Genomic DNA, 48,400 nt, shown 5'->3' with positions numbered 1-48,400 from the left:
ATCTGGAAGGCGGTGGCGGACGATATCTGGTACCCGTGACCATGAATGAGGCCTGGCGGCTCTTCAACCGTATTTCTTCTCCGGTTCGCCACAGCACGAAGCATGTACTCGCCTGGTCCACATGGCGAAGAAGAAGCCAAGCTCGAGCCCGCATCAGCCATTACAGACGCCGAGGACATCCCGAAGTGTCGTTGCAGTACTAAGGCTTGTCCCGTAAGTGTTGATCGCGGGTGGGATGATCTTGGTGTGGCTGGTGTGATCACGGCGTCGGAGCCGTCCTGGATAGCCCCGTTCACCGGGCTGAGCCCGCGTCAGTTCGGCAAGCTGGTCACCGCGTTGCGACGCGAGGGCGCCGACCGGCCCGGAAGGGCCGGCCATGGGCACTGCCGTTGGAGGACCGGGTGCTGCCGGTCGCCGCGTACCGGCGCACGAACCTGACACTGCGCCAACTCGCGCCGCTGTTCGGCATATCGAAGTCCGCAGCCGATCGCGTCGTCGACCATCTCGGCCCCATGCTCGCCCTCCGGCCACGCAAGCGTTTCCGCAAGGACACCGTCCTGATCGTCGACGGCACCCTCGTCCCCACCCGCGACCACACGGTCGCCGAAAAGTCCAAGAACTACCGGTACTCCACGAACCACCAGGTCGTCATCGACGCCGACACCCGCCTGGTCGTCGCGGTCGGCCGCCCGGTCACCGGCAACCGCAACGACTGCAAGGCCTGGGAGTTGTCCGGTGCCAAGGCTGCCGTCGGCACCGCGCGGGTGATCGGCGACGGCGGCTACCGCGGCACCGACGTCCTGGTCCCCCATCACCGCGAACGCGGCCAGGACGAACTTCCCGACTGGAAACACGAGCACAACACCTCACACCGCCGTGTTCGCGCCCGCGTCGAGCACGTCTTCGCCCGCATGAAGACCTGGAAGATCCTGCGCGATTGCCGGCTCAAAGGCGCCGGCGTCCACCACGCCATGCTCGGCATCGCCCGCCTGCACAACCTCACCCTCGCCGGCTGACCCAGCGAGAAACCCCGATCCACACGCCCCGAGATCAATTACGGGACAAGCCTTAGCCAGGTCGGTCGCACGTGGCCGATCTGCGTCACCTACAGCGCCACCGTCTCCGACGGCGGCGGCGCCGAAATCGTCCGCCCCACCGGCCGGCACCTTGCAACGTTGGCCCCGTCCACGAACCGGAGCCCCGGCGGGCAGGCGGGGCCGAAGGCCCTCCCGCCACCGCATACCCTCTCCACCTCGTCGTCCGCGCCCGGCAACCACCAGGGCAGACCTCGGTCCCGCTCATGCGCACCGGCCGGCCCCGCCGATGCGGGCGGGTCCGGCCAGGACGCGGTTCGGGCGAGTCTGTTCAGAGGGTGGAGGCCCCCGATTCGGCGGGTGTGCGGAGGGGCTGCCACAGGGTGTTGCGGAGGTCGGTGCCCCGGACGAGTTGGATGCGCCAGGGGTCGATGCGGAGTACGTGGTAGTCGGGGTCGTCGGGTCCGCCCTGCCAGTAGCGGGCGGGGTCGTAGCCGACGCCGGGCGGGCCGCCGTTGACGTACAGGTCCCAGGCGTACTCCCGGGATTCGCGGTCCTCGGCCCACGTGGAGACGCTGTCGACGAAGACGGCGTTCTGGCGGGGGCTCCAGTACGAGTAGGTGGTGTGCGGGTTGTCGGCCAGGTGGGCGGCCTTCACCGGGGTCTTGTAGACCGCGAGCCAGCCTCTCGGGGCGCCGTCGACGACCTCCCAGACGGGGAAGAGGATGCGCGCACGCGGGCGGTGTCGCTTGTCGACGGTGATCATCGTGGCGTACTTGATCTCGCGGATGTAGGAGAAGAACGTGTCCTGGATGTCGGCGAAGTCGCTGACTTTGGTGGCCATGGAGGGCTCCTGAGGTTGTGGGTGGGTCGATGGTGCTCAGCGCGCGACGGGGACGTCGGTGGCGTTCTTGGTTCGTGCCGAGGTCGGAGTAGGGATCTGGGTCACCGCGCCGGGCGCATCGGTGTCGTCGTCGCCACTCCCGCCGACCGCCGTCGATCCCGAGCGCAGCCCGAACGCCCCGATCACCGCCGCGACAGCGGCCGCCACGAACGGGACGACGAGCGCGGCCCGGTAGCCGTCGAGTTGACCGGAGGCCGAACCGGCGTCCGTGGCCGCGATGTTGACCGCGGTCACGGCGGACAGGCCCAGTGCCGAGCCGAACTGGAACGAGGTGTAGAGCAGCCCGCCGGCGAGACCCTGTTCCTCCTCGTCGACGCCTTCCGTGGCGGCGATGGTGAGCGGGCCGTACGAAAGGGCGAAGGCCAGGCCGAGGAGCACGAGGCTCGGCAGCATCGCGAGATAGGTCCAGTCGGAGCCGACCGGCAGGAACAGCGCATAGGCCACGGACGCGAGTACGAGCCCGCCGAAGATCACCCGGGCGTTGCCGAAGCGCTCGACCAGCTTGGGGGTGAGGAGCGGCGACAGGACGGCGTCGATGCCGATGACGATCATCGCGAAGCTGGTCTCCAGCGTCGACCAGCCGCGCAACTCCTGCAGGTACAGAACGACGATGAACTGGAAGCCGAAGAAGCCGCCCGCGAACAGCAGCCCCGAGAGGTTGGCGCGGAGCAGTGCGCCGTTGCGCAGGATGCCCAGGCGCACCAGCGGCGCGGCCGACCGGCGCTCGATGACGACGAAGGCCGCCAGGAGCAGCAGACCCCCGCCGACCGTGGCGAGTGTCTCGACGAGGGTGGCGTGGGCGGCGCGTTCGACCCCGAGGACGATGAGCACGATGCCGCCGGTGACGGTCAGGCCGCCGAGGATGTCGAAGCCCTCGCCCGTGCGCGCCGGACGCGGCGACTTCGGGACCACCGCGAGTGCCGCGATCAGGATGAGCGCGGACAGGACGACCGGAGCGAAGAACACCCAGCGCCAGCCCGCCGAGGTCAGCAGGCCGCCCGCGACGAGGCCGATCGAGAACCCGCCGGCGGCGGTCCCCGAGTAGATGAGCAGGGCGCGATTGCGCTGCGGGCCCTCGGCGAAGCTCGTGGTGATGATGGACAGACCCGCCGGGGTCATGAACGCGGCGGCGACACCGGTTACGAAACGGGCGACGATCAGCATCCAGCCCTCCGTGGCGAAGCCGCCGAGGCCGGAGAAGAGCAGGAAGACGACAAGCCAGAACACGAACATCTGCCGCCGCCCGAAGAGGTCGGCCGCGCGCCCGCCGAGGAGCATGAAGCCGCCGTAACCGAGGACGTAGGCACTCATCACCCACTGCAACTCGCCGGTGGACATGCCCAGGTCGGCGCGGATCGAGGGCAGGGCCACGTTGAGCATGGCCACGTCGATGCCCTCGAGGAAGATCGCGCCGCACAGGACGAGCAGCACGCCCCAGCTGCGCGCGCCGAGGCCACCGAGGGCGCCGGAACCGTCCGTGGTGTCGCGCGTACCTGTACTGCTCGCGCTGCTAGTACTATTTGTGCCGCTTGTGGCGCTTGTGTCGGCAGTTTCTGGGGACATATCGGAAACGCCTCCGGGGCGAGTGGTGATCGGGATGTCACCACCTTCGTCCCGGACGCCAAAGTGGAACAACGGCGAAGATCTCACCGTTCATGCAGTCCGACTGCATGATCCGATCGACCGCCGTGAGGGCCCCATGGAACGCGATGAACTGGAGACGTTTCTGATCCTGGCCGAGGAACTCCACTTCGGCCGGACGGCGGACCGCATGCGCCTGTCGCGCTCACGCGTGAGCCAGCTCGTGAACCGTCTGGAACGGCACGTCGGGGCTCCGCTGTTCGTGCGGACGAGCCGCCGGGTCGGGCTGACCGTGATCGGACGCCAACTGCGCGACGACGTGGCCCCGCTCCACCTCGCGCTGGCGGCGGCCGTCGAACGGGCCCGGAGCACCGCGCGCGGCATCGACGCGGTGCTGCACGTCGGATTCTCGACGCCGCTCACCGGTGAGATCGTGCTCCGCGCCGCCGAGATGCTCCGGAGTGCCCACCCCGAACTGGCGGTGGAGATCTGCGAAGTGCCCCTCGCCGATCCATACGGGCAGTTGCGCAACGGGGAGTTCGACGTGCAGGTCGCGGAACTGCCGGTACGCGAGACCGACCTCGCCCACGGTCCCGCCCTGCTCCGCGAAGGACGCACGCTGGCGATCGCGAGCGATCACCCGCTCGCGGCCCACGCCGCAGTCGTCTTCGAGGACCTGGCCGACCTGCCGCTGCTCACCATCGCCGGCGAAATCCCGGACCACGTACGCGAGTTCCACGCACCGACGCACACACCCGGCGGGCGGGCGATCGGGCGCGGCCCCTCGGTCACCAACATGCAGGAAGCGTTGATGATGGTGGCGGCCGGACGCGGGGCGCTGCTGTCGCCCGCACACGCCTCCGCGTACTTCGCGCGGCCCGGGGTCACGTACGTGCCGTTCCTGGACGCCGAGCCGGTCGACTACGGCCTGGTGTGGCGCAGCGAGGAGAACACGGAGGCGATGCGCGTCTTCGCGCAGGCGATCCGGAGCGCGGCCCGCGAGGGAGCCGGAGCACCGGCGTCGGGCGGCGGCGGTACGACCGGGAGCGCGGGCCGGGGCGCGACGAACTCGGCGCCGGGTACGGGCACGCGCGCCCGCGCGACCGGGGGCGGTGTCCCGGCACCGACGACGACGCCGGCGAGCGTGTGACGAAGGCGCCGGTACGTGCGAAGCCGCGGCCATACCGCGCCGCGACCCGCGCTGCTCCCCGCGCGGGTCGCAGGACGTGAACGACGGCGTCAGGCCCTGCCCGACGCGGTGTCCGCGACGATGTCGTTCAGCAGTGACAGGGCCGCCGCCGAGGGCGAATCCGGAGCGGCCGTGAACACGGCGACGCGCTGACCCTCGTCGGGCAGGGCCATGAACTCGATGGTGAGCCGCATCGTGCCCACGACCGGGTGATGGTAGTCGCGCGTGTTCGTGCCGCAGTCCCCGACCGTGTGGGCGGCCCACAACTTCGCGAACTCCGGGCTGGCAAGCGTCAGTTCACCCACGAGGGTGGCCAACGCCGGGGCCCCGGGGTAGCGGCCCGAGATGAGCCGCAGGTCGGCGACGGTCGAGCGCGCCTTGCGGGTCCAGTCCCCGTACAACTCCCGAGCGTGCGGGTCCAGGAAGAGCAACCTCGCGATGTTGGGGCGATCCGCCGGCCGGCTCGGTGCGGTGAAGTCCACGTGTCCGGCGATCAACGCGTGCGCCATCGGGTTCCACGCGAGCACGTCCAGGAAGCGCCCCATCACCAGGGCCGGCACGCGTGCGAACGCGTCGATCATGAAGCCGACCGTGGGCCGCACGTGTTCGGGCTTGCTCGCGCGCCGGCGCGGCTTGGCGGCCGGCCGGGCCAGTGTGTACAGGTGCGTGCGCTCGACGTCGTCCAGGCGCAGCACGCGTGCGATCGCGTCGAGCACCGCGTCCGACGCGTTCGGGCTCTGGCCCTGTTCCAGGCGCGTGTAGTACCCGGCGCTGACGCCGGCGAGCTGGGCCAACTCCTCGCGGCGCAGGCCCGGGACGCGTCGGCGCCCGCCGAACGTCGGTAGTCCGGCCTCCTCGGGGGAGAGTACGGCCCGTCGTGAACGCAGGAATTCGCCCAGCTCCGCATGCGTGTCCATGCACTCGATTGTGCCCGTGACGCTGCGGCCCTGCCTGCACCTGCCAGGTGTAGGCACCGGGGAGGTACCCCCGACACGGGGCCGGCTGCCCCGCCGATCCGCGCGCAGTCTGGTGTCCGACGCAACGACGACCACCACGAACGGGCAAGGGGAGCGGAGCACATGAGAGTCATCGTGATCGGTGCCGGCGGCACCCTCGGCAGCGCCATCGCCGCCGAACTCGAAACGCGACACGACGTGATCCGGGTCGGCCGGCGCGGACCGGTACACGCGGACCTGACCGACCGGGCCTCGCTGGACGCGATGTTCGACGAGGTCGGCGCCTTCGACGCCGTGGTGTGCGCCGCCGCGAGCGGCGCCCTGACCCGGTTGCACGACGGCGACGACGCCGCCTTCTGGACGGGTCTGAGCGGCAAGCTGGTCGGCCAGGTCGACCTCGTGCGGCGGGCCATCCACCGGGTCCGGGACGGGGGTTCGATCACCCTGACCGGTGGGCGCTTCGCGGAGCCGATTCCGGGGTCGAGCACCGGCTACCTGGTCAACGCCGGCCTGGAGGCGTTCGTACTCGCCGCCGCGACCGAGACGACGCGCGGTATCAGGCTCAACATCGTCAGCCCCGGTTGGCTGAGCGAGTCCCTCGCAATGCTCGGTATGGACCCTTCACCCGGCACACCCGCCGCCGACGTCGCCCGCGCCTACACGGCCGTCGTCGAGGGCGATGCCCACGGCCTTGTCATCGACCCCACCACCACCCCGATCGGACTGTGACCACCATGCCTGACACCCTCGTCGTCCTGGCCCACCCCGACCTCGCGAACTCGCGGATCAACGCGGTGCTTTCCGACGCCGTCCGCGACCTGCCCGACGTCACCGTGCACGACCTGTACGCGGCCTACCCCGACCTGCGCATCGACGCCGACCGCGAGCGGGAACTGCTGCTCGCACACGACCGGATCGTGTTGCAGTTCCCGTTCCACTGGTACTCCTCGCCCGCGCTGCTCAAGCAGTGGTCGGACGACGTACTCGCCTACGGTTTCGCGTACGGCGCCGGCGGCACGGCCCTGCACGGCAAGTCGTTGCGGGTTGCCACCACGGCCGGCGGAGCCGCAGAGCTCTACCGCCCCGACGGGCTCAACCGATTCCCGGTGGCCGACCTGCTGCGCCCGTTCGACGCGACGGCGAACCTCGTCGGGATGCGCTACGAGGACCCCTTCGTGGTGCATGGCGCGCGCGTGCTGGACGACAATGACCTGGCTGAACTCGCCCGCCGCTACCGGGAGGTGCTGACGGGAAAGGTGCTGGCCGGCGTGTCGGCCTGACACGCTCGCCCCGATCCGGCCGCCCCGATCCGGCCGCCCCGATCCGGCCGCCCCGATCCGGCCGCCCCGATCCGGCCGCCCCGATCCGGCCGCCCCGATCCGGCCGCGCCGGGTCGGGGTCGTCGGCTGCGCGGCGGCGGGTGGAGGGGAAGGCTGTGCCGTCTCGATCCCGCTGATGCCGCCACCGGGCCGGTCAACAGCGGCGCCACGCCGTGTCGACGGGTCTCGGGATCGACCATCTCAGCGCCGGACATCGCCGCCGTCGACGACGTGGCCGGAGCACGGCCGGAGGGGGCGCGGGGCGCGGGCGGGGACGCGGGTGTGCCGGGAAATGGTGCACAAGTGCCCTGCCGGCAGCGGGAAATGGTGCACCAAAGCCCTGTTCCGGCGACCGGCGGATGCCCTAACGTGCTGCTCGCCGCCGATGAAACCGACGCGGGCGATGCAAGCGGATCGACGCGAGTCCACCTCCGCCTGACCGCGCCGAGACCGCCTCACCGATCCAAGGATTCCCATCAGTGCGCAAGAAACGTGCAGGATCGATTCCGGGCTTCGTCACCGTGCCGGGCGGCAGCTCCGCCATGGCAGGTGCCGCCGACGCCTTCGTGAACGCCGGCATCAAGGATGACGACAAGGCCGGCACGGCCTGGGACGTGTACGGCTCCCCGCTCGTCAACTGAACCGGCAACACCAGTCACCGAACCGGCAACAGCTCTGCGGTGGCCTCGGGTTCATCCGGTATCGCCGCACGGGCGCGGCGCTGTCGGTCGCCACGATGTGACCGGCACCCACCCCCTCGATCGGGCAACGGATCGGTGGACGACCCGGCCTGTCGGCTGATCCCATTCGAACTTCCAAGGGCGTCGACGGGCAGACGAACGCCTTGGAGTGGTCGGCGATGGAGCCGAAGGCAGCGGGTCCGAAAGAAGCGGGTCCGAAGGACGCGGGCTTGTTCGCGCCGTGGGGATTCGGTCGATCCGACCGTCTGCTTCGGCATCTCATCTGGCGGTCCGGCGTACCGGTCGACCCGTTCCCGGTTCTGCATCCCGGGCTGGTCGCCGCGCGTGACCTCTTCGAGATCGAAGACGTGCTCGGCAGCGAGTTGGCGCTGGCACAGCGCGGTCTGGCCGAGGCATACGAGTACGAACCCCGGGTCTCGGTGAACCTGGGAAGCGCCGACGTCGAAGGCGCTCGCCATTTCGCGGACGGCCTGCTGCTCGGTGCGCGGCACTTCCCCGACGCGCTGGTGGAGAGAATCGTCGGGACGGCGTTGAGCAGGCTGTCTCTGGAGGCGGTGGAAGGCGAGACGCAGGCGACGGCCCTGACCTCGTGCGAGATCTTCACCACCCGCCCCGATGAGCTCGGGCGTAGGTTCTTCGCGCACGCGGAGGCCGAGATCAAAGTCGACACCGCGGCCTTCCTCTCCAGAAAGCCGGCGAAACAGCGGGAGACGTACGCCGACCTCCGCGCGACCGACCGGGGCTTCCTGCTGCTCGGGATGGGGGCGGGCCTGCCCACCCCGACGGGTGTCCACGAGTACCTGCACGTAGTCGAGAAGGCGATGGCGCACCCGGAATGGCGCAAGGCAGGGGTGATTCCGGGCTACCCGAATTCGCTCAGGGACGACGTCCGCGCCGCCGTCGCACTGGAGGTGGGCAAACCCGCGGAACGGCTTACGAAAGCCGATTACGTCAGCGTCGTGGGTGAGTACGCGGCTACCAGCGACCTGGCGGAGTTGGTCGCCATCCTGGGCACCGACGCGATCATGAACGGGCCGAACGTCAAACCGATCAGCCGCCTCGTCTATGACCGCCTGCAGGCGGCGGTACGTCCCTTCGAGCCCGGGCCGGGAGCAACGTTGTCGGTCTGGCTGGGCCGAGCACGAACCCGCGACGTCCGGGCGGCCCTGAACCTCCAGGTCGAGGAACCGACACTGCCGCCCGAACTCGCAAGCGCGTCGCCCGCGCGGTCCCCGCAACCGCAACTCTCCCCGGAGCCCCAGCGGTCTCCGCAACGCCGGCGGTCCCGGCAACCCGAGCGGTCCCGGCAACCCCAGCTGTCCGCGATACGCGACGCCGACATCGCAAGGCTGGCGTCGACGGGACTGACGCCCGCCCACAAGCCCACCACACACATCAAGAACGACGCCTCGGCGCGCGTGAGTTCGGTGCCGACCAACGAGCCCATCCGCAGTCCCGCACCACCGCTGGTGATCAAATCCCGCAGCCTTCGAGACAAGAATCCGAGCCGCTCGATGTGATGCCCGGTCGCAGCGGACAACGTCGCGATCAGCCCGCCGGCGCGGCGCCGCGATGCTCCTGCGGGCTGATGCCGTACACCCGCTTGAACGCCGAACTGAGGGCGAACCCGCTGCCGTAGCCGACCTGCCGGGCGACGGCATTCAGCGTGACGTCGGATTGGCGCAGCAGGTCGGCGGCCAGGGCCAGGCGCCACTCGGTGAGGTAGGTCATCGGCGGCGTACCGACGGCGTTGCGGAAGCACTCGGCCAGCGTCGCCCGTGAGACGCCGACCTCGGCGGCGACCCGCGCCAGCGTCCAGTCGCTCGCCGGGGCCTCGTGGAACAGGCGCAGCGCCTCGCCGACCACGGGGTGGGTGTGGGCCCGGTACCAGGCCGGGGCCTCGGACTCGGGCCGGTCCAACCACGCCCGCAGCACCGCGATGAGCAGCAGGTCGAGCAGGCGGTCGAGCACGACGCTCTGGGCCGGCCCCTGTTGGGTGACCTCCTTGGCCAGCAGCGGAATGAGCGTCGAGTCCCAGGTGTCGTCGGACACGACCAGCAGCGGCGGCAGTACGTCGAGCAGGCGCCGGCCGACGGCGCCGACCTCCTCGTACACGCCGAGCACCATCTGCACCGACCCGTCGGGGTTGCTGCCCCAGGTGCGCGCCCCCAACGCCATCCGCTCGCGCAGGTCGACACCCTCGGGCGTCACGCACCGCTGACCGGGGTGCACGATCACCTGCGGCGGGGTCGCCGGGTCGTCGCGCATCACGTACGGGTCCGGCCCGCGGACGATGGCGACGTCGCCCCGGCGCAGCCGCACCGGCTCGCCGTGGTCGGGCTCGAAGCTCGCTTCGCCGCTGAGCATGACGGCCAGGCACAACGGCGAACCGTCCTGGACCCGGATCGACCACGGAGGATCCAGCAGGATGCGGAGAAGGAAGGCGCCGCTGGCTCGCGGCCCCTCGAGCAACCCGGCAAGTGCGTCCATGCGCAGAAGACTAGACGATCGCATATGCGTTCCGGCATCTCGGCCATGGACCGTCCAGATGCTGCCCGTTCAGACTGCTGCCATGACAACGAACGAGCACACGACGTTGGTTCTCGGTGGTACCGGCCGGGTCGGCCGCCGGGTGACGCGCAGGCTGATCGAGCGCGGCGTGAACGTGCGGGTCGGCTCCCGGACCGGAGAGCCCCCGTTCGACTGGGAGGACGCCTCGACCTGGGCCGGCGCCGTCACCGGCGTCAAGTCGGCCTACCTGATGTACTACCCCGAGATCGAGTGGCCCGGCGCCGGCGACGCCATCGCCGCCGTGGCCCGGCTGGCGGTCGACGCCGGCGTCGAACGTCTGGTCCTCCTGTCCGCCCGCAACCAGGACGAGGCCACCCGGTGCGAGGACGCCGTGACGAGCCTTCCGGTCGAGTGGACCATCGTCGCCCCGGCCTCGTTCAACCAGAACTTCGACGAGGGCGTGTTCCTCGAGCCGCTGCGCCAAGGCGTGCTGGCCCTGCCCGCCGGCGACAACGCCGACCCGTTCGTCGACGCCGACGACATCGCCGACGTCGTGGTGGCGGCCCTCACCGAGGATCAACACGTGGGCGAACGCTACGAGTTGACAGGGCCGCGCCTGTGGACCTTCGCCGAAGGCGTCGGCGAAATCGCTCGCGCGACGGGCCGCGAGCTGCGCTACGAGCCGATCACCCGGGACCGGTTCGCCGACGCGGTCGCCGCCGACGGCGCCCCGCGCGAGTTCGCCGAGCCGCTGGCCACGCTCATCTCCGAGTTCTTCGACGGCCGGAACAGCTCGCTCGCCGACGGCGTCGAACGCGCCTTGCACCGCAAGCCCCGCGACTTCGCGGACTGGGTGGCCGAGATCGCCCCCACCGGCGTATGGGACGCCGCCCGGTAGACGAGCAATGCCCGGGGGCGCCCGCCTGGTTCGAGCACGAGGCGAGGGAGCCCGTGCTTGTTGCGACGCACGGCCCACCCGGACTCCCTTACCCGTGCACGCCGAGCCCGCACCGACACCCTTCCCGTGAACCACCCCGACCCGGTCCCTGGCGGTCGTCCCGTGACCGTTTTTCAACCCCGCCTGCCCGGCACCGACCTGGTGACCGCGGTGCCGGGCAGGCCTTGCTCGGTCGCACCGGCGAAGCCCGAGGGGGCATGCCGCACCCGGCCTGAGCATTCGTCAACGATCTCCGGAGTGATGATGCAGACCATCCGACAGATGTTCACGACCATCCCGGACGGCCGCAACGCCCGGCCTGCAGGACGGCGTTCACCCGGTCCTCGACCGCCCGGCCCGCGAATTCGCCGACTGCGCGAAGGTCGCGGCGGCCACGTCCGGGATCCGGCACGGGGGCCGTACGTGAGCCCCTGGAGAACGGGCATCCTCGTCGCCGCCACCATCACCTCGGGACTGACCGCGGGGCTCTTCGTGGCGTTCTCCTACTCGGTGATGCCCGCGCTGCGCCGCAGCGACGACCGGACCTTCATCGAGGTCATGCAAAACGTCAACGAGGTGATCCTCAACCCGGTGTTCACGAGCTGCTTCGTGGGCGGCCTGGCCTTCGCGATCGCGGCGACGGCCACACACTGGCGCACCACCGACAAGGCCCTGCGGGCCTGGATCGTCGCCGGACTCGCCTTCTACCTGGCGATGTTGGCAATCACCGCCGGCTTCCACGTCCCGCTCAACCACGACCTGGCCGCAGCCGGCGCCCCCGACCGCATCACCGACCCCGCCGCCGTCCGCGACACCTTCGAAAACGAATGGGTCGCCGCAAACATCCTGCGCGCCCTGGCCAACCTCGCGTCCTTCGGTGCCTTCTCCTGGACCTTGGTCCTCCTCGGCCGCTCCAAGTCCCGCTCCACTGCCTCCGATTGCGTTCCGTCGCATTGATGGGGCGGCTCCCCGGCGGGTGGGACGCCGCCCCATCAATGCGACGGCACCCGGGTGATGGCGCGGCCGGTGAGCTCGCGGGCCGGTCGACCGCCACCATTCACCGTGCGGCCGGCGCGCCGTAGCGCGGGCTCGCCCAGTCCTGCGCGACGACGAAGTCCCAGGCGGAGGTGGTCAGGAGCGCGGGGCGCAGGGGCGGCGTCGGCCCCGGGTTCGTCGAGCAGCACGTGATGCTATGGACTCCCGCAGCCGACCACCACCGAGAATCCCGGCAGCGTGATCCGGTGACGCCGATCGAGTACGGCCCGACCGGACGATCAGCGCCCTGTTCGATCCGGCCGTGCCGCTGCGGAGTCGCCGGATGTCGTGAACCGGCGGGCGGGGACCCGTAGTGAACGTGCACGTACCGCACTCCCGCGCCTGGGATGGACCGAGAGTTTCCTGCCCCGGGCGGCGTGGAAACGGGCACGCGGCCATGCGGGCCGCCCGACAGTCACGCGAAGGACCGCCGAGAGTGTGCACGCGCTTGTGGTCGATCCTCCGAAGGCGTGCGGTGTCGCCTGAAGGAGCGAAGGAGCCCTCGGCGTCGAGGGCTCCTTCGTTGGGCGTTCGGGTTCGGTTGTGTCACTCGTTGTCGTTGCGTCGGCGGTGGCGCAGTCGGCGCAGTGCGGGCAGGGCGAGGGTGGCCAGCAGTGCCGAGGGCAGGTCGGTGAGCAGGCCGGTGAGGAGTTGGGCGAGCAGGTTCGTGGCGTCCACGGCGGTCCCCGATCGAGGTGGTGGTGGCCGGGCCGACCGCGTGTCGTGCCCGGGTGTCCAGACCACCGGATGTGGCGATCTTGCGCCGAACGCAAGGACGTTGTTGCGCCGCACACGGCAAAATGCGGGTACGCAATCGGGAAGGGATGTCGTGGGCGAGCTTGAGGAGCGGTCGGATCCGGTGCGGCGTGCGGGTCGGAATCGAGGCCGGATTCCCGACGACGCCGCCTACCCCGAACTGGCCGGGTACTTCCGCGTCCTGGTCGACCGCGTCCTGACCTGTCCCCGCAGCAGCGCCGCCACCGACGGGGACGTGGCGTCGGGGTCGGGCATCAGCGCGAGCACGTTGTCGCGTTACCTCGCGGGCCACTCCCGTCCCGAGCGTGCCGGCATGCGCGCCTTCCAGCGGTGGGTTGCCGAGGAGACCGCGACGCCGCTCACGGGCGAGGAGACCGAGCGCGGACTGACGCTGGTGTACGCCACGTACGACGCCCGCCACGACCACCTGCTCATCCGCCAGTTCGAACTCGACGCCCTCCAGGAGCGATACCGGGCCGAACAGGCGGCCACCACCCGCCGGATCACCGACCTGTCCGAGGAACTCGCGAAGGCACACCGCGCCCGCGAGGAAGCCGAACGCCACCTGGCGCAAGCCGACACCGCCTGGGCCTCACGCCTCGCCGATGCCGAGCAGCGCATCCGCGAACTCGAACGCGACCTCACCCAGGCCCGGGCCCTCGCCAGGCTGCAGGAAGCCGACCAGGAACGATGGGCCCAGGCGGCCGCCGACACCACCGCGGCCCTGGCCGCCCTCGACGCCGACGGCACCTCCGCGACGATCGCCGACACCGACCTACTGCTTCGCCGCATCGAGAAACTGCGCCACGACGGCCACCACGAGGACGCCCCCGCACTCCTGCACGCCGCGGCGGCGGAACGCGACATCATGGAACTACCCCTGCTGGCCCTGACTCTCGAAGCCGGCACCACCATCGAACGTCACGCGGACGTACCCGAACTGCTGCACTACACAGGACGGCTCCAACCGATCCCGGACATCGCCCGCCTGCTCGCGGTCGCGCACAATCGCGCCACCAACTCCCCGACCCTCGATGCCTCCCACGCGGACCAGGCGCTGCGCCGTGTCAACAAGGAATGGGCCGCCCCGCTGCTGCGCGGTGTTGCCATGCGTACCCCCGCCGACGTCATCGACCTGGTCGACCTGCTCATCGGCAAACGCCTTGTCCACAGCGTCCGTTCGCTGCTCGTCGCCTACGAGGGCGCGCACCCTTCGGACGAGCGATTGCGCGACCTGCTGAAGGAGGCGCGCGGTCACTCGCGCAACGCCGACGACATCGATTCCCCCTTGTTCACCGCGCTGAGGGCCGCGTTCTTGGGGCTTCCCGTCGGCGTGGCGCGGGACCGGTGGAACAGGCTGTTCAGGGACACGCCATCGGACGTGGGCCCGGCGGGCATCGAACCGGCGCCGCGACGTCGACGCTTTCTCGGACGTGGCTGACGCATCATCCGCTCGGGACCGCAACGCGTACAGCTCAGGCGACGCGGCCTTCGGGGCATGGCGGGGGGCGGTGCATCGGCGCGTGGTAGTGGTCGAGTTGCCGGCCTGCACGCTCGCGTGCGAGCCCGGGGGCACGGTGCGCGCGCACAAGGCGAGGGTGTGGTCGTGGTCGTGGTCGTGGTCTCGGTAGCGGTCGCCCATCAGGGCGAACGCGATAGTGGATGGACGCTCAGGCGAACCCGCGTGATTTCGCATGCTGTGGGTCGGCCGGTGATGCGTCGGGCCGGGCCGGGAGTTCCACTCGTACGGTGATCCCGCCGCCGGGGTTCGCGATGGCGTCCACGCTCCCGCCGTGGGCGCGGGTGATCGCTTGGACGATGGACAGGCCCAGTCCGTAGCCACCACCACCGTCGGTGTCGCCCGCACCGACGCGGGATCGTGCCCGATAGAAGGTCGAAGAGGCGATCCGCCGTCTCGTCGTCGGCGTATGGCCCGGTGTTGGCGGTCTCCATCACCACGGTTGCGTTGTGGCGGCGTACGGTCGTCCGCATGGATCCGCGGGCGAGGTTGTGCCCGAGTCCGTTCTCGATCAGGTTCGCCACGAGTTGGCGCAGCAGCACGGGATCCGTCTCGACCCGGCAGGCGGCGTCGGTGTGGACGTGCAAGCGGACGTCGCGTTCGCGGGCCTGGGCGGCGTAGTCGTTCGCCGTGGTGGCGACCAGGTCGCCGAGGTCGACGGACCGCAGGTCGAGCCGGGCGTTCTCGGCATCGGCGAGCCGCAGCAGGGACCGCACGATCGCGATGCTGCGGTTGTTGGCCTCGACGAGCATGGGCAGCAGTTCGCGGAACTCCTCCTCGCTGATCCCCCCTTCCACGACCTGCAGGGCGGTGTGGGTGGTCGCCAGAGGGGTCAACAGTTCATGGAGGCGTCGGCGGCGAACCGGCGGTGTGCGCCGAAGGACTGCTCCAGGCGGGCGGTCATGATGTCGAACGAGTCCGCCAGGTTGGTGAGTTCGTCGGCGGGGCCGTCTGCGTGGATGCGGTGGTGGAGGTCGCCTTCGGCGACCCGCGTGGCGGCTTCGCTGACGGCGCGCAGCGGGGTCAGCAGGCGCCGGGTGACGAACCAGCCGGCGGTCAGTCGGGTGACCAGAACGAGTCCGATGCCGACGGTGGTGGCGGTGAGCACGGTGGAGCGTACGTCGTCGGTGCTGCTGACCTTGGCTCCGGGCAGCACCATCCCGGGGAGGTGCTGCCCGGGAAGGGGCGGACCGTCCGGGGCCGACTCCGCGGGTGGCGCCGAATACGTCGGGACGACGCTGCCGTCCTTCGGCGGCGGCACCACGATGGTGGTGCTGTACGAGGGGACGAACCGCAGGCCGGTGAAGACGACGAAGGCCATCAGCGCCGCGACCGCGGTCAGCAATACGGCGAACCCGGCGAACAGCCGCGTCCGGATGCCCGGGCTCCGACGCCGGTGCGGGGTCGTCACGCGGCGACCAGGTGGTAGCCGGCGCCGATCGCGGTGTGCAGGAGTTGCGGTTCCCCGAGCTTGCGGCGCAGCGAATGCACCACCATCCGTACGGCGTTGGCCCCGCCGTCGGAGTCGAGGCTCCATGCCGTGTCCAGCAGGTCGTCCACGGCCAGGATGCCGCCGTCCGCGCGCATCAGCAGTTCCAGGTCGGCGAGTTCCTTCGGCGCGAACCGGATCTCCCGTCCCGCGCGGCTGACTTGGCGTCGGTGGGTGTCGAAGCGTAGGTCCGCGAATATCAGCACCGGTGGATGGGCGACGGGCGCGCGCCGGTACAGGGCGCGCAGGCGGGCGACCACCTCGCCGAGGTCAAAGGGCTTCGCCAGGTAGTCGTCGGCGCCCAGTCCGAGACCCTCGATGCGGTCCCGCACGGCTCCGGCTGCGGTCAGCATCAGCACGCGGCTGCCCGTGCCCATCGCCACGATCCGTCGGCAGACCTCGTCGCCGTGCACCTCGGGGAGATCACGGTCGAGCACCACGGCGTCGTAGTCGTAGATCCCGAGCCGTTCCAGTGCGACGGCGCCGTCGTGGACCACGTCGACGGCCATGGAAGCGCGTCGTAGGCCGATCTCCACAACCCGCGCCAGGTCCCGCTCGTCCTCGACCACCAACACACGCGTGACCTGTCGTTCCCTTCCCCATGCCGACCGTGGTTCGCCGTCCCGTACGGACGTACCGGACGCGCCCGGTCGGCCGGGTGTCCGGGTGTCCGGGTGTCCGGTCGTCTGGGTGTCCGGTCGTCCGGGCGGACCGGGACGGTCCGGCGCGTCCGGCCGCCGACGCCTGCCGCCCACCTGTCACCGCGCGGACGCTCCACGGGTGCCCTCGCGCCGCAGGGTGCCGCCCGTGAGGCGCAGGATCTCATCGGACGCACGCGCGACCTCGCGCGAGTGGGTGACCAGTACGACGCAGCGGTCCTGTTCGTGGGCCAGTTCGCGGAAGACCCCGATGATGCCCGAGGCGGTTTCCTCGTCCAGCGCCCCGGTCGGCTCGTCCGGGCACAGGACCGCGACGTCGCACGCCACGGCGCGGGCGATGGCCACCCGTCACTGCTGCCCGCCGGACAACCGCAGGGTACGGCGGTGCCGGTCGTGCTCGTCGATTCCGAGGCGGTCGAGCAGCTCGTTCGCGCGTTGCTTGCGGTCGACACCCCTGACGCGAGTGATCTCCATGGCCGAGGTGATGTTCTGCACAGCCGTCATGTAGTCGAGCAGGTTGAGCGACTGGAACACGGTGGCGGCGTGCCGGTTGCGGTAGCGCTCCAGGCCCATCTCGGCCACGTCCCGGCCCTGGAAGCGGACCCGGCCGGACTGCGGAGCGCCGAGTCCGCTGAGGAGCGAGAGTAGCGTGGTCTTGCCGCTGCCGGACGGGCCGACGATCGAATAGACCCGGCCCGCGTGGAACTCGTGGCTGACGCGGCGCAGGATGTGGCGGGTCCTGCCGCGTTGTGTGAAGCCGAAGCTGACGTCGTCCAGGGCGAGTACCGGCCCGGCCGCAGCCGCTTCGGACGCCGAGCCCGGCTGTGCATCGGCCGCGGCGCGCGCGGAGGCCGACGCCGAGGCGGAGGCGGAAGCGGAAGCGGAAGCTGAGGTGGAGGAATCGGGGGAGGCCATGGGTCACTCTCCCTTTGCGAGGATCTCGTTCGGCTTGAGCCGCATCAGGCCGATGCCGGGAAGCGTGGTGGCCAGTGCGGCAATTCCCAGACCGGCCGCGCCGACTGCGGTGATGTCCGCGGCGGTCAGGCGTACGTCGAGTTCTTCGATCGGCTCGGTGTCCCTGTCTTGCCGGCCCGCCGCCGGGGCGCCGCCGTTGACCTGGCTGAGCCGGCTCACGGTGTCGTCGGAGGCGGCGGACGATGCTGAGTCGACCTGGTCGGACGGCAGCGCGCCGCCGACCACCTTCGACAGTGCGGGGCTGATCGCGGTGGACAGGCCGACCGCCGGCAGCGCGCACGCCGCCACCTCGACCAACTGCTGTCCCAGCAGGCGGGGCCTGGGCTCGCCCATTGCCATGAGGATGCCCAGCTCGCGGCGGCGGTCGCGTACCTGGGCCGCGACGATCAGGGCGATCACACCGAGTCCGGCGAACGAGAGGAGCCACACCGTGATGGTGGCGAACTCGGCGGTCTTCTCGATCGGTCCGATCATCGCCCGGTACTGCTTGTCGTTGAGTGTCAGCGGGAACATGTCCGGATCCAGGCCGGCCTCCTTGGCGGCGCTCTCGAGCGCGGTGAGCGCGTCCGGGCTCGACAGCTTGAAGGTGGTCTGCCTGATCTGCGCTCCCCGCGACCCCGATGGCGCGCCGTTGAGCCGCGTTGCGCCCGAAAGCGTCGTGTAGATCAGTTTGGCCGGGTCGGACATCGGCGGTACGTAGCGGTCCGCCGACGGCGCGTCGCTCTTGTGGACGCCGACGATGGCGAACTCGATCTCCTGGTTCTGGTTCGCGGCGCCGATCATGTTGACCGCCAGGCGGACCTCGTCGCCGACCTTGAGGTGGTCGGCGTCGGCGAGCCGTTGTTCGACCAGTACCGAGTCGCGGGCGTGCCCGCGTCGATCCCGTTCCCGGCGACGATCCGCGACTCGCCGTTGCGGAACGGGGACAACTGCGCCGACTGGAGCACCCCGGACACGCTGAAGAAGTCCGACATGACGCCGCCCGCCCCCGGCGGGGGCGGGACCGGCTGGTACAACCGGGTGCCGTCGGTCGGTCCCGCACCGGTGTTGTCCAGCACGTAGTTGTGTTCCTGTACGCCCGGAGACTTCGCGATCTTGTCCACGTCGCTCGCGTAGAGGTCGCCGACCTCGCCGATCGAGCCGCCGGCCGGCCCGTTCCCCGCCTGCAGCTTCCCGCTGTCGATCGCGGCGTTCAGGTCGAACTGCAGTGTCGCCAACGCGCCGACGCTCTCCTTGGCCGACGCCGACGCGCGGGATACCGCCGACCGGATCAGCAGCCCCGACAGCACCAGCGTGCAGATCACCGTGAGCAGGGACACGACCAGCGCGGTCCTGCCCGGGTGCGCGGTCAACCGCCACCAAGCGCGTTTGAAGAGGTTCATGCGCACCGCCAGGAACCCCGGCATGTGCGTCACATGTGGAACGCCGGGTGCGCCCACGGTGGATCGGGCGACGGGGCGGGCGGTCCGCATATCCGACCTCGGGTGAGGCGGCGATTTCGAGGACCCTCGAACCGTTTGCCGCCCGACAAACATTCGAGCGGCTCCGTGGCCGTCCGGGGGCCAGGTCGACGGTGGTTCAGTCGATCGGGGCGATCCACGGGCGAGCGCCCGGCAGCACCGGTCCCGGTCGGCGGCCACGACGTCACCGGCGTGTCGATCCCGTGGGGAGCTCCGCTTCATTCAAGATCCCCATTGGGAGCAAACTCCCAAAACCTATCAAAAGGGATTAATACGGCATCGGCCGTACCCGGCCCTCCGGGGCCACCCGACAACTTACGGAGAAGACATGAACCACGGCGGACAGATGAGCGCGGAAATGCAGAAGTGCGTCGACGCCTGCATGGAGGCGCACAGCGTGAACGAGCGGACCATGAGCCACTGCCTGCAGCAAGGCGGCCGTTACGTGGAGATGGCGATGATGGGCAGCCTCATGGACGCCGGGGACATGACACGCACCTGCGCGGACATGGTGATGCGCCAGTCTCCCATGGCCGCCGAGATCGCCGCACTGTGCGCGAAGCAGTGCGACATGACCGCGGAGGCATGCATGGCGATGGGGAACGACGAGATGATGAAGCGGTGCGCGGAATCCTGTCGCACATGCGCCGAGGCATGTCGCGCCATCGCTCGCATTCCCGTGCGATAGCCCGACGCGCGGGCGGCCTCCACCCAGAGGCCGCCGGTGCGGAACGATCTTTGCCCCCGGCCCGGCCCGGTTTGGCTGTCCCACGGCTCGCCGATGGACATCCCGTGCTCGCCGCGCCCCGGATGAGGGCACATCCGGCCCCTCACCCGCCGCTTCCGTTAGCGCGTCGGCCCTCGGTGGTCGGATCGCCGTCGAACACACGACGGCGAACGGGCGTTGCGGCCGGTGGCGTGATCGCCGGCAGGTGATCGACGGGAACCTGTACCGGGCCGAACCGCTCGGCCAGGCCAACTCCCGCCCACGCAACAGCCGACGGGGCGTACGCCCCGTCGGCTTCCACCGCCAGGACTGCCGCCGCCGCAACGAGGCCGAGCGCACGACCAACCGCCTCAAAGCGTTCCGCGCCGTCGCCACCCGCTATCACCAACGCGCCTACATCCTCCACGGCACCACCACCCCGGCCCGCCATCCGACTCGGACTCGGACTCCGACTCCGACTTGGACAAAGATCCCCCAACCGCTGCCGAGCCGCCGAACGCGGAACGGGGCCCGGCAGTTGAGGGCGGCCAGTGTCGAGCAGCGGATCCACGCGAAGTACAGCGAGACCCGCCTCCAGTTGGCCGGGCTACACGCCGTGGCCGAGGATTTCGGCAGAGACGCGATCCCGAACGCGGCAGCGTCGATGAAGCTCCAATGGAGCAAAGACCTGCCGATGACCGTCGAGGTCCTGGACGAGATCGCCGAGCGCCTGCAAGCGGGTTGGGCGGTGCAGGCGCGCGGGTTCGAGCGGGAGGCCGAGGGCTACCGCGATCAACTCGCGGATCACGCCGAGGCTTTCCCGCCCCAGGAGTTCATCGAGCTCGTCGCCGACAGAAGGAAATTCGCCGGAGCGACCTTGGAGGATCTCGCAGACGGCCGTACGACGCTGGAAAAGCCCGATGCCGTCGCCGCCCATGCCCAGCCATTGGCGTTGCGCTCGGCCGCACTCCTGAACCCGGACCCGATCTCGCACGAGCAGGGCTCCGATGTCGAGCCCGACGGCGGAGCGGACGGGAACGTGAAAGGACCGGCCGACCGGGGGCTGTCGGCGGGAGCAGGCGCGGAGTGGTCCGTGGGTGGTAGGGACGTGAACAGGATTCCGGGAGAGGCCGACACGGCCGTCGCCGGAATCGACGCCTCCCTGGCCCGTGCGGGGAAGCGACAGGCCGCATCCGAGTCCTCGGCGGTCGACCGGGGCGCCCGGAAAACGGGGAACGCGAGCGGGCGACAAAGCGAGGGACCGCCGGTCGAGCGGTCCCGCCTCCAGGCCGCCGCCGTCGGGTTGTGATGGCCCGGCGGTGGTTCCGCGGCCGCGTTCAGGGTGTTTCGCGGTCTTTCGTGGTGTGTGCCCGCAGTGAGGCGAGTGCGGGAATCGCCTGCGTCGGCCGGGTGAATCTCAACAAGCTGCCGGAGGGGTCGAGGGAAGGCCCAGTCGCGGGCGCTGTCGGGCTGGTCGATGGGTTCCTGCATTACTTCGGCGCCCGCGACCTCGATGAGCCGGACGGTGGCGTCGCAGTTGTCGGTGACGAAGACGAGACGGCTCAGGAGGCCATTGGCCAGGAGGTCTTCGATCACGTGCCGGTCCGCAGGCGGGACATCGGGATCGTTGGCGGGCGTGTCGAGGAAGAACCGCACGTTCGGCTGGGTCGGCGGGTGGACGCTCACCCGTCGTGCGCCGTCGGGTCCGATGGTGTCGCGTATCTCGAAGCCGAGCACGTCGGGGTAGAAGTCGAGTGCCGCTTCGACGTCGTGGGCGGCGAGAGCGCAGGACCACAGTTTGAGATTCGTGCCGGTCAACGCCGCTCCCTGTCGCCGGTGGGAAGGAGGACGATGTCGAGCACGCGAAGCGGACAAGATCAGCATCTTCTATGATCATCCGACTATTGATGGAAGGGTAGACGTCTCTCCGGGGGGAGAAATGCCTGAAGAGCCTGGTTTGGGCGAGCGATTGCGGCGCAGATTTCGCCCGTCGCCGGAGCGTACGTCGCAATCGCAGTCGCAGCCTCCCGCTCCACAGCCGAACGCCCGGAACCTGTGGGTCACCCGGGACACGGCAGAGACGAAGGCGTCGAGTGCGCCTGTCGGCCCACCGGTTTCGTACAGCGACCGAGCCGCTCCCATCCCCTACAACCACGGGTCCGACGGGATCACTCCGGAGAGCGTGCACTTCCAGAAGGTTCTGCATGCCGACGACACCAAGTGGCTGTCCTTCGACGTCACCAAATCCATGGCCGAGTTGGGAACTCCGCTCGGCAACCCGACAGCCAGTTTCAGGCATATGGACCTGTTGACCGCGAAGGAGGCCGCAGTCGTCATGTTGCACTCCCGAATGGTCTTGCCGAAATACGGCTACCGGCGCATGGGCGTGATGCACATGGGCCCGAACGACGGCTATGCCTTCGCCGATGACCACGGCGGCGTGCAGTTCAACGCGAAATACTTCGGGCCGGGGCAGCGGAACACACTGCTGAACCAGTTGCAAAAGACCCACGCCAAAGGGGTGGTGCTCGGCGGCGGCGGCTTCGGGGGCGCCATGGTGGTCTACCACGAGGGCCAACACACCGGTGCGCGCGAGGCGGCGTTTCTTCACGACAAGAACGAGAAGGGCGCTCTTGCCGGGTTGTTCAAGGGCCTCACGCGAGATCCCGAAATCATCGGCAGCCTGGGCAGCCATGCGGGAACGAACTACGGGGAACGCTGGGCAATGGGCTCGACGATGGTTGCCTTCTACGGTACCCAGGCCCCTCCGGTGGCTCAGCGGATATGGGCTCAAGGAGTGGCGATGAACGCCGACAACTGGGGCGACATCGACCGCCAAGCAGCAAATCTGCGACGCAGTCTCGATACTCTCTACGCCCACACGGACCCCGCGACCGGTCTGGCATTGAAACCGGAGGAGGCCGAGATCCGCAAAACCAGAATCGCGGCCTCCCTGGGCTTCGGCCGACCGTGGACTCCGGGGCAGCCGCTTCCGGACCTCAATCCGGCCGTGCACGGCATCAACGCGCTGTCCCAGCGGGAGCGTCCGCATATCGCCCCCGTGGTATTCGGGCGGGAGAACACCCCCGGCAACGGCAGCTTCTAGTACTGCAACAACACTTCGGGATGTCCTCGACGTCAGTATTGGCTGATGCGGGCCCGAGCTTGGCTTGTTCTTCGCCATAGGGACCAGGCAAGTACGTGCTTGGTGCTGTGGCGAACAGGAGAAGAGATACGGTTGAAGAGCCGCCGGGCCTCGTTCATGGTCATGGGTATCAGATATTGTTCACTACCGGCCTTCAGATCCCCCTTTTTGCCTCCTCTCGCAAGATGGCGAGAAAGGCGAGGGCGGCCATCGAGAGGGTTATGTGCCGGTACCACGCTTTGTAGCCGCGGACTTGATAGTGATCGAGTCCGGCTTCATTCTTTGCCGTCTGAAAACATTCCTCAATCATCCACCGAGATCCTGCGATCCGCACAAGTTCCTCCAGCGGCGTTTCGGCCGGGCAGAAGCAGATGCAGGAGGCGATTTCCATGGGGTCCGCGAGGCTGAGCCGCGCCAAGAGCCAGTGGACCCAGCCCGCGCGCGCCGTGAGGGCCGGATCGCGGCTGCTGCCCAGTCGTACCTGCGCGGGCCGTGAGCACCGTCGCCGCAGCTCAGGCACGTCCACACGCTCGGGAAGCTCGCTGATCAGTTCGTGCGCACGGGCCTGTCCGAAGAATTCCATGTTCATGACCATCTGCGATTTCGGGACGGCGAGCACATGGGCAATCCCATGTTCTTCCGGCCACAGTCGGATCCGCCCCGCCTGACCGTAGACCTCGTCGCCGGTAACCCATCCGAAGGGAATACCGGATTCCACGGCCCGCTTGAGAGCATTCGCAGGCCCAGGTCCGGCTCGGTGGCGAACTCGACCTCGTCGCCGATACCCGCCGCCCGGCAACGTTCGCGGTCCGATCGCTGCATTCCCTCAGGACCGGCCTCCCCGGCCGCCTCCGCCAGAGTCCCGCCGTTCTTGCGCTCCGACTCGCCAAGCAATCCCCGCAGATAGGACACCATCCGCCGGCGCGGCGCCACCCGCCCGAACCGGCCCGCGAACCGCCCCGCGAAGTCAGCGAACGCATCTGACCAACCGTCAACTATCTCCATCGACACGAACGGACCAACGACCGTGATGACTTCCAGTCACGGAGTGTCGTTGCAGTACAACCGCGTGTGCACTTGAGCCGGCGTGTATCCCCGTCGCCGCCCGTCGCGCGCGAGCTGATCGGTGGTGGCGGCCAGCACGAACAGCCTGTTGAGGTGGTGACGCATCGCCGCCCCGCCGCCCCACCCGATCGTCCCCCGCCGACGACGAGACTTACGGCCGCAAGGACCGCCGAGGCGAACCGGATGTACCACGCGTCGCGGCCGGGGCGGTTGTCCCGGCAGTGTTCGCACCGGCGTCCCGACGTGGACCACATCCAGTTCGAGGCCGCAACCGAAGTCGGACACCCGCGCGCTCTCCACGGAACAGCGCGGTACCGGGCGGCGGTTTGGCTGTTCAGGGGGTTGGAGGTGGTGTGGGGTTGTCGGCGAGCCATTCCTGAAGTTCACGGTGACGGAACTGGTAGGCGTTTCCCGAGACGCGCAGCAGTCCGGCGTCGGTGGCCCAAGCCAGGAATCGCCCGAGTCGCCACGGCAACCGCCGGGGTCCGCGACGGGTGCACAACAGCAGGGCGAGATATCGAACTCCCGCGCCCCCGACGAACCCGTTGAAGCACAACAGCATCCACCCGGCAAGCACGGCCACGAGCACAACGCTCCGCACGATGGCGAGGGCCCAGTCGAACACTCCGGGCCGGAGCAGGGGCGCTACGGCCAGGACGAGTGCGAGGGCGGGTACGAGCCCGGCTGCGAGCCGCGCCGCGACTTCGACGCCGTTCCCCGTTCCGACACCGAGCCTCGCCGCGAGGGCGAACCCGAAGCCCATTCCGAGCGTGCAGACGAGCCCGAGAACGAGCCCCATCGCATCTCCTTGACCGAGCCACCCCATCACGCAATAGCCCAGCAATCCCGCACCGCAGGCGAACGCGATGCCGAGCCAGGCCGCGACGTCGGATCCGATCAGGCTGCGCGGGTCCGCGAAGCCGACCTTGCCGGCCGACTCGCGCCCGTTGGCGACTACCGTGGCCAGCGCGATCGCCACGGGCCCGGTCACACTCGTGGATCCGTCCGTGAATCGCAGCAGCAGCCACAGGTCGACCCCGAATACGAACCCCATGGCGATGCGCTCCCCCACGGCGGGCCCTCCCTGCCGCGACCGGATACGCAGGGGTGACAGATACGCGGGTGACGGCCACACCCTGTACCAGGCACACGCCACCCCGACACCGCAGACAGCGGCCACCGCGCCCGCCCCCCGAAGCTTTTCCGCGGAGAATTCGAACCGATCGAACAGGGCGGTCAACAACACCATGCCCAGCCCGAGCGGGGCCGCGCTCAAGAGAGCGTGGACGGCTCGGGGTCGTCGCGGGCCGGCCAGCGGCCACAATTCGTGGGGGATCATGTCCGTCCCCGACAGCGTGCGGCCGCCGACGTGGCGCCACGTGACGGTATTGGCCCTGAGGTAGCTGGCCAACACGCCCAACCACGTGTGCACTTGAGCCGGCGTGTATCCCCGTCGCCGCCCGTCGCGCGCGAGCTGATCGGTGGTGGCGGCCAGCACGAACAGCCTGTTGAGGTGGTGACGCATCGCCGCCTCGCCGCCCGGTCGAGGCGAGAGAAGGGTGTCGGGATGGAATTGCGGCAGGTGGAAGCCGCGCGCGTCACGCTGCTCATGGACGGTCACGGCCATCATCAGCCGCCAAGGCGTGGACAGAACCCGCGCGACGCTTCCGAACGGCTCGCGATCGAGGGTGTCGGTCACATTCGTCCAACGCGCGCGGTCGTCGACACGGTCGACGATGAACTGCCGCGCCTGCGAATAGGTCACGGGCACGATCTCCACCCGCGCGGCGTCCTTGGCCCACACCCGCAGCCCGTCGTAGGGCCCGCTGCGGCACGTCAGGACCAGACCCGCCTTCTCACGACCGTACTGGTAGGCGTTCAGCACTTCCAGCGCCCGCCGCCCCCGGCCGAGATCGGGACCCGGATCCTCCGCGTCCATCTCGTCCAAACCGTCCAGGACGGGCAGGATCAGCCCCGCCTCGACCAACGCCTTCGCGACCACCGACGTGATCCGATAGTTCCGCACCAGATGAGCACACACCCACGAACGCACCGCCGCACCCGCCGCCTCGACCGTCACGGGCACCGCGTCGGGCAGCGTGGACCACGACGCCAACGACATCCGCACCGGCACCGGATCCGAAGCCTTGCGCTCGAGATCCAACAGACCCAGGACCAACTCGATCGCCAGGACCGTCTTGCCCGCCCCCGGAGCCCCGGTGACCACCAACCGCCGCGGACGCAACCGGGCGTAATAGTCGACCACCGTGCTCAACCGCCCCTCCGACCCGGCCCCGGCGGCGCTGCGCCGGGCGGCCGGGCGCAGAACGAACCTGACATCGATGCGTGGGCTGTCCTCGCCCAGCATCCGCGCCCGCTCGGCGGTCTCGACCAACTTCACCTGACGCGCCAGGTCCTCGGCGAACGCGAGGTTGGGAGCCTGCTGACGCAACGCCGCCCGAGTCATGAGCCCCGACCACACCGCCACACCCGTCCCGAACAGCACCCCCAGCGCCCCGACCGGGTCGAAGTCGTCCCCGGGCCTGACCCCCCGCAACCCCCACACCGCGGTCACCACTGCGGCCACCAAACACACCAGCGCCCAAGCCAAAGCGACCCTGCGTCCCCCGTGCACGCCCATGACAGGCATCATCGCGGCCCGACGTGAACGGCCGCAGGGCTTTCAACGACCAAGGTTCCCCGGCGAATGCGCTCCTGGCCGCCGCTCACGCGCGCGCCCGAAACGCCTCCGGGGACGCGTCACCTCCGGCCTCGGCCTCGGCCTCGCGTCTCGATCCGACGGCGGCGATTCACTCCGCCGACGCGCCGTCGTGGTAGCGGAGCATTAGGCATCCGTCGGTGTCGATCCGGAACGCGCCCGGATCTCGGGCAGCGCTGTGGGTGCTGCCGGCCACGGCCCGCCGCCACGGCCCCACGGCCTCGTGGACACCTTCCCCTCACCTACGGCGAGACCTACCGCGACCGCGGCCACGCGCCCATCGGACCCGCTCCATCGCCCGCAGGAATTCCGCAACGCCCGTCAACTCGTCCGGTCGCTGTTCGTACGCCGTGACCCTGTGGGCGCAGTCCACGGTCGGGGCGTCGAGCCGGTTTCGTGGATCGGTGCGCGTGGCCATCATGACCGAGTCGTTGTTCCCGGCGTCCGAACCGATGGGCACATCGACGAATACCCCGTCCGGGCCGAGCACTTCGCCCGGTTTCGGGAGATGCGGCCTGGACAGCGTCGCCCCCAAGGGCTGTTGCCGGCTGCCACATGTTGATCAGGAGAGTGTTGCGGGCCGCCCACCACACACATCCGCAACCCCGCGCCCGGACAGACCCGGTCGACCGAACGCGGGCCCGTCCGCCTCGACTTCGCCGTCCGGCTCCACCGGTGCCCTCAACCGAGCGCAAGGGGACGGCGAGCAGCGACGATCAGGCCCGAGAGGCGGCGCCGAAATCCGGCCGGCTCCTTGGGCCCGGTACGTGGCAACGCCGGGCCCGAGGCCGAGCATCCGTCGGGGACGAGACCGCACGGGACGTATCGGCGAAGGCCCCACCCGCGTCGGCGGAGCCTCGTGGCCCCGAGCGCGCTCGGGGCCGAGGGTGGTCCGCCTGGGTGCCCGCTGCCCGGGGCCCGCTGCCCGGGGCCCGCTGCCCGGGGCCCGATTCCTGGGTGCCCGATGCGGGCGCGTGTGTGTCGCGTCGCGCCGGTCGCGAACGTGCGGTGGCTGTCGGTCAGCCGGTGCGGTAGCCGTCGTAGATGTAGCCGTATCCGGAGGAGTAGTCAGTACGCCACCACTGGTTGCCGTACTTGTTGACGCACGAGCCGTTGATCCACTGCGGGGTGGAGAAGATGGCGTAGACCTGGGAACTGCCCAGGGGCTTGGCGTGCAGGGGAGTGTCCGCCGTGAAGTACATGTACTGGCCCGCGATGGAACGGCACGACCAGTCGGCCGCGGCGTTCGCGGTGGCGGGCGCGACCCCCACGGCGGCCGCTACGGCGGTGGTGACCAGTAACGCTTGGAGAGTGCCCTTCATGTCTTCCCCTGTGATGTAGAAGGATCAGCTGCCGAACCGTTGTGCGTTGAGTGGGCCCCTGCCGGGCAACCCGGACCGACCTCACCGAGCATCGTTCGGCCCACCGGAATGAGCAACGGGACTACGTTGTCCCGAACAAGCGGAACACTGTCCGGCCTGGTCAGAGCCTTGTCCGGCTGATGTCCGGGACAGCGCCCACGGATGGGATCGACCTCGGCGGCTCGCGGAGACCACCGCGGCGACGGTGGCTCGATTCCTCGCGCGATCCGGTGAAGCCGGTTGATTCCCGCTGCGGTGCGATTGGTCTGCGGAGTCACCGCGCCTACTTCGCCGCCGCCCATCCACTCCCGACTCGACGGTCTACGGCACGGGAGACCGCTTGATCGGTGTCGCCCGCCGCTGGGCCTTCGTGGGGTTCGCGTCGTTCCGTTCGGCCGTCGGAGCGTGGTCGGTGGCTGCGTTACGCAGGACCTCGCCTCCTGGCGCGCGGTACTGCAGCTCATGGGCGCATTCAGGAGTCGTGGGTGGGTTCCTCGAAAATATCGGGGTCGGTGACCCAGCCTGCGTTGAGGACGAGTCGAGAGGTGCGGTGCAGGGCGAGGAAGGCGAAGGGGCGATCGAAGCGGACGCTGATCTCGCGGGTCCGGAAGGGGCGGCGGGGGATGCCGGCAGCGATTCCGGAGAAGGCGGTGACGGCTGCGGAGCGGAAGCCGCGCGCGCCGAAGGTCGCCGTCATCGTCTGCGCGGCGTGCTGGATGGCCAGGGGCTCGGTGCTGATGCCGGGGAAGCGGTTTTGTGAGACGTCCGTTGCCGTGCGCAGGCCGAACAGGTCGGCGTCGGCGAGGAGGTCGTGGTGGGCTTTGACGGTGAACGCGACGGTGTCCACGTGGAGCGTGGGTTCGCCGTCGACACTGGGGACGCGGGCCACGGAGAGCCCAGGGCCGGGGGCACCGTCGGGGAGGCGATCGCCGGGGACTGTGGCCCGGCGATTGTGGAGTGTGACCACTGCGGCGGCCAAAACGCGGCCTGCGGTGGCATCGGGTAGTCCGAGGTACAGGTGGACATCGATGCCGTGGGCGCCGACGACCTGAAGTTCGGTGAGAGGGCCGGCTGCCGTGTCCGCGACACCGACACGGTTCAGGAGAGCGGTACTTCGGGACAGGCCGGCCAGGACCCTGCCGTGCCAGGGCCCTGTCTCGGCTGCGAGTACGTTTGGGGTGAAGGGTCGGATCCAGTCGGTGCGGAGTGTCAGGGCGCCGGCCAGCACCAGCAGAGTCTCGTCGTTCACCGTGATCGGCATGGCGTCGATCTGCCCGTCCGTGCACGTGGTCGCCCAGGCGTCGAGGTGCAACTGGTCAGCGGCGGGGTCGCCGGTGAGTTGCCCGTGTACTTCGGCAGGCAGTTGGTCCAGCCAGGCCGGTTCGATGGGCAGGGTGTCGCGAGTGAACAGGCCAAGGGCCGTGCTCAGGCCACGCGTTGCCCCGAGGGTGGAGAGGAGGTCTCGTGCTGCCGTTGCGGCGTCGTCCGCCGAGATGCCGAGAGCGGCCGAGAGTTCCTGCCGGGCGGGACCTGCGGCACCGGCGGCGAGGAGGCCCAGCAAGGGCCACACTCCGGCTGCGGCGAGTACCGTGCCGTCCTGGGGCAGGGTCGCGGCCCAACGTGCGGTCAGTCCGTTGATGGCTTCGACCGTGCTGTGACTGACCATGCTTGCTTGCCCTTTCGTCGCTCACGAATCCCCGCGAGAGTTCGTGGACGACCTGATGCATGAGTTCGAAGAGGCGAGTGACCGTCACGCGGTCCTCGTCCAGGGCGAGGTCTTCCAGTTGCCCCCTCTGTTTGGCCATGTCGGAGGGGTAGTAGGGCTGGTTCGGCTGGTCGAGCATGAGGAAGCGGGGCACGGGCCGGCCGTGGGCGACGAAGTACTGGTGGAGGGCGAGGTGGGCGGCCAGGTGGTAGCCGACGTGGTTCTTGCCGCTGCCGATGCGGAGCAACTCGGTGATGCCCTGGAGGGTGTCGGCGACGACGGTGGGCTTGCTCCGCTTTGACGGACACCCTGATGTTGCCCCGGTTTAACGGGCACAGATGTTGAGAGAGGTATGGTTCGGCGATCTTCCGAAGGAGATCGTTGATCGTGCCCAAACCCTATCCGCCGGAGTTCCGGCGGCGTGCCCTGGACCTACTGGCGTCGGGACGATCGGTCCGGGACGTGGCCGCATCACTGTCGATCGCCGAGTCCTGCCTGCACCGATGGAAGCGCCAGGATCTGATCGATCGGGGCCTGCAGACCTTGGGTCCCTCAGCGGTGGAGTCGGCTGCCCTGGCCGAGGCCCGGTCGCGGATCGCCGAACTGGAGAACGAGGTCAAGATCCTGCGGAAGGCCGCAGCGGCGGTCGAGCAGGTGGTGCCCCCAAAAGTCCGGTTCGCTCTGGTGGCCGAACTGGCCCTCGAGGGCGTCCCGGTCAAGCAGGCATGTCTCGCGCTCGGGGTGTCCCGGTCGGGCTTCTATGACGCCCGCATGCGTCCGCCCTCGGCCCGCGCCATCCGCCATGCGTGGCTGACCGACCAGATCACGGCCATCCATCAGGCATCACGACAGACCTACGGATCACCCCGAGTGCGTGCCGAACTCGTCCACGGCCACGGCGTGGTCGTCTCACGCAGAACAGTGGCGGAGCCGATGCGCCGAGCGGGCCTGGCCGGACTGCCGTTGCGCCGGCGAGCCAAGCGGGTTCCCTCAGCGATAACGGTGACCGACCTGGTCAAACGTAACTTTCTTCGCGACGGACCGAATCAACTGTGGGTCACCGACATCACGGAACACCCCACCCGTGAGGGAAAGCTCTACTGCTGCGTGGTCCTGGACACCTACTCCCGCAAAGTGGTCGGCTGGGCGATCGACTCCCGGCAAAGAGCCGACCTGGCAACCTCCGCGCTCGGTATGGCAATCGATTCCCGCGGCACCGCCGGCCTGGTCCCGGACGGGATAATCCACGCCGACCACGGCACTCAGTTCACCTCGTGGACCTTCACCGAACGCGCACGCCGAGCCGGACTGCTGCCCTCCCTGGGCACCATCGGCGATCCCTACGACAACGCCGTGGCCGAGTCGTTCCGGGCTCGCATGCAGACCGAACTCCTCGACCGCCAGCGCTGGCGGACCCGCGTCGAACTCGCCAACGCGATCTTCGAATACATCGAAGGGTTCTACAACCAGCGCCGACGACACTCAGCCCTGGACTACATGACCCCGGTACAGTTCGAAACCGACACCCACCCGCCGAAGCTGATCTCCTCACCCCCGAGTCCGTGAAACCGGGGCAACATCACCCTGGATGAGGGGCTTTGGCCTCTCTGGGGAGGATGTCCGTCATGGAGCGCATGGGGAAGAAGAAGCCTCGGCCTCGCCGCTCGTTCACGTCGGAGTTCAAGGCCGAGATCGTCGGTCTGTGTCGGCAGGGTGACCGGTCGGTGGGTCAGGTCGCGAAGGGCTTCGACCTGACCGAGACCGCGGTCCGCGAGTGGGTGAAGCAGGCCGAGGTCGACGCGGGCGAACGCGACGGCCTGACGTCGTCCGAACGTGAGGAACCGGCCCGGTTGCGGCGGGAGAACACCCGGCTGCGGCAGGACGTGGAGGTCCTCAAGCGGGCCACGGCTTTCTTCGCGTCAATGCCAAAGTTGAGGACATCGGCCGGGTAGCGGTGCAAGAGTGGCAGGCGCCGGCGGGGTTGGCTCGTTTTTTCGCTGCCCCGCATCTTGGTGGCTTGTCCTTGATGTGCCGCCCCGCCGGTCCGGCGATCTCTGCGGTGTGGCCTGATAGAAGCGTGCCCGTTTGCCTGATTTGAGGCGTGTCCCCGTGGAGAACGACCGCCCTGCCCGCGCGTTCGTGCACCCCACCGGAGGCGACCTGTGATCGCGGTCGGCATCGACTCCCACAAGAAGACCCACACCCTCGTCGCGGTGGACCGGGTCGGCCGACGCCTGGCCCAGGTCACCGTCGACGCGACGCCCACGGGGCACACGCGAGCCTGCGACTGGCTGAGGCAGTTCGACCGGGCCCTGCTCGCCGTGGAGGACTGCAGGCACCTGACCAGGCGTTTCGAAGCCGACCTGCTGATGGCGGCCACGCCGTGGTCCGCGTGCACACCCGGCTGATGGCCGGCGCCCGCCGCTGCGCACGCGAGCGCGGCAAGTCCGACCCGATCGACGCCGAGGCCGTCGCCCGCGTCGCACTGCGCGAGCCGAACCTCCCCAGGGCCGAACTCGACGGCCCGACACGCGAGGTCAAGCTCCGGGTGGACCACCGCAGGACACTGGTCCGCCGACGCACGGCCACCGCGAACAAGCTGCGTTGGATGCTGCACGAACTCGACCCCGAACTGTCCGTGCCCTCCCGGGGCCTGCGTCGGTTGTGTGTCCTGGACGCCCTGGAGGAACACTTGACGGGCCGGGCCGGCGTGGTGGCCGAGATCGCCCTGGAACTGGTCCAGGACTGCAGGCTCCTCACCGTCCGTATCAATCGCATCGAGTCGCAACTCCGTTCACTGGTACGGGAGTTGGCTCCGGAGCTCCTGACCGTGCCGGGGTGTGGAGTGCTGGGTGCGGCGATGATTCTGGGCGAGACCGCACGCCGCCCGGTTCCGGTCCAAGGATGCGTTTGCACGCTTCAACGGCACCGCTCCCATCCCGGTCCGGTCCTCCAACAAGGTTCGGGTTCGGCTCAACCGCGGCGGCAACCGCACCATCAACACCGCCCTGCACATGGCCGCCGTCACCCAGACCCGGGGCGACGGCGAGGGCGCCGTCTACTACGCGAGGCAGCTCGCGACCGGCAAGACCCCCAAGGAAGCTCTCCGACTCCTGCGGCGGCGCATCTCCGACCGGGTCTATCGCGCTCTGCTGACCGACGAGGTCGCTCGCTCCCGGCTCCACGACATCGAACAGCCTTGCGCGGCTTGACATAGAAGCATCAAAGAGTTTTCCATCTCCAGCTCACGGACCCGGTTTTCGAGTTCCTTCAGCCTGGCGCGCTCGTCCACGGAAGAGGCCTCGTCGGTGCTCTCGCGCTCGCGCTTGTACTCCCGGACCCAGGTTCGGAGCGTCTCCGGGTGCACATCGAGTTCCCGCGCGGTCTGCGCGATCGACCGAGGGGCGGACTTCAGCGCCGGTTGAACCGCTTCCTCGCGGAACTCCGGCGTCTACGAGCCGGGACGTGCCATGGGCTGCTTTCCTCGATTCCTTACAGGACAACCCTATTGGGTCCCTGTCCGGAACCTTCGTGGCGGGGCCCACGTGCTCGAACGGCGCGAACGACCACACCGTGCGCTCCGACTCCTCCACCTCGGCCCACACGTCCGTTCAGCGTTTCCATGCCTCGATGACGTCGTCCGGTCCCCAGATCACACCGATCGGTTCGGTGGGCACGTCGGGCGCGAGCCCGGAGAGGGTGACCACGGCCAAGGCGGTACCGCCGACCGTGAAGCCGGGAACCTGGGGAGCGGCCGTGGCGAGGTCGGCCATGTCGTGGCGATCGAACGGCCCGGCCAGCCATTTGACCGACCCGACCAGGCGGACGTGCCGGGCCACAGGCGCGCGGTCCACACCCACCAGGTCGACCTCGGGGTCGAAACGTCGGTTCCACCAACCGCCGACGGCCTCGATGTCGTCCCAGGGCAACGCCCCCTCCCCGGCGGCGAGTTCGAGCGCTTCGCGTACCAGCGGTTCGACGGCGCGACCGCGCCACGCGGCCCAGCGCCGCTCGACGAGCCGGTAGGCCGCCTCGGGCCGGCCCCGCCGCACCTGTTCCTGCGCTCCGCGCAACACCGCGAGGTACAGGCGCAGATTGCTGTCCTGGACCCGGTACAGAGCGGGCTTGCCCGGCGTGGTGGAGACCGGTTCGTCCATGGCCAGGACCCGCTTCTCCTCGACCAACTTGCGCAGCAGGGGCGACAACGACCCGGAAGGGATCGCACCGCCGCGGCCGCCGGCCGTCGCGGCGATGTTCGCGTGTGTGCGGTCGCCGCCGCCCACCGCCTCCAACACCCGCCGTGCCTGGTCGGGGGCGGGGAACTCGGCCGACAGGGAGGACTCCGGCACGCCGAACACCGGCGACGCCGGGTCCGCGCACTCGTCCCGGAGAAACGAGAGCGCGGGGGTGCCGTGAGGCCAGGCACGCAGGATGCCCGGCAGGCCGCCACAGACCAGGTGCGCGTCGATGGCGTCGGCGGCCCCCAACCCGAGCGCGTCCGCGGTCTCGGCGGGATTGAGCGGGCCCAGCACGAGATTGTCCGCGCGGCCGTAGAACGGCCGGTCGTACGCGGTCAGTCGCTCCATCATGTGCAGGTCGCTGCCCAGGAGCAGCAAGAGGACGGGACGCCTGGACAACAACCGGTCCCACGCGGTCTGCAACGCTCCGTCGAAGAGCTCGTCCTGCTCGGCCAGCCAGGGCAACTCGTCGATCACCACGACGACGGGCCGATCCGGCAGAACCGCGGCCAGGGCCCGAAAGGCGTCGGGCCACTTGCCCGCGCCGCCCGAGGGCACCAGTTCGGGGTCGGCGGGCAGCGACGACTCCGCCAACTCGGTAAGAAAGTCCGCCACCGCCTCGACCGGGGAAGCCCCCTTGGTCGCGGTGAAGAACACGTACGGCACTGCGGCCGCGTCGCAGAACTCCTGCACCAATCGGGACTTGCCGACCTGACGTCGACCTCGCAGTGCGAGCGCGGCCCCGACCCCGGAGGCGGCCACACGTTCGAGGCGCTTGGTCAACAGCGCCAGCTCCAGCCGCCTACCGACAAAGGACATACGGCTCCCATCATCGAAGCGAGTATCACATCTACGTAGTCATGATCTACATAGAAGCAATCTACATCATCCCTCGAACTCACGCTTCGAAACTCAGCCGGCGCAACACGCGAATCCGGGAACGCCCACCGCGTCCCGCCCGACCACGCGCCACCAACTGCAACGCCCAGTCCCACCACCGGCACACCACCGCCCACGCGACGCCGAACACCTCCGAGGGATCGACCCCGACCCGCGCCGCCCGCCGCACCACACGGCCCACCGCCGCCGCGCCTCCACCACCTCCGGGACCTCACGCAAGTCCAGGTGTTCCGGCACGCCGTCGGCGTCCGTGTCCAGTCCCCACCGTGCGTGCCGCGCGCACGCCCGCTCCCGCCGTGCCGCGTAGCGAACCATCCGTACCGGCGTCCCGGTACGCCGCGCCGTACACAGGCGACACCCGAACGCCACCGGCCCCACCACGGCCCCACCACGGCACCGCCCACCCGCCACATCCCCCGGGGTATCCCCGCCGTGCCCCACCCGGCGACCCCGTCCTCCTCCCGACCCCAGGACGACAACGCCCGCGCGAGCACCCCCTCCTCGACCCTGCACAACTGCGCCAACGTCCGCCTCCCCGCCGCGTCGAGGATTACCTCCGCGTCCGCCCGTCGCGCCCCGCTCTCGTGCCGGGGGCGGTGGTCGACCCATCGCCGACGACCCGCCAGGGCGTCGGCGCCGGCCCGTAGAACCCGGCGACCCGACCCACGAACGACCACGTCGTCTCACCCCTCAACGGGGCAACCCGAAACACCCCCACCGGTACCAAAGCCCCCACCTCACTGTGAACCTCACACCCCACCGCACACGAAGCCCTGGGGCCGACACGGCCTCACCGGCGCATACCGAGCTGCCGTCGGCAGCGGTTTCCGCTCGCCCGACAGCGAACCACGCCGGGTGCGTCGGTCGTCGATCGGCGGCGACGGCTCGGTCGTACGGGATGGATCTGCTGCGGTGGTTCCGGTTTCTGTGGTCCGTCGGGGTGCCGTGGAACCGAGCGACGCGACTGGAGGCCCGGGACTTCTGCCGCCGACTGTTGCTGGCGGGCAAGCCGAATCTGCGCTTTGGGCGAAGGTGAAGCCTGCCGGGACGGTGCAGGCCCACAGGGCCGTCCTGGGCGACACGAAGTCGAAGAGCGGCCGAAGACCGCCGCTTCCGCGGACCGTGGTGAGCGAGACCGAGGTGTGGGTGTAGCCGGGCGGAACCGTGCAGGCATACATGTTCGGCGGGAGCGCGTTCCCCGAGGCCGCCACCGGAGCGGAGGTCTGGGCGACGCCGGTTGCCTGGGCGGCGGCCGGCATGGCGGTCACGCCGACCAACCCGGGCGGCGCGGACCGCGGTTTCGATCGCGACATGGAATTGCACTCCTGTGTGTTCGTCCACGGGACGGAACCGATGGCAGGGCCGGGACCGGGATCCGTTCCGCGCCCCGGTCGGGGCAGAGCGCACGACGGAAGTCTCACGTCGCGTTCGTACATGGGCAAGGGCCCGCGTGCCGCACCATCAGGAATCGGCCGGGCTGCGGCGGCGACCGATCGGCCGGAACCACGAGGACGACTCGCCCGGAATCGGGGTTCACCGCCGTCGACGGTCGGACGTTCCCTCCGCCTGCATGTGCCGAGTTGGCCACGTTGGCAGTGCGCGAGTCCGCTCGACTGGTTGGTCTGGTGCATCCGGGCGCGTTCGCTGAGGTGCTCCGGCTGTGGAAGGTGGCAGAAATGCCGCAGATTCTCCGCCCCGACTCACTTGCCACCCCGGAATTCAGAGATGGCCTCCGTGCGGTCGTTGCGCTTCTCGACGAGCGGCGTGCCCTTCACTGAGCGGTGGACGGCGCGCGGCGCGCACCCGCTGTCGACACCGAGAGCGTGTGGCGTCGTCGGTTCACCGACGACCACCCCGACGGCATCTGGTGCTCCGCCCCGGCTGTTTTGAAAGATCTTGTCGATTGATCATGTGTTGACCATTGGATTTGCAGGATCTGGGACTTGGGATCTTGGCTGCGTGGCCTGGGTTTTGCTGTCTTGCTCGGCTTCGTCTGACCTGTGGCCTGTGGATTTGCAGGACCTGGGACGGATGTTCGGTTCCGTTGGGAAAACCCGTGGACGGTGGACGAGATCGCCTCTCGGTGGCCGTTCGTCCTGATCGGTGTCCTTTCCGCCTCGGCGGCTGAGGCCTGGAACGCCCGGTCGACGGGTCTGGCGCGGTTGAGCCGAACCGGTGTCGCTGGCGCGGCGGTTCCTGTGGTGCCTCTCGTTCCTGTCCGGTTCCTGTCCGCGCCGATGTGAGTGGTTGTTGGTTGTGGGGTGGTGTGGGGGGTGTGGGGTGGGGTTTCGCGGTTGTGTCGGGATGGTTTTCGGGTGTAGGGCCGGCGGGGTGGGTTTCGGGGTGCGGGGGTGGGTGTTCGGGTATGGCCCGGCGGGGTTGTGAGCTGGGGTTTTCTCATTTCTGTTGGGTTTCGCGGGTGTTGTGGGATGCATCGAGATTTTGTGCAGTTCGGTTGGGGATGCCATAGGGCGGCGGCGGTTGTCCGCCCTGTTTTTGCGGGCGGTCGGGGGCCCGCAGCCCGGGGTCTTTCAGGGTCGGGTGTGGTGGCGGATCCAGGACCGCAGGAGGTCGTCGGGTCCGGGCGCCAGGTGTGTGAGTCCGAGTGTGTGGGCGGTGTGTTCGAGGAACGCGTCCGCGGCCGGGTGCCGGTCGGGTCGGGGTGTCGCCGGTAGGCGCGTACGAGCGAGGGCGCGGGCGAGGGTGACCGTTTCGGGATGGACGATCACGGGCCGGGCGGTGAGTTCCCAGGAACTGCCGTCCGTGGCCGTGTGGTCTCGGTCGAAGGTGGCAAGGCGGTGTCCTCGTGCCCGCCACCGGCCGGTGAGATACAGCTCGTGGTCGTACCACCGTGTGACGATCGCCTGTGCCCACGTGTAGGCGTTGTTCGCGTTCGGCCGCTGTAGGAGCCGCCGGTGTTCCCGGTGTGTGTGGGCGAGTTCGGGCACACCCCGGGTGTCCAGGAGCCGCGGTCGGAGCCCGCCGGTGCTCCAACACGCGTGCCGCGGGCACCACACGCGGTGGGCGGGAAGGTACGCCCGTGCCCGCGCGGTGGCGCCGCGGGTGTGGCGCAGGGTGCACCACGGGCACGCCCACGAGGGTTGTTCGTACGGGTCGGGCCGGTGCCACGCGGCGATGCCGGCCCCGGTCGCCCCGACAGTTGCCCCGACGGTGTCCGGTGTTCGGGCCGGGTTCCGGTTCCGTGGCCGTTCGAGGTGGGGGAGCGCCCGCGCAAGGTGGTGTTGGGGGACTCGGGCGAAGACGGCGAGTCGGTGTCGTGCCGCGTCGTCGAGGTGGATCTCGGTCGTGTCGGTGTCGCCGGCGCCTCGCGCGCCCGTGGTGGTGATGCCGATGCCGTCCAGCAATTCGGGCACGCTCTGCCGATACGTCGCCGCGACGCGGCCGACCCAGGAAACGGTCGACTTGTGAGGCAGGGGCGCGACACGGAACGCGCCCGATGGTGTGCCGGCCCGGTCTTGCGGCGCGGGCTCGGCGGCCGGGCCCCGCGGGTTGGTGTCGTCGTGGCGGGCGAGTCCCCCCGCTCTCGATCCCGGGATCGGGCCGGTCCCGGTCGTGTTCACGCGCCGTGTCCCATCTGTCGGGGCGGTGGCCTGCACACTCCCGCAGCAGGGCATCGGTACCGGCCTCGGGCTGTGCGGACGCCCGGGGCCGGGTCGGGTTCACGTGCCGTGTCGGTGTGCGCGGCCGCCGGTGCGGGCGCGTCCGGTGACTCGGGGCCGGTAGTGGTCCTCGGCGGTGTGGTCCAAACGAACCGCGTCGAGGCCGGTTCTGGTGATTTTCTCGGTGCCGTCGAGGATCGCTGCGATCGCGGCCTGGCGTACGAGGCGGGCGAGGCTGCCGATGCGTCCGCCGGTGCGGGCGTGGGGGATACGACGCCGCGCGGGGCAGTGTCCCCGCCCGGTGTGCCCGCAGGTCCAGACACGCCTCCATGGCCGCGACCAGGTCACGGAACGGCGTCCGCCCGCCCCCGCCGCCGAGGGGGAGGGGCCCGCGGTCGACGACCGTGGCGCGCCCGGCGAGTTGCGCCCCCCCGCACACCACTGAACAAAGCGGTCGCCGTGACGTCGATGCCCGCGTACACGAACGTCGCGCCGATGCGTTCGGTGAGGTCCTTCAACGGGTCGACGGCCTCCGCCCCCGTCGTGGTGCGTGGGTTGAGGCGGTGGATCTCGTCGATCGCCACCAGCCTCACCCCCGCCTTCCGGTAGGTGTGGCACACCGCGTCGACGATCCGCGTCTGAGTCATGCGAGCCGTGATCGGGACCCCGAGAAACCGGGCGAACTCGCCGGCAAGGGCCTTCGCGCCGGCACCGGGCGGGACCAGGACGTACGCCACCGGCACCCCCCTCCAACGCCCTTCCGCCGCGTCGGGCGGCCTCGGCGAGGTGGCACGCCCGACCCACCTGCAACAGCGCGGTGGTCTTGCCCGTGGTCGGCGGCCCGCCGGCGATCACACACGGCCGGGCGCCGGTGTCCTGGTGACGGCCCAGGATCATCAGGGTGCGCACCGTCCGCGAGATCGCGTCGATCGTCGGGGTGCGCACGAGGGCGAACCGCGAGTGATACGCCAAACGCTCCTCCATCCCGCGCTCGGCCGCGCCCGCTTCGGGCGATGTGACGGGCGGCCGGTCGACGAAGTCCCGGAACCCGTCCCACGTCACGGGCGACGGCCACCGGCCCTCCGCAGCCTCCGCGCCGGTCACCACGACTCGGCCTCGGCGTGCGCGTCGTACAACCCGAACCCGCCACCGCCCCCTCCGCCGGACACCCCACCCGATTCCGACTCCGACTCGCAGGGCGCGTCCTCGTCGAGGAACTCGCCGCCGCCGTCGAGGTCGTCCAGACTCTCCACACCAACACCGGCACCGTCGTGCGCCGCTGCGCCCGGTACGCGTCCCGGGAAGACGAATCCCGCGACGCCCTCCGAGTTCGCGGCATGCCCGTCGTGCCCGGTGCCCGCCTGCTCCACGACGCGGCGCGCCCCGGGAACCGCCCGACCCGCCGCGGTGTCCTCGCGTCCACGACTTCTTCGGCTCCCGCCGCGGGCGGGCCCCGCGGCGGGGCGGACCTCGCGCAGGAGCGCCGCGAGGACGTCCGCGAGGTCGGCTTCGTGCCGCTCACGGTCCCCGCGTCGTTCGACGTTCTCCCTCACGTGCCTCCACGCGTGGACGTCGAACGGCGCGTTCACGTGGTCGCGGTGGATCCACGGCACCTCGGCGAACTCCCCACCCGGCAGGCGTACCCACACCTGGCGGCCGTCGTGGGGGTTGTGGTGCACCTCCCACTTCCCGTCCCGGGCGGCGATCGGGGAGGCCTGGCCCCGGTACGGGCCCAGCACCTCGTGGTCGTAGGTGCGGTGGTGGAGGCGGATCCCGCGTTCGGTGACCGCCTGCCACCGCACCGGCAGCAACTCGAGGTAGTCGCCGCCGCTCAGCGGTACCGGCACGTACCCGGCGACCGCGACCAGGGCGGCCCACATCCGGTTCGGCGTCAACGCGACCCTCGGCATCACCGGATGTCGCAGCCCTTCGTGCGGGCGCTGGTGCCAGTGCACGAGCCACTCGTCGAGCAGGTCCTGCAACTGGGCGACGCCGAAGCACGCCTCACGCTCGACGTTCCTGCCGCGTCGGCCGGCGTCGGAGCCGGTGTATCCGGGAAGGTGTCGACAGAACAGGGTGTTGATCGATCCGAAGGTGCGCTCGACGATGCCCTTCGCCGTCGGCGCGTACGGCGGAGCCGGCTGCACGCTGATCCCGAGCGTCTCGCACGCGGCGGTGAACGCCCCCGACAGGAAGACCTTCCCCCGGTCCACGACGATCGTCTCCGGAACCACGACCGGCCGCGCCGCCGCGCCTTCGAGGCGCTCGTCCAGCGTCATCAGCCGATCGCGCGAGAGCAGCCGGGCGTGGGCGAAGCGCAGCGCGTCGGGCCAGGTGGGCCGGGCCGGGTGTGGCACCGCCATCTCCGCCAGCAACAGCGCCGCGTCCACCGCCCTGGTCCCGCCCGGACACAGCACCGCCGCCAGAATGGCCCGGGTGGCGACGTCGACGGCGATCGTGAGTTCGGGCCGCCCCACCGTGCCGTCCTCGAACAGGGCCAGGACGTCGAGACGCGTGGTGTCGATCTGCACCTGTTCCCCGGGCCGCAACGCCACCGTCGGGGTCAATCCCCGCCCGTCCTCGGTGATCGGGGGATTGCGGACGGGACGTCCCGGATGGTCGACGGGATGAGCGAGCCGGCCGACGAGTCGATAGAACGTGGCCGACGACGGCACCACCACCGCATCACCGTGCCGCTCCTCGAGGAGTCGCGCGACCAACGGCATCAAACCCTTGACGGTCCCCTTGGAACGCCCCCGCTGTCCGCGGAGCACATCCCGGATTGCGGCCACCACGCGCTCGTCGGTCCGCCCCACGCCACCAGGACCACGCGTCGTGCGGTGGTCGACCAGGCCCCACAGGCCCTGCCGCCGATACCGGCCGCGCATGCGCTGCACCGTCGTCCGCGACACCCGCCCGAAACCCAGCGCCGTCAACTCCTCGGCCTTGGCACGCTCCCGCTCGGCCAACGTCCACCGCGCCGGGTCGTACTCCGGCCGCACCGCCCCGCCACCGTCGGGCCCGCCCACACGGCCGCACTCCACCTCACGGATGTGCCGCTGCCACGCCAACGCCCTCTCCCGCGCCGCGGCCGGGGCGGTCTCGAACAACCCCCACCGCGGCACCCCCTGCGGCTGCCCGACCTCCACGCCCAAGACCGCGAAGTCCGGATCGGCGAACAGGTACCCGGCCAACACCACCTCGTCGTCCCCGCTCTCACCGACCAGATGGAAGCACTGCCCGGACAGCGCGACGACCTGCCACCGAGCTCCACGGAACCGCACCCGCGCCCCCACCGCGACCACCAGGCGTTCACCCCGCCGCTCCCTGCTCACTCCGCCTCCCCACACGCAGTGGCGCCTCCGCTGCCCGACATCGGAGCGTTGACCAGGACGCGTTCGTGCAACGGCTCGTCCAGCGGCGCCGTCAGCCGGCCGTGCCACAGGGCGTGGAAGGCGCAGGGGAGGACTTCGATCGGGTCGCCGACCGCTTCGACGCCCTCGATCAGCGGCCGCGGCCGTGTGAACGCCTCGAGCACCGAGGCCATCAGGCCCGGACGGCCCCCGTTGCGGGGATGCCGGTAGCCGGCCAGCCAGCGCACGTTCGCCGCCGACACCGGATCCGGCGGCTCCAACCGCCGGTAGACCCAGCCGACCCGCGTACACGCCTCGGCCATCACCGCCGCGGCCTGCAGGGCCCGTTCACCGCCCGCGTCGGCGCGACCGGGGCAGTCGGCCAGCAGCGCGGTGCCGTCCGCGTACCGGACGAAGAGCTGTGGCACCCACGAGCGTGCACGCCCGTCCACCGCGTCGCGCCACCACAGCCGCACCGGCCGCCCCGCCAAACCCACCACCCGCGGATCACGGTCCAACACCATCAACCGTGTGCGCATCGCGTTCGACCCCGCCGGCACATGCCGCCCCGTGGTCGACGACCACCACAGCCCCGGCCCCCACCGCCGTCCCGGCACCACCGGGAACGCCGACACCGGACCCAGGTCCTCGAACGCCACCGCCAACACCGCGTCCGCCCACCGCTGCCGCACCAACCGCCCCACAGGGTCGACGAACTCCGCCTCGAAAGCAGCCACTTCAGCTTCCACCGAAGCCCGAACCCCCACGACGAACCGCTCATCCATGCCCGCAGTCAAGTACGCGAGAACCCGTCAGAAAGACAGAGAACGTCGCTACCACACGAACGAGCGCACCCCCGACGAACATCCCACGCACACGCCGAGTTCGTGATAGACGCCGTGCCGCACCCGGCCCACCCCGCTCCTACGCGCCGACCACTCGGCCAGACCCCGTCCTTGGCCCCGCGCCTACCCGTCGTCGCCCTCGTCCCGGCCGGCCGCGAGCACGTCCGTCAACTCCGCGGCGGACAACCCCGCCCATCCGGCCACGTCCTCCAAAGGCACCCCGGCGTTCAACGCCGCGACGGCGGTTCGGCACAAAGCCCGCTCGAGGAATCCGACACCCCGGGAGAGGTTCCCCAGCAGGTGTCGGGCCGCGTCCGCGGTGCTCCCGGTCTGCGCCCCGCGCAACTGGAGCAACTGCTCCTCCGCTTCCCCCACGAGCTCGCCGATCAGCGCGCGTTCCTCCGCCGGCACCATCGCGCGCCACAGCGTCCCCGAACCGCCCACCCTCCGCTCCTTGCCCAGCGACCGCAGCAGCGCGGCCGTGGTCGCCGGCCGATCCTCCTGCCGCACCCGCCACGGATCGTCCACCCACCCGAACCCGACATCCGAACCCACACCGGGACCCGACCCCGCTCCTGCGCGGCGCCCGCGGATGACGGCGCCCATCCACGCGATCAGAGGGCCGCCGTAGTCGACCGCGACCACCGGCCCCAACCACGGCCGCCCGACCCGTTCCCCCAGTTCGCGGCAGAACGCCCCGTCCACCCGCAACATCCGAGGCCGCCCGGCACCGCCGTCGCGCCACAACCGCTCGACCATCGCCGGATCCAGCAGCGCGTCCGCCACCGCGACCACCTCCGGAAAGACGACCGCGTCCCGCCCGACCACGCGCCACCACTCGAAATCGCCCCCGGCGTCCCCGCCCGCGACCGCGCGCAGCCGCTGCGGCCGGATCTCCTCCCGCTCCCAGACCGGCGCCGACTCCCACCACCGGCACACCACCGCCCACGCGATGCCGAACACCTCCCCGGGATCGATTCCGGCTCGCACCGCCCGCCGCGCCACACCCGCCCACCGCCGCCGCGCCGCGACCACCTCCGGCACCTCGCGCAAGTCCAGGTGTTCCGGCACCCCGTCGGCGTCCGCGTCCAGGCCCCACCGCGCGTGCCGCACGCACACCCGCTCCCACCGCGCCGAGTGCCGAACCACCCGCACCGCCGCACCGGTACGCCGCGCCGCACACAGCCGACACCCGAACGCCACCGGCCCCGCCACCGCGCCACCCACCCGCCACAACCCCCGCGGCACCCCGGCCGTCCCCCACCCGACGACCTCCTCCTCCCTGCCCCAGGACGGCAACGCCCGCCCGAGCACCTCCTCCCCGACCCCGCACAACTCCATCAACGCCAGCCGCCCGGCCGCGTCGAGGACCACCTCCGCATCGGCCCGCAGCCCCCCGCCCCGGTGCCGGGGACGGTGGTTGAGCCACCGCCAGTGCCCGGCCAGAGCGTCGGCTTCCAGCCCGTAACACCCGGCGACCCGGCCCATGAACGACCACGTCGTCTCACCCCCGACCGGAGCGACCCGAAACACCCCCACCGACACCGAAACCACCCCTCGATCTCACTGCGAACCTCACACTCACCGAACCCGAGCACCCCCGAACGACAACCGCGGTTCACCAGCGCATGCCGAGTTCGGTGAGCAACCGCATCCGCACCTCGTTCAGCGAACTCCGGCGGGTGCGTTGGTTGTTGACCCATTTGCCGAGCCGCACGTCGACGACTCCGGCTCCGTCCTCCGCGCCGCCGTCGGCCCCGGCCGCGGTCTGCGTCGTCACGGTCTCGACGTGCGCGCGGGGCACTTCGAGGTCGCCTTCGCGTTGGCGGTAGGCAACGGCCGCGGCGAACGCGGTCTCCCACGCACCCCGACCACGCCGGTGCGCCCGAGCCCCGCCGACGTCGCCACCCACCGGCGCATCAGCCTCGACCACGCCGTTCCCGGCCCCGCCGGCCTCCTCACCGCGACTTCCCGCGCCACCGCCTCCGACAGCCTCCGCCACACCACCCGCCGCTGCGCCGGGTTCAGTTTCGGGGGCGATGCCGAGTTCTCGGAGTTGCTCGAGTTGTCCGGCCCGAAGCCTCGCCTGCGCGGCGGGCTTGGCGTGCCGCTGCGCCCAGGTGCCGATGTCCTGTCCGCCGGCGATGTGTCCGGGCGTCAGCTCGTCGAGGCTGCCGCCCCATGCCAGGTGCAGCCGTACTTCGTTGGCGGCGCGTTGCCATGCGATCGTCCATCCGTCGGGGCGCCACCACGGGTCCAACTCACGGAGCGCGACCTCTCGTTCGGGATGTGCCTCCAGGACGCCGTGGCGCCGCTGGTTCGCCAACCACTGACCCACCCGTACGCCGTCCTGCACGGCGTTCTGTGGTGCGGCGAGGTGCCCCACGCGTTCGAGGTACCGGCGGGCGACGGCGAGTCCGTCGTCGAAGGCCGCGTCGGGGTGCGACCACACCATCCCGAGCATCACGAGCTTGCGCACCCGGTCCTTGTGCAGGCGTCCCGCGGCGTACTCGCGTCGTTGGACCGCGGCCCACTGCCCGACCGGATACTCGTGGTCGTGCCCGTCCCGCGTATCGAGCGGAATCCTCAAATGGCCGTGTGTCCGCAGGAAGCGCCTGGCGGCGAGGTAGCCGCGGATCCAGTCGCGTTCGTCCGGGTCGATCACCCGCAGCCGCACGAAGTCCGCCACCACCGCCGGGTCACGCGAGCTGGAGAACCGCAGGAACGGCCGCGTCTCCACCCCCGGGCCTGCGCCCGGCCCATCCGTGCCCGCAGGCTCACCCGGACCCTCCACGGCCCCACCATTGCCCGCGGTGGCCTCGGTTCCGGCTTCAGCGGCACCGCCGCTCTGCTCGTCGGGTGCGTCGTCGACGGCCGCCCGTGCCGCGTTGCGTGCGGTGGCCTGGGGGACAGCGAGGGCTTCCACGAGTTCCGGGGCGTGGGCCCTCAGGGCCTCGAGCACGGTGACCAGGTACCGGTGCCCGTCCGACAGCAGCATGTCGTCGGGGTGTTCGTGGTCGTCGAGGAAGACGGGGACGACGATCCCGGCGACCTTGCCCTGCCCCGGTTGCTGTCGCAGGGCCCTGCCCACAGCCTGGGTAATACTGACAATACTTGACATTTCGTCGAAAATAGCCACGGCATCCACGGCCGGACAATCGATGCCCTCCCCGAGGATCCGTACGTTCGCCACCACGGACAGGTCACCCGGTGTGCCGGGTTCGGCGAACCGGCCGAGGACGCGCCGCCGGTGCTCGGCGGGGTGTTCCCCGTGCAGCCACTCGGCCCGTACGTGTGTGGGCGCCTGGTCCGGGAGCTCGGCGCGCAGCCGCCGTCCCACGGACGGCAGTCCGAGTGCGAAGGCTTTGGCCTCGGCGACGCGGTGATGGAACGTGATGACCGTACGCAGCTTGTTCTCGCGCGCGGTCTTCAACAGCGCGGTCTGCAACGCCGCGAGCCGTTTCCCACGCCAGGCCTCGACCAGCCTCGGCGCCTCGGGGCTCTCGTCGTCGAGGGCTTGGCGCGCGTCGCGCCGGGCCTGGTTCAGCTCCTTGTCCTTGACGTCCGCCACCAACACGACGAACCTCGCCAAAAGACCGCGACTGACGCTCGCCGCGAGTCCCAGTTCGAAGATCCTCGGGCCGTAGATCTCGGTCGAGTCCATGGACACGGCGAGTTCCTCGGGGAGCGCGGGAACCCGCAGGAGCCGGGCCGGCCGGGTCCGCGCCGCCTCACCGCCGCCGGTGTCGTCGCCCCCGTCCTCATCTGACGCCACGTCAGACGAAGTGGACATTTCACCGGCTTCGTTGACCGCTTCGGCTTGCAGTTCCGGCGAGAAATAATCTTCCCCCGGATCGAAGTCGAGCGCGATGTCGTCGGGGATCGGAGGAAGTCGAATGTGAGATTCGGTGTGAGGTTCGGCGCCGTCTCCCTCCCCGGGGCCGGGACCGGTCTCGAAGAGCGTCTCCTGACCACCCGCACGCCCACCGCGACCCTGCGCCGCCTCGCTCCTCCTACGCCTGCGCCGACCCTTGAACGGTTCGTAGATGCGGGGTGTGGCGGTCATGTAGAGCCGCCGTCGTGCCGGGACGAGGGTGTTGTCGTGGATGTCGGTCCAGGTCTTGTCGACGTGTCCGGCGGCTCTGTGGGCCTCGTCGCACAGCACCAGCGCCCAAGGACTGAGAGCGGGAATTCCGTAGGGCCCGGTGTGCGCGTGAATCACGGCACCGAGCGAGGCGTAGGTACCGAACACCGTGTAACGAGCGTGTTGTTGGGCCCACAGGGCGAGGCTGGGCCCGCTGGTGGTGGCGCGTACCCCCGCTGCGCCGAGTGCGGTGTCGCCTTCGAGGGAGCAGACGGCGAGCATGGGTTCGTGGTGTCCGAGGGTGCGCCAGGCTGTGACGGTCTGGGTGAGCAGGTCGAGGGTGGGGACCAGGACGAGGGTGCCGCCGGCGGGGGCGAGGCGCCTGGCGGTCTCGGCGGCGATGAGGGTCTTGCCGGTGCCGGTGGCGGACACCAGGAGCCCGCGGTTGCCCCCGGGTCGCACGGGGCCTTCCAGGCCGCGTACGGCGGCGTCGACGGCTTCGATCTGGTGCGGCCGAGGCCGTGGTGCGAAATCGCGCACCGGCCCTCCTCGTCATGCCTCAGGAATACCCGACGTGGTACTCGCTTCACATCAAAGTCTACCTGCGAAATTTTTGAGTCACATGAACCTCGAAGTCACCGAGCAGCCTCGAATGAATGAAATCGTGGACGACGACGGTCACGCGTCGATCCGTCCGCCGAATCCGCGGCCCGGGTTCGGGCGGGGGAGGGGAGCGGCCTGCCGCCCCGCCTCACTCCGGCACGCCCAGTTTCCCCAGTCGCGCGCGGATCGCGCTCGGTTGGCGATCGAAGCGCCGGGCGAGTTCGTCGATGCCGTGGCCGGCGGCGTGGAGTTCCAGGAGCAGTTGCTCGTCCTCGGGGGTCCACCGCTGGTAGGCGTTGCCGTGCCGTTTGCGGATCTCTTCCACGGAGTACGCCTTGCCCGCGGCCTCGTCCACGCCCGACGCCGGTCTCCCGGCGTTCGTGTTCGTGTCGGGGGCGGCGATCAACTCCACCGAACCCAGCGAGGCGGAAGGGAAGTCGCACACCTCGACCCCCTCCAGCCGGAACGTGGTGGTGCCGTCCTCGAAGGTCAACAGGTCCGCGTGAAGGTCGAGTTCGCGACAAGTGGCATCCGCGTCCGCGGGGGCGACGACGAACTCCTTGAAACGCAGACAGAATACGCGCCGGGCATCGATGCGGTCATGACAAAACGATGCCGGCCCGACCCACCACCCCGGCAACCCCCACCTCGCCGACGACGCCAACCGATCCGCAACGCGGATCGGTTGCTCCCCGCAACGCGGGGAGCCCACACTCCCCCACGCGAGGAACACCCCGCAACCGCAACCCACTTCGCGCTGCCGCCGGGCCGCAACGCGGCCCCGGTCCGATCCGCAACGCGGATCGGACGCCTCCCGCAACGCGGGAGGCCTTCACTCCTTTCGATCCGCAACGCGGATCGAGCTCCCCGCAACGCGGGGAGCCTCCGGGGGCGCAACGCGCCCCCGCGAGCCGCAACGCGGCTCGCTTCACTCGCAAGCCGCGCAGCGGCTTGGGGACCCGCTCCCCGGCGATCGGAAAACCACACATCTGAAAACCATTCACAGGCAATTATATCTCTTATTCCGTGTT

At 70.1% G+C, this 48,400-nt stretch carries 40 protein-coding genes and 6 pseudogenes; 16 read left to right on the top strand and 30 right to left on the bottom strand.

Annotated features, from left to right (window positions below; all coding sequences use genetic code 11):
• The first annotated feature begins 246 nt into the window (after positions 1 to 246).
• Positions 247 to 1,016: pseudogene (locus ACWCPW_RS46045) on the top strand (transposase).
• Positions 1,017 to 1,365: 349 nt separating this feature from the next.
• Here ACWCPW_RS46045 and ACWCPW_RS46040 read toward each other — a convergent pair.
• Entirely contained in the window at positions 1,366 to 1,878 is a 513-nt protein-coding gene (locus tag ACWCPW_RS46040) for a pyridoxamine 5'-phosphate oxidase family protein (protein ID WP_449767611.1), read from the bottom strand.
• A 36-nt stretch (positions 1,879 to 1,914) separates the two neighbouring features.
• Positions 1,915 to 3,501, bottom strand: a complete 1,587-nt coding sequence (locus tag ACWCPW_RS46035) for an MFS transporter (RefSeq protein WP_449767610.1) — start codon at positions 3,499 to 3,501, stop codon at positions 1,915 to 1,917.
• A gap of 136 nt (positions 3,502 to 3,637) precedes the next feature.
• On the opposite strand from ACWCPW_RS46035, the gene ACWCPW_RS46030 reads away from it, so the two are divergent.
• Positions 3,638 to 4,669: a LysR family transcriptional regulator gene (locus tag ACWCPW_RS46030; protein WP_449767609.1), complete on the top strand. Its 1,032-nt coding sequence runs from the start codon at positions 3,638 to 3,640 to the stop codon at positions 4,667 to 4,669.
• Positions 4,670 to 4,758: 89 nt separating this feature from the next.
• On the opposite strand, the gene ACWCPW_RS46025 is transcribed toward ACWCPW_RS46030, so the two are convergent.
• The gene (locus ACWCPW_RS46025) at positions 4,759 to 5,625 is read right to left on the bottom strand and encodes a helix-turn-helix transcriptional regulator (protein WP_449767608.1); all 867 of its coding nucleotides are present in this window, start codon (positions 5,623 to 5,625) and stop codon (positions 4,759 to 4,761) included.
• A gap of 162 nt (positions 5,626 to 5,787) precedes the next feature.
• Here ACWCPW_RS46025 and ACWCPW_RS46020 point away from each other — a divergent pair, with 162 nt between their 5' ends.
• The 4 genes from ACWCPW_RS46020 (at position 5,788) to ACWCPW_RS46005 (ending at position 9,204) form a co-directional block, all read left to right on the top strand.
• On the top strand, positions 5,788 to 6,393 hold the full coding sequence (locus ACWCPW_RS46020; protein ID WP_449767607.1) for a short chain dehydrogenase: 606 nt from the start codon (positions 5,788 to 5,790) through the stop codon (positions 6,391 to 6,393).
• Positions 6,394 to 6,398: 5 nt separating this feature from the next.
• Positions 6,399 to 6,944, top strand: a complete 546-nt coding sequence (locus tag ACWCPW_RS46015; RefSeq protein WP_449767606.1) for an NAD(P)H-dependent oxidoreductase — start codon at positions 6,399 to 6,401, stop codon at positions 6,942 to 6,944.
• A gap of 518 nt (positions 6,945 to 7,462) precedes the next feature.
• Positions 7,463 to 7,624, top strand: coding sequence for a hypothetical protein (locus ACWCPW_RS46010; RefSeq protein WP_449767605.1), 162 nt, complete (start codon positions 7,463 to 7,465; stop codon positions 7,622 to 7,624).
• A gap of 407 nt (positions 7,625 to 8,031) precedes the next feature.
• Positions 8,032 to 9,204 carry a hypothetical protein gene (locus tag ACWCPW_RS46005; protein ID WP_449767604.1) on the top strand — a complete coding sequence of 391 codons (1,173 nt, stop codon included), beginning with the start codon at positions 8,032 to 8,034 and terminating at the stop codon, positions 9,202 to 9,204.
• A 28-nt stretch (positions 9,205 to 9,232) separates the two neighbouring features.
• Here ACWCPW_RS46005 and ACWCPW_RS46000 read toward each other — a convergent pair whose 3' ends face one another.
• On the bottom strand, positions 9,233 to 10,174 hold the full coding sequence (locus ACWCPW_RS46000; RefSeq protein ID WP_449767603.1) for an AraC family transcriptional regulator: 942 nt from the start codon (positions 10,172 to 10,174) through the stop codon (positions 9,233 to 9,235).
• Between the two features lie 82 nt (positions 10,175 to 10,256).
• Between ACWCPW_RS46000 and ACWCPW_RS45995 the strand changes: the two genes are divergently transcribed.
• The gene (locus ACWCPW_RS45995; protein WP_449767602.1) at positions 10,257 to 11,093 is read left to right on the top strand and encodes an NmrA family transcriptional regulator; all 837 of its coding nucleotides are present in this window, start codon (positions 10,257 to 10,259) and stop codon (positions 11,091 to 11,093) included.
• Between the two features lie 462 nt (positions 11,094 to 11,555).
• The gene (locus tag ACWCPW_RS45990) at positions 11,556 to 12,089 is read left to right on the top strand and encodes an anthrone oxygenase family protein (RefSeq protein WP_449767601.1); all 534 of its coding nucleotides are present in this window, start codon (positions 11,556 to 11,558) and stop codon (positions 12,087 to 12,089) included.
• A 624-nt stretch (positions 12,090 to 12,713) separates the two neighbouring features.
• On the opposite strand, the gene ACWCPW_RS45985 is transcribed toward ACWCPW_RS45990, so the two are convergent.
• On the bottom strand, positions 12,714 to 12,845 hold the full coding sequence (locus ACWCPW_RS45985; RefSeq protein ID WP_449767600.1) for a hypothetical protein: 132 nt from the start codon (positions 12,843 to 12,845) through the stop codon (positions 12,714 to 12,716).
• A 151-nt stretch (positions 12,846 to 12,996) separates the two neighbouring features.
• On the opposite strand from ACWCPW_RS45985, the gene ACWCPW_RS45980 reads away from it, so the two are divergent.
• A complete protein-coding gene (locus tag ACWCPW_RS45980) occupies positions 12,997 to 14,364 on the top strand; it encodes a hypothetical protein (RefSeq protein WP_449767599.1) in 1,368 nt (455 codons plus the stop codon).
• 200 nt (positions 14,365 to 14,564) lie between these two features.
• Here the strand turns inward: ACWCPW_RS45980 and ACWCPW_RS45975 are convergent, their stop codons facing one another.
• The 7 genes from ACWCPW_RS45975 to ACWCPW_RS45945 all read right to left on the bottom strand — a co-directional run bounded on the left by ACWCPW_RS45975 (position 14,565) and on the right by ACWCPW_RS45945 (position 18,971).
• Positions 14,565 to 15,278, bottom strand: coding sequence for a sensor histidine kinase (locus ACWCPW_RS45975; protein ID WP_449767598.1), 714 nt, complete (start codon positions 15,276 to 15,278; stop codon positions 14,565 to 14,567).
• Positions 15,275 to 15,853 carry a HAMP domain-containing protein gene (locus ACWCPW_RS45970; protein WP_449767597.1) on the bottom strand — a complete coding sequence of 193 codons (579 nt, stop codon included), beginning with the start codon at positions 15,851 to 15,853 and terminating at the stop codon, positions 15,275 to 15,277. Before ACWCPW_RS45970 ends, ACWCPW_RS45975 begins: the two co-directional genes overlap by 4 nt.
• The gene (locus ACWCPW_RS45965) at positions 15,850 to 16,506 is read right to left on the bottom strand and encodes a response regulator transcription factor (protein ID WP_449767596.1); all 657 of its coding nucleotides are present in this window, start codon (positions 16,504 to 16,506) and stop codon (positions 15,850 to 15,852) included. Before ACWCPW_RS45965 ends, ACWCPW_RS45970 begins: the two co-directional genes overlap by 4 nt.
• Before the next feature lie 183 nt (positions 16,507 to 16,689).
• Positions 16,690 to 16,935 carry a hypothetical protein gene (locus tag ACWCPW_RS45960; protein WP_449767595.1) on the bottom strand — a complete coding sequence of 82 codons (246 nt, stop codon included), beginning with the start codon at positions 16,933 to 16,935 and terminating at the stop codon, positions 16,690 to 16,692.
• Positions 16,936 to 16,938: 3 nt separating this feature from the next.
• The gene (locus ACWCPW_RS45955; RefSeq protein ID WP_449767594.1) at positions 16,939 to 17,505 is read right to left on the bottom strand and encodes an ATP-binding cassette domain-containing protein; all 567 of its coding nucleotides are present in this window, start codon (positions 17,503 to 17,505) and stop codon (positions 16,939 to 16,941) included.
• Between the two features lie 3 nt (positions 17,506 to 17,508).
• A complete protein-coding gene (locus tag ACWCPW_RS45950; RefSeq protein WP_449767593.1) occupies positions 17,509 to 18,348 on the bottom strand; it encodes an FtsX-like permease family protein in 840 nt (279 codons plus the stop codon).
• Positions 18,345 to 18,971, bottom strand: coding sequence for a hypothetical protein (locus tag ACWCPW_RS45945; RefSeq protein WP_449767592.1), 627 nt, complete (start codon positions 18,969 to 18,971; stop codon positions 18,345 to 18,347). The genes ACWCPW_RS45950 and ACWCPW_RS45945 overlap by 4 nt, the downstream gene beginning before the upstream one ends.
• 382 nt (positions 18,972 to 19,353) lie before the next feature.
• Between ACWCPW_RS45945 and ACWCPW_RS45940 the strand changes: the two genes are divergently transcribed.
• Positions 19,354 to 19,713 carry a four-helix bundle copper-binding protein gene (locus ACWCPW_RS45940; protein ID WP_449767591.1) on the top strand — a complete coding sequence of 120 codons (360 nt, stop codon included), beginning with the start codon at positions 19,354 to 19,356 and terminating at the stop codon, positions 19,711 to 19,713.
• Between the two features lie 142 nt (positions 19,714 to 19,855).
• Here the strand turns inward: ACWCPW_RS45940 and ACWCPW_RS45935 are convergent, their stop codons facing one another.
• The 3 genes and pseudogenes from ACWCPW_RS45935 to ACWCPW_RS45925 all read right to left on the bottom strand — a co-directional run.
• Entirely contained in the window at positions 19,856 to 20,158 is a 303-nt protein-coding gene (locus ACWCPW_RS45935; protein ID WP_449767590.1) for a hypothetical protein, read from the bottom strand.
• Positions 20,159 to 20,338: 180 nt separating this feature from the next.
• On the bottom strand, positions 20,339 to 20,539 hold the full coding sequence (locus tag ACWCPW_RS45930; protein ID WP_449767589.1) for a hypothetical protein: 201 nt from the start codon (positions 20,537 to 20,539) through the stop codon (positions 20,339 to 20,341).
• 707 nt (positions 20,540 to 21,246) lie between these two features.
• Positions 21,247 to 21,615: pseudogene (locus ACWCPW_RS45925) on the bottom strand (VOC family protein); the annotation flags it as partial.
• 298 nt (positions 21,616 to 21,913) lie between these two features.
• Here ACWCPW_RS45925 and ACWCPW_RS45920 point away from each other — a divergent pair.
• On the top strand, positions 21,914 to 22,837 hold the full coding sequence (locus ACWCPW_RS45920; RefSeq protein ID WP_449767588.1) for a hypothetical protein: 924 nt from the start codon (positions 21,914 to 21,916) through the stop codon (positions 22,835 to 22,837).
• A gap of 193 nt (positions 22,838 to 23,030) precedes the next feature.
• On the opposite strand, the gene ACWCPW_RS45915 is transcribed toward ACWCPW_RS45920, so the two are convergent.
• The 6 genes and pseudogenes from ACWCPW_RS45915 to ACWCPW_RS45890 form a co-directional block, all read right to left on the bottom strand.
• A complete protein-coding gene (locus tag ACWCPW_RS45915; RefSeq protein ID WP_449767587.1) occupies positions 23,031 to 23,594 on the bottom strand; it encodes an IS701 family transposase in 564 nt (187 codons plus the stop codon).
• 323 nt (positions 23,595 to 23,917) lie between these two features.
• Entirely contained in the window at positions 23,918 to 24,046 is a 129-nt protein-coding gene (locus ACWCPW_RS45910; RefSeq protein WP_449767586.1) for a hypothetical protein, read from the bottom strand.
• Between the two features lie 229 nt (positions 24,047 to 24,275).
• The gene (locus ACWCPW_RS45905; protein WP_449767585.1) at positions 24,276 to 26,528 is read right to left on the bottom strand and encodes an NACHT domain-containing protein; all 2,253 of its coding nucleotides are present in this window, start codon (positions 26,526 to 26,528) and stop codon (positions 24,276 to 24,278) included.
• Between the two features lie 1,151 nt (positions 26,529 to 27,679).
• Complete coding sequence (locus ACWCPW_RS45900; RefSeq protein WP_449767584.1) at positions 27,680 to 27,982, bottom strand: hypothetical protein; 303 nt, start codon at positions 27,980 to 27,982, stop codon at positions 27,680 to 27,682.
• A gap of 511 nt (positions 27,983 to 28,493) precedes the next feature.
• The gene (locus tag ACWCPW_RS45895; protein WP_449767583.1) at positions 28,494 to 29,687 is read right to left on the bottom strand and encodes a serpin family protein; all 1,194 of its coding nucleotides are present in this window, start codon (positions 29,685 to 29,687) and stop codon (positions 28,494 to 28,496) included.
• 88 nt (positions 29,688 to 29,775) lie between these two features.
• Positions 29,776 to 29,973: pseudogene (locus tag ACWCPW_RS45890) on the bottom strand (DUF3732 domain-containing protein); the annotation flags it as partial.
• A 140-nt stretch (positions 29,974 to 30,113) separates the two neighbouring features.
• Between ACWCPW_RS45890 and ACWCPW_RS45885 the strand changes: the two are divergent.
• The 5 genes and pseudogenes from ACWCPW_RS45885 to ACWCPW_RS45865 form a co-directional block, all read left to right on the top strand.
• Positions 30,114 to 31,292, top strand: coding sequence for an IS3 family transposase (locus ACWCPW_RS45885; RefSeq protein WP_449767582.1), 1,179 nt, complete (start codon positions 30,114 to 30,116; stop codon positions 31,290 to 31,292).
• A gap of 59 nt (positions 31,293 to 31,351) precedes the next feature.
• Entirely contained in the window at positions 31,352 to 31,678 is a 327-nt protein-coding gene (locus ACWCPW_RS45880; protein WP_449767581.1) for a transposase, read from the top strand.
• A 210-nt stretch (positions 31,679 to 31,888) separates the two neighbouring features.
• Positions 31,889 to 32,134 (top strand): hypothetical protein, encoded by a 246-nt coding sequence (locus ACWCPW_RS45875; RefSeq protein ID WP_449767580.1) that lies wholly within the window; start codon positions 31,889 to 31,891, stop codon positions 32,132 to 32,134.
• Positions 32,134 to 32,289: pseudogene (locus ACWCPW_RS45870) on the top strand (IS110 family transposase); the annotation flags it as partial. The gene ACWCPW_RS45875 and the pseudogene ACWCPW_RS45870, both read left to right, overlap by 1 nt.
• A gap of 331 nt (positions 32,290 to 32,620) precedes the next feature.
• A pseudogene (locus ACWCPW_RS45865) lies at positions 32,621 to 32,938 on the top strand (transposase); the annotation flags it as partial.
• Here ACWCPW_RS45865 and ACWCPW_RS45860 read toward each other — a convergent pair.
• The 9 genes and pseudogenes from ACWCPW_RS45860 to ACWCPW_RS45820 all read right to left on the bottom strand — a co-directional run.
• Positions 32,866 to 33,165: pseudogene (locus ACWCPW_RS45860) on the bottom strand (transposase); the annotation flags it as partial. The pseudogenes ACWCPW_RS45865 and ACWCPW_RS45860 sit on opposite strands and share 73 nt — an antisense overlap.
• 172 nt (positions 33,166 to 33,337) lie before the next feature.
• Complete coding sequence (locus ACWCPW_RS45855; RefSeq protein ID WP_449767579.1) at positions 33,338 to 34,783, bottom strand: ATP-binding protein; 1,446 nt, start codon at positions 34,781 to 34,783, stop codon at positions 33,338 to 33,340.
• A gap of 2,612 nt (positions 34,784 to 37,395) precedes the next feature.
• Complete coding sequence (locus ACWCPW_RS45850; protein WP_449767578.1) at positions 37,396 to 38,238, bottom strand: hypothetical protein; 843 nt, start codon at positions 38,236 to 38,238, stop codon at positions 37,396 to 37,398.
• A 590-nt stretch (positions 38,239 to 38,828) separates the two neighbouring features.
• On the bottom strand, positions 38,829 to 39,221 hold the full coding sequence (locus ACWCPW_RS45845) for a TniB family NTP-binding protein (protein ID WP_449767577.1): 393 nt from the start codon (positions 39,219 to 39,221) through the stop codon (positions 38,829 to 38,831).
• Between the two features lie 363 nt (positions 39,222 to 39,584).
• Positions 39,585 to 41,819, bottom strand: coding sequence for a Mu transposase C-terminal domain-containing protein (locus tag ACWCPW_RS45840; RefSeq protein WP_449767576.1), 2,235 nt, complete (start codon positions 41,817 to 41,819; stop codon positions 39,585 to 39,587).
• Positions 41,816 to 42,574, bottom strand: a complete 759-nt coding sequence (locus ACWCPW_RS45835) for a TnsA-like heteromeric transposase endonuclease subunit (protein ID WP_449767575.1) — start codon at positions 42,572 to 42,574, stop codon at positions 41,816 to 41,818. Before ACWCPW_RS45835 ends, ACWCPW_RS45840 begins: the two co-directional genes overlap by 4 nt.
• 231 nt (positions 42,575 to 42,805) lie before the next feature.
• On the bottom strand, positions 42,806 to 44,227 hold the full coding sequence (locus ACWCPW_RS45830) for a DNA-binding protein (protein ID WP_449767574.1): 1,422 nt from the start codon (positions 44,225 to 44,227) through the stop codon (positions 42,806 to 42,808).
• A gap of 73 nt (positions 44,228 to 44,300) precedes the next feature.
• Positions 44,301 to 47,306, bottom strand: a complete 3,006-nt coding sequence (locus ACWCPW_RS45825; protein ID WP_449767573.1) for a Helicase associated domain protein — start codon at positions 47,304 to 47,306, stop codon at positions 44,301 to 44,303.
• Positions 47,307 to 47,517: 211 nt separating this feature from the next.
• Complete coding sequence (locus ACWCPW_RS45820) at positions 47,518 to 47,862, bottom strand: helix-turn-helix domain-containing protein (protein WP_449767572.1); 345 nt, start codon at positions 47,860 to 47,862, stop codon at positions 47,518 to 47,520.
• Between the last annotated feature and the right edge of the window lie 538 nt (positions 47,863 to 48,400).

This window comes from Embleya sp. NPDC001921 (genome assembly GCF_053594475.1).
This window is presented reverse-complemented; position numbering and strand designations above follow the sequence as displayed.

Excerpts from the sequence above, each read along its gene's own strand:
- ACWCPW_RS46030 (WP_449767609.1), top strand. The coding sequence starts at position 3,638 with ATGGAACGCGATGAACTGGAGACGTTTCTGATCCTGGCCGAGGAACTC.
- ACWCPW_RS45955 (WP_449767594.1), bottom strand. The coding sequence starts at position 17,505 with ATGGCCTCCCCCGATTCCTCCACCTCAGCTTCCGCTTCCGCTTCCGCC.
- ACWCPW_RS45950 (WP_449767593.1), bottom strand. The coding sequence starts at position 18,348 with ATGATCGGCGCCGCGAACCAGAACCAGGAGATCGAGTTCGCCATCGTC.
- ACWCPW_RS46025 (WP_449767608.1), bottom strand. The coding sequence starts at position 5,625 with ATGGACACGCATGCGGAGCTGGGCGAATTCCTGCGTTCACGACGGGCC.
- ACWCPW_RS45900 (WP_449767584.1), bottom strand. The coding sequence starts at position 27,982 with ATGAAGGGCACTCTCCAAGCGTTACTGGTCACCACCGCCGTAGCGGCC.
- ACWCPW_RS46015 (WP_449767606.1), top strand. The coding sequence starts at position 6,399 with ATGCCTGACACCCTCGTCGTCCTGGCCCACCCCGACCTCGCGAACTCG.
- ACWCPW_RS45895 (WP_449767583.1), bottom strand. The coding sequence starts at position 29,687 with ATGGTCAGTCACAGCACGGTCGAAGCCATCAACGGACTGACCGCACGT.
- ACWCPW_RS45945 (WP_449767592.1), bottom strand. The coding sequence starts at position 18,971 with ATGCCGGGGTTCCTGGCGGTGCGCATGAACCTCTTCAAACGCGCTTGG.
- ACWCPW_RS45940 (WP_449767591.1), top strand. The coding sequence starts at position 19,354 with ATGAACCACGGCGGACAGATGAGCGCGGAAATGCAGAAGTGCGTCGAC.
- ACWCPW_RS46040 (WP_449767611.1), bottom strand. The coding sequence starts at position 1,878 with ATGGCCACCAAAGTCAGCGACTTCGCCGACATCCAGGACACGTTCTTC.
- ACWCPW_RS45855 (WP_449767579.1), bottom strand. The coding sequence starts at position 34,783 with ATGTCCTTTGTCGGTAGGCGGCTGGAGCTGGCGCTGTTGACCAAGCGC.
- ACWCPW_RS45995 (WP_449767602.1), top strand. The coding sequence starts at position 10,257 with ATGACAACGAACGAGCACACGACGTTGGTTCTCGGTGGTACCGGCCGG.
- ACWCPW_RS46000 (WP_449767603.1), bottom strand. The coding sequence starts at position 10,174 with ATGGACGCACTTGCCGGGTTGCTCGAGGGGCCGCGAGCCAGCGGCGCC.
- ACWCPW_RS46020 (WP_449767607.1), top strand. The coding sequence starts at position 5,788 with ATGAGAGTCATCGTGATCGGTGCCGGCGGCACCCTCGGCAGCGCCATC.
- ACWCPW_RS46035 (WP_449767610.1), bottom strand. The coding sequence starts at position 3,501 with ATGTCCCCAGAAACTGCCGACACAAGCGCCACAAGCGGCACAAATAGT.
- ACWCPW_RS45880 (WP_449767581.1), top strand. The coding sequence starts at position 31,352 with ATGGAGCGCATGGGGAAGAAGAAGCCTCGGCCTCGCCGCTCGTTCACG.
- ACWCPW_RS45910 (WP_449767586.1), bottom strand. The coding sequence starts at position 24,046 with ATGCGTCACCACCTCAACAGGCTGTTCGTGCTGGCCGCCACCACCGAT.